The 56739-nt window shown below is 72.5% G+C and carries 54 protein-coding genes and 1 pseudogene (2 of these 55 running past the window's edge); 22 read left to right on the top strand and 33 right to left on the bottom strand.

Annotated features, from left to right (window positions below):
* Positions 1-1308: the 3' end of an aconitate hydratase gene (locus tag Q3W68_RS25595; protein ID WP_302907866.1), read on the top strand. 1548 nt of this gene lie to the left of the window's left edge; the window shows 1308 of its 2856 coding nt (coding positions 1549-2856); its start codon lies off the left edge, out of view; the stop codon is at positions 1306-1308.
* Between the two features lie 490 nt (positions 1309-1798).
* Here the strand turns inward: Q3W68_RS25595 and Q3W68_RS25590 are convergent, their stop codons facing one another.
* A complete protein-coding gene (locus tag Q3W68_RS25590) occupies positions 1799-2107 on the bottom strand; it encodes a DUF1499 domain-containing protein (protein ID WP_302907865.1) in 309 nt (102 codons plus the stop codon).
* 443 nt (positions 2108-2550) lie between these two features.
* Here Q3W68_RS25590 and Q3W68_RS25585 point away from each other — a divergent pair, with 443 nt between their 5' ends.
* On the top strand, positions 2551-3516 hold the full coding sequence (locus Q3W68_RS25585; protein ID WP_302907864.1) for a serine protease: 966 nt from the start codon (positions 2551-2553) through the stop codon (positions 3514-3516).
* Between the two features lie 88 nt (positions 3517-3604).
* Positions 3605-3811 (top strand): hypothetical protein, encoded by a 207-nt coding sequence (locus Q3W68_RS25580; protein ID WP_302907863.1) that lies wholly within the window; start codon positions 3605-3607, stop codon positions 3809-3811.
* A 63-nt stretch (positions 3812-3874) separates the two neighbouring features.
* Here Q3W68_RS25580 and Q3W68_RS25575 read toward each other — a convergent pair whose 3' ends face one another.
* Positions 3875-4279, bottom strand: coding sequence for an SRPBCC family protein (locus Q3W68_RS25575; protein ID WP_302907862.1), 405 nt, complete (start codon positions 4277-4279; stop codon positions 3875-3877).
* Positions 4280-4356: 77 nt separating this feature from the next.
* On the opposite strand from Q3W68_RS25575, the gene Q3W68_RS25570 reads away from it, so the two are divergent.
* Positions 4357-4833 carry a YfbM family protein gene (locus Q3W68_RS25570; RefSeq protein ID WP_302907861.1) on the top strand — a complete coding sequence of 159 codons (477 nt, stop codon included), beginning with the start codon at positions 4357-4359 and terminating at the stop codon, positions 4831-4833.
* 138 nt (positions 4834-4971) lie between these two features.
* Complete coding sequence (locus Q3W68_RS25565) at positions 4972-5748, top strand: hypothetical protein (RefSeq protein WP_302907860.1); 777 nt, start codon at positions 4972-4974, stop codon at positions 5746-5748.
* 10 nt (positions 5749-5758) lie between these two features.
* Here the strand turns inward: Q3W68_RS25565 and Q3W68_RS25560 are convergent, their stop codons facing one another.
* Entirely contained in the window at positions 5759-6490 is a 732-nt protein-coding gene (locus Q3W68_RS25560; protein WP_302907859.1) for an SDR family oxidoreductase, read from the bottom strand.
* 95 nt (positions 6491-6585) lie between these two features.
* Here Q3W68_RS25560 and Q3W68_RS25555 point away from each other — a divergent pair, with 95 nt between their 5' ends.
* Entirely contained in the window at positions 6586-7434 is an 849-nt protein-coding gene (locus Q3W68_RS25555) for a LysR family transcriptional regulator (protein ID WP_302907858.1), read from the top strand.
* A gap of 8 nt (positions 7435-7442) precedes the next feature.
* Here Q3W68_RS25555 and Q3W68_RS25550 read toward each other — a convergent pair whose 3' ends face one another.
* The 8 genes from Q3W68_RS25550 to Q3W68_RS25515 form a co-directional block, all read right to left on the bottom strand.
* Positions 7443-7922 (bottom strand): GNAT family N-acetyltransferase, encoded by a 480-nt coding sequence (locus Q3W68_RS25550; RefSeq protein ID WP_302907857.1) that lies wholly within the window; start codon positions 7920-7922, stop codon positions 7443-7445.
* Positions 7923-7950: 28 nt separating this feature from the next.
* Positions 7951-8559 carry an ATP/GTP-binding protein gene (locus Q3W68_RS25545; protein ID WP_302907856.1) on the bottom strand — a complete coding sequence of 203 codons (609 nt, stop codon included), beginning with the start codon at positions 8557-8559 and terminating at the stop codon, positions 7951-7953.
* The gene (locus Q3W68_RS25540) at positions 8540-8929 is read right to left on the bottom strand and encodes a DUF742 domain-containing protein (RefSeq protein ID WP_013287416.1); all 390 of its coding nucleotides are present in this window, start codon (positions 8927-8929) and stop codon (positions 8540-8542) included. The genes Q3W68_RS25545 and Q3W68_RS25540 overlap by 20 nt, the downstream gene beginning before the upstream one ends.
* Positions 8926-9351 (bottom strand): roadblock/LC7 domain-containing protein, encoded by a 426-nt coding sequence (locus Q3W68_RS25535; protein WP_013287417.1) that lies wholly within the window; start codon positions 9349-9351, stop codon positions 8926-8928. Before Q3W68_RS25535 ends, Q3W68_RS25540 begins: the two co-directional genes overlap by 4 nt.
* Before the next feature lie 66 nt (positions 9352-9417).
* Positions 9418-11898, bottom strand: a complete 2481-nt coding sequence (locus Q3W68_RS25530) for a nitrate- and nitrite sensing domain-containing protein (RefSeq protein ID WP_302907855.1) — start codon at positions 11896-11898, stop codon at positions 9418-9420.
* 80 nt (positions 11899-11978) lie between these two features.
* Entirely contained in the window at positions 11979-13538 is a 1560-nt protein-coding gene (locus Q3W68_RS25525) for a prenyltransferase/squalene oxidase repeat-containing protein (RefSeq protein WP_302907854.1), read from the bottom strand.
* Complete coding sequence (locus Q3W68_RS25520; RefSeq protein WP_302907853.1) at positions 13535-14410, bottom strand: terpene synthase family protein; 876 nt, start codon at positions 14408-14410, stop codon at positions 13535-13537. The genes Q3W68_RS25525 and Q3W68_RS25520 overlap by 4 nt, the downstream gene beginning before the upstream one ends.
* Positions 14407-15744: a cytochrome P450 gene (locus Q3W68_RS25515; RefSeq protein ID WP_302907944.1), complete on the bottom strand. Its 1338-nt coding sequence runs from the start codon at positions 15742-15744 to the stop codon at positions 14407-14409. Before Q3W68_RS25515 ends, Q3W68_RS25520 begins: the two co-directional genes overlap by 4 nt.
* A gap of 312 nt (positions 15745-16056) precedes the next feature.
* On the opposite strand from Q3W68_RS25515, the gene Q3W68_RS25510 reads away from it, so the two are divergent.
* Positions 16057-16305, top strand: a complete 249-nt coding sequence (locus Q3W68_RS25510) for a DUF2630 family protein (RefSeq protein ID WP_013287422.1) — start codon at positions 16057-16059, stop codon at positions 16303-16305.
* Between the two features lie 51 nt (positions 16306-16356).
* Here the strand turns inward: Q3W68_RS25510 and Q3W68_RS25505 are convergent, their stop codons facing one another.
* The 3 genes from Q3W68_RS25505 to Q3W68_RS25495 all read right to left on the bottom strand — a co-directional run bounded on the left by Q3W68_RS25505 (position 16357) and on the right by Q3W68_RS25495 (position 19094).
* Positions 16357-17286: a serine protein kinase RIO gene (locus Q3W68_RS25505; RefSeq protein WP_302907852.1), complete on the bottom strand. Its 930-nt coding sequence runs from the start codon at positions 17284-17286 to the stop codon at positions 16357-16359.
* A 258-nt stretch (positions 17287-17544) separates the two neighbouring features.
* Positions 17545-18189, bottom strand: a complete 645-nt coding sequence (locus tag Q3W68_RS25500; protein WP_302907851.1) for an HAD family hydrolase — start codon at positions 18187-18189, stop codon at positions 17545-17547.
* A gap of 59 nt (positions 18190-18248) precedes the next feature.
* Positions 18249-19094 (bottom strand): carbon-nitrogen hydrolase family protein, encoded by an 846-nt coding sequence (locus Q3W68_RS25495; protein ID WP_302907850.1) that lies wholly within the window; start codon positions 19092-19094, stop codon positions 18249-18251.
* A 106-nt stretch (positions 19095-19200) separates the two neighbouring features.
* On the opposite strand from Q3W68_RS25495, the gene Q3W68_RS25490 reads away from it, so the two are divergent.
* The 6 genes from Q3W68_RS25490 to mug all read left to right on the top strand — a co-directional run bounded on the left by Q3W68_RS25490 (position 19201) and on the right by mug (position 23459).
* Positions 19201-19773, top strand: coding sequence for a TetR/AcrR family transcriptional regulator (locus Q3W68_RS25490; protein WP_013287426.1), 573 nt, complete (start codon positions 19201-19203; stop codon positions 19771-19773).
* 104 nt (positions 19774-19877) lie between these two features.
* Positions 19878-20777, top strand: a complete 900-nt coding sequence (locus Q3W68_RS25485) for a TIGR04222 domain-containing membrane protein (protein WP_302907849.1) — start codon at positions 19878-19880, stop codon at positions 20775-20777.
* Positions 20774-21592, top strand: coding sequence for a DUF692 domain-containing protein (locus Q3W68_RS25480; RefSeq protein ID WP_302907848.1), 819 nt, complete (start codon positions 20774-20776; stop codon positions 21590-21592). Before Q3W68_RS25485 ends, Q3W68_RS25480 begins: the two co-directional genes overlap by 4 nt.
* The gene (locus Q3W68_RS25475) at positions 21589-22035 is read left to right on the top strand and encodes a hypothetical protein (protein WP_302907847.1); all 447 of its coding nucleotides are present in this window, start codon (positions 21589-21591) and stop codon (positions 22033-22035) included. The genes Q3W68_RS25480 and Q3W68_RS25475 overlap by 4 nt, the downstream gene beginning before the upstream one ends.
* 31 nt (positions 22036-22066) lie before the next feature.
* Positions 22067-22828 (top strand): SDR family oxidoreductase, encoded by a 762-nt coding sequence (locus Q3W68_RS25470; RefSeq protein ID WP_302907846.1) that lies wholly within the window; start codon positions 22067-22069, stop codon positions 22826-22828.
* Positions 22829-22838: 10 nt separating this feature from the next.
* Entirely contained in the window at positions 22839-23459 is a 621-nt protein-coding gene (mug, locus tag Q3W68_RS25465; RefSeq protein ID WP_302907845.1) for a G/U mismatch-specific DNA glycosylase, read from the top strand.
* A gap of 62 nt (positions 23460-23521) precedes the next feature.
* On the opposite strand, the gene Q3W68_RS25460 is transcribed toward mug, so the two are convergent.
* The 3 genes from Q3W68_RS25460 to Q3W68_RS25450 form a co-directional block, all read right to left on the bottom strand.
* Positions 23522-25507 carry an ABC transporter ATP-binding protein gene (locus tag Q3W68_RS25460; protein ID WP_302907943.1) on the bottom strand — a complete coding sequence of 662 codons (1986 nt, stop codon included), beginning with the start codon at positions 25505-25507 and terminating at the stop codon, positions 23522-23524.
* A gap of 132 nt (positions 25508-25639) precedes the next feature.
* On the bottom strand, positions 25640-26407 hold the full coding sequence (locus Q3W68_RS25455) for an enoyl-CoA hydratase/isomerase family protein (protein ID WP_302907844.1): 768 nt from the start codon (positions 26405-26407) through the stop codon (positions 25640-25642).
* A gap of 43 nt (positions 26408-26450) precedes the next feature.
* Entirely contained in the window at positions 26451-26678 is a 228-nt protein-coding gene (locus tag Q3W68_RS25450) for a helix-turn-helix domain-containing protein (protein WP_007072022.1), read from the bottom strand.
* A 322-nt stretch (positions 26679-27000) separates the two neighbouring features.
* Between Q3W68_RS25450 and Q3W68_RS25445 the strand changes: the two genes are divergently transcribed.
* A complete protein-coding gene (locus Q3W68_RS25445; RefSeq protein ID WP_368045767.1) occupies positions 27001-27612 on the top strand; it encodes a cadmium resistance transporter in 612 nt (203 codons plus the stop codon).
* A gap of 21 nt (positions 27613-27633) precedes the next feature.
* Here the strand turns inward: Q3W68_RS25445 and Q3W68_RS25440 are convergent, their stop codons facing one another.
* A complete protein-coding gene (locus Q3W68_RS25440; protein WP_302907841.1) occupies positions 27634-29241 on the bottom strand; it encodes an ABC-F family ATP-binding cassette domain-containing protein in 1608 nt (535 codons plus the stop codon).
* 247 nt (positions 29242-29488) lie between these two features.
* On the opposite strand from Q3W68_RS25440, the gene Q3W68_RS25435 reads away from it, so the two are divergent.
* On the top strand, positions 29489-30403 hold the full coding sequence (locus tag Q3W68_RS25435) for a neutral zinc metallopeptidase (RefSeq protein ID WP_302907942.1): 915 nt from the start codon (positions 29489-29491) through the stop codon (positions 30401-30403).
* A gap of 17 nt (positions 30404-30420) precedes the next feature.
* Here Q3W68_RS25435 and Q3W68_RS25430 read toward each other — a convergent pair.
* Both Q3W68_RS25430 and Q3W68_RS25425 read right to left on the bottom strand, forming a co-directional pair.
* A pseudogene (locus tag Q3W68_RS25430) lies at positions 30421-31584 on the bottom strand (RCC1 domain-containing protein); the annotation flags it as partial.
* 165 nt (positions 31585-31749) lie between these two features.
* A complete protein-coding gene (locus tag Q3W68_RS25425; protein WP_302907840.1) occupies positions 31750-32388 on the bottom strand; it encodes an acVLRF1 family peptidyl-tRNA hydrolase in 639 nt (212 codons plus the stop codon).
* Between the two features lie 196 nt (positions 32389-32584).
* On the opposite strand from Q3W68_RS25425, the gene Q3W68_RS25420 reads away from it, so the two are divergent.
* Positions 32585-32980, top strand: a complete 396-nt coding sequence (locus Q3W68_RS25420; RefSeq protein ID WP_302907839.1) for a hypothetical protein — start codon at positions 32585-32587, stop codon at positions 32978-32980.
* Between the two features lie 111 nt (positions 32981-33091).
* Here Q3W68_RS25420 and Q3W68_RS25415 read toward each other — a convergent pair whose 3' ends face one another.
* The 10 genes from Q3W68_RS25415 to Q3W68_RS25370 all read right to left on the bottom strand — a co-directional run bounded on the left by Q3W68_RS25415 (position 33092) and on the right by Q3W68_RS25370 (position 45033).
* Positions 33092-36796 (bottom strand): M12 family metallo-peptidase, encoded by a 3705-nt coding sequence (locus tag Q3W68_RS25415; RefSeq protein WP_302907838.1) that lies wholly within the window; start codon positions 36794-36796, stop codon positions 33092-33094.
* Between the two features lie 352 nt (positions 36797-37148).
* The gene (locus Q3W68_RS25410) at positions 37149-37814 is read right to left on the bottom strand and encodes a LysE family transporter (protein WP_302907837.1); all 666 of its coding nucleotides are present in this window, start codon (positions 37812-37814) and stop codon (positions 37149-37151) included.
* A 496-nt stretch (positions 37815-38310) separates the two neighbouring features.
* A complete protein-coding gene (locus Q3W68_RS25405) occupies positions 38311-38745 on the bottom strand; it encodes a metal-sulfur cluster assembly factor (protein ID WP_302907836.1) in 435 nt (144 codons plus the stop codon).
* A complete protein-coding gene (gene sufU, locus Q3W68_RS25400) occupies positions 38742-39215 on the bottom strand; it encodes a Fe-S cluster assembly sulfur transfer protein SufU (protein ID WP_302907835.1) in 474 nt (157 codons plus the stop codon). The genes Q3W68_RS25405 and sufU overlap by 4 nt, the downstream gene beginning before the upstream one ends.
* Positions 39215-40519 carry a cysteine desulfurase gene (locus tag Q3W68_RS25395; RefSeq protein ID WP_302907834.1) on the bottom strand — a complete coding sequence of 435 codons (1305 nt, stop codon included), beginning with the start codon at positions 40517-40519 and terminating at the stop codon, positions 39215-39217. The genes sufU and Q3W68_RS25395 overlap by 1 nt, the downstream gene beginning before the upstream one ends.
* 8 nt (positions 40520-40527) lie before the next feature.
* Positions 40528-41301 carry a Fe-S cluster assembly ATPase SufC gene (sufC, locus tag Q3W68_RS25390; RefSeq protein ID WP_120568931.1) on the bottom strand — a complete coding sequence of 258 codons (774 nt, stop codon included), beginning with the start codon at positions 41299-41301 and terminating at the stop codon, positions 40528-40530.
* Positions 41301-41645, bottom strand: coding sequence for a non-heme iron oxygenase ferredoxin subunit (locus Q3W68_RS25385; RefSeq protein ID WP_120568930.1), 345 nt, complete (start codon positions 41643-41645; stop codon positions 41301-41303). Before Q3W68_RS25385 ends, sufC begins: the two co-directional genes overlap by 1 nt.
* A complete protein-coding gene (gene sufD, locus Q3W68_RS25380; protein WP_302907833.1) occupies positions 41645-42787 on the bottom strand; it encodes a Fe-S cluster assembly protein SufD in 1143 nt (380 codons plus the stop codon). The genes Q3W68_RS25385 and sufD overlap by 1 nt, the downstream gene beginning before the upstream one ends.
* A gap of 54 nt (positions 42788-42841) precedes the next feature.
* Positions 42842-44272: a Fe-S cluster assembly protein SufB gene (gene sufB, locus Q3W68_RS25375; protein ID WP_013287447.1), complete on the bottom strand. Its 1431-nt coding sequence runs from the start codon at positions 44270-44272 to the stop codon at positions 42842-42844.
* A complete protein-coding gene (locus Q3W68_RS25370) occupies positions 44269-45033 on the bottom strand; it encodes a metalloregulator ArsR/SmtB family transcription factor (protein ID WP_302907832.1) in 765 nt (254 codons plus the stop codon). Before Q3W68_RS25370 ends, sufB begins: the two co-directional genes overlap by 4 nt.
* A 98-nt stretch (positions 45034-45131) precedes the next feature.
* Between Q3W68_RS25370 and Q3W68_RS25365 the strand changes: the two genes are divergently transcribed.
* Positions 45132-46094, top strand: coding sequence for a heme A synthase (locus Q3W68_RS25365; RefSeq protein WP_302907831.1), 963 nt, complete (start codon positions 45132-45134; stop codon positions 46092-46094).
* Positions 46095-46166: 72 nt separating this feature from the next.
* Positions 46167-47834 carry a right-handed parallel beta-helix repeat-containing protein gene (locus tag Q3W68_RS25360; RefSeq protein WP_302907830.1) on the top strand — a complete coding sequence of 556 codons (1668 nt, stop codon included), beginning with the start codon at positions 46167-46169 and terminating at the stop codon, positions 47832-47834.
* Positions 47835-47879: 45 nt separating this feature from the next.
* Here the strand turns inward: Q3W68_RS25360 and Q3W68_RS25355 are convergent, their stop codons facing one another.
* From Q3W68_RS25355 to Q3W68_RS25345, 3 genes are all read right to left on the bottom strand, one after another.
* Positions 47880-48794: a RimK family alpha-L-glutamate ligase gene (locus Q3W68_RS25355; RefSeq protein ID WP_302907829.1), complete on the bottom strand. Its 915-nt coding sequence runs from the start codon at positions 48792-48794 to the stop codon at positions 47880-47882.
* 10 nt (positions 48795-48804) lie between these two features.
* The gene (locus Q3W68_RS25350) at positions 48805-49137 is read right to left on the bottom strand and encodes a hypothetical protein (RefSeq protein ID WP_013287454.1); all 333 of its coding nucleotides are present in this window, start codon (positions 49135-49137) and stop codon (positions 48805-48807) included.
* Positions 49138-49356: 219 nt separating this feature from the next.
* Positions 49357-50316: a heme o synthase gene (locus Q3W68_RS25345; protein WP_302907828.1), complete on the bottom strand. Its 960-nt coding sequence runs from the start codon at positions 50314-50316 to the stop codon at positions 49357-49359.
* A gap of 263 nt (positions 50317-50579) precedes the next feature.
* On the opposite strand from Q3W68_RS25345, the gene tkt reads away from it, so the two are divergent.
* From tkt to zwf, 4 genes are all read left to right on the top strand, one after another.
* Positions 50580-52718 carry a transketolase gene (tkt, locus tag Q3W68_RS25340; protein ID WP_302907827.1) on the top strand — a complete coding sequence of 713 codons (2139 nt, stop codon included), beginning with the start codon at positions 50580-50582 and terminating at the stop codon, positions 52716-52718.
* Positions 52719-52734: 16 nt separating this feature from the next.
* Positions 52735-53913 (top strand): transaldolase, encoded by a 1179-nt coding sequence (gene tal, locus Q3W68_RS25335; protein WP_302907826.1) that lies wholly within the window; start codon positions 52735-52737, stop codon positions 53911-53913.
* A gap of 125 nt (positions 53914-54038) precedes the next feature.
* Complete coding sequence (locus Q3W68_RS25330) at positions 54039-55610, top strand: glucose-6-phosphate isomerase (RefSeq protein WP_302907825.1); 1572 nt, start codon at positions 54039-54041, stop codon at positions 55608-55610.
* A 50-nt stretch (positions 55611-55660) separates the two neighbouring features.
* On the top strand, positions 55661-56739 hold the 5' portion of the coding sequence (gene zwf / locus Q3W68_RS25325; protein WP_302907824.1) for a glucose-6-phosphate dehydrogenase. The gene runs 436 nt beyond the window's last position; only the first 1079 of its 1515 coding nucleotides appear in the window; it begins with the start codon at positions 55661-55663; the stop codon falls past the right edge of the window.

The following is a 56739-nucleotide window of genomic DNA, read 5'->3' as shown; positions in this document are numbered from 1 at the left end:
GGCCTGGCCCGCAAGCCGTGGGTGAAGACCACCCTGGCGCCGGGCTCGAAGGTCGTCATGGACTACTACGACCGTGCCGGCCTCACCCCGTACCTGGAGAAGCTCGGCTTCAACCTGGTCGGCTACGGCTGCACCACCTGCATCGGCAACTCCGGCCCGCTGCCGGAGGAGGTCTCCGCCGCCGTCAACGACGGTGACCTCGCAGTCGTGTCGGTGCTGTCCGGCAACCGCAACTTCGAGGGCCGGATCAACCCGGACGTCAAGATGAACTACCTGGCGTCGCCGCCGCTGGTGGTCGCGTACGCGCTCGCCGGCACCATGGACATCGACCTGGCGAACGAGCCGATCGGCGAGGACGCCCAGGGCAACCCGGTGTTCCTGCGGGAGATCTGGCCGAACAGCGCCGAGATCCAGGACGTCATCGCCTCCGCGATCGGCGCGACCGGCTTCAGCGCCGCGTACGCCGACGTGTTCGCCGGTGACGAGCGCTGGCAGTCGCTGCCGACCCCGACCGGCGACACGTTCTCCTGGGACGGCGAGTCGACGTACGTGCGCAAGCCCCCGTACTTCGAGGGCATGCAGCAGGAGCCGACCCCGGTCCAGGACATCGCCGACGCGCGGGTGCTGGCCAAGCTGGGCGACTCGGTGACCACCGACCACATCTCCCCGGCCGGCTCGATCAAGGCGGACTCCCCCGCCGGCAAGTACCTGGCCGAGCACGGCGTGGCCCGGCACGAGTTCAACTCGTACGGCTCCCGCCGCGGCAACCACGAGGTGATGATCCGGGGCACGTTCGCCAACATCCGGCTGCGCAACCAGCTCGTCCCGGGCGTGGAGGGCGGCTTCACCGTCAACCACCTGACCGGCGAGCAGACCTCGATCTACGACGCCTCGATGGCCTACCAGGAGGCGGGCGTCCCGCTGGTCATCCTGGCCGGCAAGGAGTACGGCTCCGGCTCGTCGCGTGACTGGGCCGCAAAGGGCACCATGCTGCTGGGCGTGAAGGCGGTCATCGCCGAGTCGTACGAGCGGATCCACCGCTCGAACCTGATCGGCATGGGCGTGCTGCCGCTGCAGTTCCCGGGCGGCGAGACCGCCGAGTCGCTGGGCCTGACCGGCACGGAGACGTTCTCGATCAGCGGCGTCACCGCGCTGAACGACGGCGACACCCCGCGCACGGTGAAGGTCACCACCGACACCGGTGTGGAGTTCGACGCCGTGGTCCGCATCGACACCCCGGGTGAGGCGGACTACTACCGGCACGGCGGCATCCTGCAGTACGTGCTGCGCCGCATGATCGCCAGCTGAGTTCGCATGTAAGGAAGGGCCCCTTCTTAACAGACGTCTGTTAAGAAGGGGCCCTTCCTTACATCTCAGCGCAGGCGGAGCGCGACGGCGCGTGCCTCGGCGTCGGTGAGCGGCAGGAACCACGGCGCGGCGGGCGGCGTCGGTGGGCGCGGCCCGCAGAGTCGGGCACGGTCAGGGCTCGCCGCAGCGGTCGCAGCGCCAGGCCGGACCGCGCGCGCGGTGGCCGGTCAGCGGCAGCACCACCCGGGGGTACGCCGATGTGGGTGTCGGTTCGGTCATACCTCCACCGCGCCGACGGTGCCCGAACAATCACACAGCGTTGTGCAATCTCCTTGGACGGCTTTTTTGCTCTGGGGAGGAATGGGCATGAACCATGCCTTCGTCACCGCGCTGGCCGGTGCCGCCCAGGGCAAAGGGCTCCCTATGTCCCGGCCCGAGCGTGGATCCAGTCGATCCTCATCCTGAGCGCCGAACACTCAGTCGCCTGACACTAGACCGCATTCAGGCGTCGAACGACCTGTTCCACGTTCTCGCGGTTCTGGCCATAGTCAACCAGGGTGGTTTGCAGTCTGGACCTGCTGGTAATCGCAACGCGGGAACCGCTCTCGACGGCAGTCACAGTTGCATCGACCGTCTCTCCCCAAGATTTGAAACTCACCCCCGTGCGCGCTTCGACCGTCGTTTCGTCAACGCGCCGAACCATCTTCACCCTCGGAAGAGACTCAAATGCCGCCAGCAACTTTTGCACGGCCTCCATCGAGTCGGTTGGCATGAAAAGTTCAGTACTGAACTCGCTCATCACTCAGCTCTCCACGCTCGTCATTCGAGGCAGGTCCGACGACCCAGAATTCCTGACACCACTCTACGGGACTGTCTGCTCTCAGAGCTCCTCGCAACCTCGGCGGAAGAAGACCACACCCAACCCGGCCACGGGCGCCCGCGACACCACCAGCCGGCCCAGCAAAGCCTTGACCGCGGCGACGGGAGTGCCGCGGCCGTCACGCTCGACGGCATCCTCCGGTGCGTGTGGCGCCACATGATCGCCGATTGGCCGCGCAACTTATTGCGCAAATTGCCGTTCGATGGAATCCCTCCGGCCCCCGATCGCACATCCGACACTGCAAACAATCGGCGTCCATGATTCGTTGACACGCTCCGAAGCCCGTCGATACGTTGCCGATCGCGATGAACAACGGGGGCGCTCCAGTTTCGATCCGGGAATCGAACACTGGGAAGGATTTCATGAAGACGACGATCAGACTTCTGGCCCTGCCGGCCCTGATCCTGCCGGCGATCCTCGCCGGCACTCCGGCGCTGGCCGGCACCGGCAGCGCCGCAGGCACGGCCGCTCCGGCCGCTGTCACGTCGATCGAGCGCAAGGCGGGGTCGTCCGCGCAGGCCAGGGCCTACTGGACGGCCGAGCGCATGGCGGCGGCCACTCCGGCCGACGAGGTCGAGAAGTCCGCCGGCCCGGTCACCCAGAGCCCCACGGCGGAGCGGGTGCGGCGCTTCGCGGAGGCGGTGGCGCCGAAGGACGGCAGCGGCTTCGGCACCCAGCTGAACGAGTCGATCACGGTGGGGAAGATCTTCTACACCAGCTCGACCGACGGCCTGGGCCACTACTGCTCCGCGAGCGTGGTGAACAGTCCGGCGCGCAACATGGTCTTCACGGCCGCGCACTGCGTGCACGACGGGCCGGGCCGGGACTGGCACACCGCGAACTGGATGTTCGTGCCGTCGTACCGCAACGGCGCGCAGCCGTACGGCACCTGGGACTGGTCCACGCTCGCGGTGCCGAGCGGCTGGATCAGCACCCGCGAGCGGCAGTACGACGTGGCGGTGGCACTCGTCTACGGAAGCCGGTCGATCGTGGACGCGGTCGGTGCGAACGGGCTGCTCACCGGCGGTGGCCGGGCGTACCACTACGACATCTTCGGCTACCCGAGCAACAAGGACAGCGGCGAGGTCCAGTGGGTCTGCTCGGGCACGTCGCGGGACGCGGGCAGCAACCGGATCGAGATGAACTGCGGCTTCGGGGGCGGTTCGAGCGGCGGCCCGTGGTACTACAGCTACGACAACACCACCAGGCGCGGTGACGTGCACGGGGTGATGAGTTACTCGAGCGGCTCGAACACGAACGGCTCGCCGTACTTCTCCGCCGCCGTGGTGGGGACGCTCTACAACACGTACGCGAACGACACCTGGTGAACGACGGTCCGCCTGGTGTGCCGCCCGGCGCACCAGGCGGACCGGCGCCAGGCGGGCCGGCACCGGCCCACGGCCCGGAGGAGGCGACATGTCACATCGTGTGCTGCTCGGCGCGGCCGCCGTCGCTGCGCTCGCCGTCGCCGCGGCGGTCGTGGTCCTCGCGGCGCGCGACGGGGGCGCGGGTCGACCGGCGCCGCCCGGCCCGGTGGTAGCGACGCACAATCCGAGCCCCGGCGCCGCCGATCCGTCCGAATACTGGACCAGGGAAAGAATGCGGGACGCCATCGGCGACTGATTCACCGAATCGCATTCGCGGCCACCGCAGTTGTTTTTCGCTGCGGCGCAGTTCCCATTCCGGTCAACCGACGGCGCTCTCCAGCACGGCCTTGAGCCGGGCCAGGTCCGCCTCCACGAGCGCGGTGTCCCGGTCGAAGTCCGCGTCGCTCATACCGGGCATCCGCCGCAGGCTGAACACCACCTCGGTGGCGTCGCCGTCGGCGATGGCGCGCAGCGGCACGTACACCGTCTCACCGGAGGGCGTCAGCACCTCGTGGTCGAGCACGCCGTACTCGTTGGCCGGGGCGAACGTCAGCCGCGCCCGCCCTTCGGGCGTGTCCACGAACCAGTGGCCGTCGACGAGCACGACCGAGCCGCCGAGGCCCGGCGCCCAGCGGGTCAGGTTCGCCGGGTCGGCGGCGAAGGCGTAGACGTCCGCGACCGGACGGTCGATGTGGACGCTGAGGTGCCGGGACTCCGTGGCCATGCGCCGATGATGGCACGCTGTCGGACGCCCGCGTTACGCTGCCGCCGATTCCGACCGACATCCCGGGAGACGACCACATGGGCATGGTGTTCACCGCACGCCGGCTGTCCGGCGAGGAACTGGCGACGGTGCTGGCCGACCCGGGCACGGTCGGCACGCTGTTCGACGGCGGCCCGGACGAGGTCGACCTGGACAAGGCGTGGCACGGCCTGCACTACCTGCTGACCGGCGACACGTACGAGATCCGCGGCGACGCCGGGCCGGCCATCCTGGGTGGTGACCCGATCGGGCCGGATCTCGGCATGGGCCCGGCCCGGCTGCTGATGCCCGACGCGGTCCGCGCCGTGGCCGCCGGGCTCGACGCGGTGGACGACGCGACGCTGCGGGCCCGCTTCGACCCGGAGGCCATGTCCGAGGCCGAGATCTACCCGCACATCTGGGACGACGGCGACGACGAGTTCGACAACTACCTGCTGCCGCACTTCACCGCGCTGCGCACCTTCTACCGCGACACGGCGGCGCGCGGAGACGCCGTCCTGCTCGCCGTCACCTGAGCCGCCGGAAACCGGCGCACCGCACCTGAGCCGCCGGAAATCGGTGCGCGGCGCAGGAGCGGCCGCGAGCCGGCGCGCGGCACCTGAGCCCGCGAAAACCGGCGCGCGGCGCCGGGCGGGCGCCGGTAGCGTGCCGACGTGGGACTCGACGCGTTCGTGTACTGCCGGTGCTGGCAGGACGGCCTCACCACCCCCTGCCCGGTCGAACCGGTCGGCATCGACGAGGAGGGCTATCTCGCGCTGTTGCGGCCGTGGGAGGGCAACAAGGCCGCGCACCGCACGTTCGACGCCTGGAAGGCGGAGGCGTGCCCGCACAAGGCCATGGAGCAGGCGAGCGAGCACGTGTCCAACTGGGCCGGCGTACGGCTGTTCCAGCAGGCGTTGCGCGCGGCCGGCGAGCACCGTTTCCCGGCGCTCGCCGCCGCGCTGCCGGACGTCAACGGCGGCTTCCTGCCCGCCGACCGGGCGGCGGTCGCGCTCGCCGAACTGGACGCGTTCGCGGACGTCGTCCGGGTCACCGACGAGGTGGAGCTGATCGACGAGGCGACCGGCGCGGTCGTGATGCAATACGTCGAGGCCTACCGCGGGTTGTTCATGTTCGGCCCGGGCTTTCAGGCGGGCGTCGATCCGGACGGCTTCTTCGTCCTCGACCGCGCCGACCCGCCGGTCACGCTGTTCCGGGCCGTCCGGTTCGGCCAGCGGCCGCTGCCCGGCGACCGGGTGGAGTTCACCCCCGGCGGGACGCGGACGGTGGTGGCGATGCGGTCGGTGGGCGAGCACGGCGAGCCGCCGCCCGAACGGCTCGCGGTGCGGACCCGGAGCCGGTCGGGCGACGACTTCGCCTACATCGTGGAGCCACTGCGTCGGCTGTGCGCGGCGTCGGTGGCGACCGGCAACCCGGTCATGTGGTACTGACGGGCGGCGCTCACCACGGGATCGTGCCCGCGTCCTCGAAGTAGCCGCCGGTCGGCCCGTCGTCGGGCAGCGTCGCCAGCCGGATTCCGATCGCCGCGCCCTGCTGCGGGGTTCGCACGCCCCGGAAGCCGTTCAGGTCGGTCGCGGTGAAGCCGGGGCAGCCTGCGTTGATCAGAATGTTCGTGCCGCTCAGCGCCCGCGCGTACTGGATCGTCACCGCGTTGAGCATGCTCTTCGACGGCGAGTACGCCACCGACAGCGGGCCGGTCTGATGTTCGCCCTCCGAGGCGCTCTGCCGGGTCAGCGAGCCCACACCACTGGACATGTTGACGATCCGCGGCGAGTCCGAGCGGCGCAGGAGCGGCAGCATCGCCTCGGTCACCCGGACCACCCCGATCACGTTCACCTCGACCGCGGTCCGGATGGTCGCGAGGTCGACGTCACCGGGCTGCTGCCGTCCGCCACCGGTCACGCCCGCGTTGTTGACGAGCACGTCCAGCCCGCCGGCCTCCGTCTCCAGCAGCCGGGCGGCGGCGGCCACGCTCGCGTCGTCGGTCACGTCCAGCGGTACGCCGAACGCGTCCACCCCGGCGGCGCGCAGCTTCGCGACCGCCTCCGCGAGCCGCTGCTCGTCCCGGGCGCCGACGCCCACCCGCCAGCCCAGCGCGCCCAGGCCGGCCGCGATCTCGTACCCGATTCCCTTGTTCGCGCCGGTCACCAGCGCGATCGTCCGTTCGCTCATGCTCTCGATCCTGTCCGCGCGGCGGGCGGGCCTCCAACACCACCTCGGTAGCTGGCGATACCCGCCGGGTATCGATCCGGCGGTACGGTGGCGGTATGGAGACGCGGGAGCTTCGCTACTTCGTCGCGGTCGCCGAGGAACTGCACTTCGGTCGCGCCGCGCGCCGCCTGGGCATCGCCCAGCCGCCGCTGTCGCGCGCGATCCGGCAACTCGAACGGCGTCTCGGCGTGACCCTGCTGGAACGGGACAGCCGCAGCGTCGCGCTCACCGCGGCCGGGTCGGTGCTGCTACGGGAGGGCCGGGCCGCCCTGGACGCGGTGGACGCCGCCGACCGCCGTACCCGCCGCGCCGGCGAGGCCGTGAACGGCGGCCCCGGGCTGGTGCTGGCGACGAAGGCGGGCGCGTCGAGCGAACTGCTGCCGAAACTGCTCGACGCGTACGCGGCCGAGCCGGACGCGGTCCCCGTCGAGGTGCTGCTGTGCGGCATCGGCGAACAGGAACGGCTGCTGCGCGACGGACGGGCCGACGTGGCGCTGCTGCACCTGCCGTTCGACTCGACCACCGGGCTGGACACCGAGGAACTGGTCACCGAGCAGCAGGTGGCGGTGCTACCGGCCGGACATCCGCTGGCCGGGCGGCCGCACCTGCTCATGGCCGAGGTGGAGACGCTGCCCGGCCTGCCGATGCCGCGCTGGCCGCGGGCCGACGGGTCGTATCCGGACGGCCCGGGTCCCGAGGTGCGCGACCACGCCCAGTTGTTCCAGCTCATCGCGCTCGGCCGTACCGCTGTGGTGCTGCCGGAGTCGGTCCGGACGCTGCTGCTCGCCGACCTGGCCGCCGTGCCGGTGCCGGACGCTCCGGCGGTGACCACTGTCATCGCGTGGCCGCCGCACAGCCGGTCCCGGGCGCTCGCCGCGCTGATCCGGACCGCCACCCGCCTGTAGGGACGGCCCTACGACAGGTCCTTGCGCATCTGCTGGGTGACCACCCGGTAGCCGGACGTCTCGTACAGCTTGCGTGCCGTCTCGTTGGCGCCGAAGACGTTCAGCTCCAGCGCCTCGGCACCCCGCTCCCGGGCCGCCCGCTCCCCGGCCGCGAGCAGCGCCCGCCCGAGGCCCCGGCCCCGGTGCCCGGCGGCCACCTCGATGTCGTAGAGGAACGCGCAACCGGCCAGACCGCGCGGGTGGGTCAGGCCGATCCACAACCGGCCGACGGGCGACCCGTCGGCCAGCACGCCGACCAGGAACAGCATGCCGGGCGTGGCCATGCCCTGCGGCAGGAAGGCGGAGCTTTCCCGCCGGGCCCGCTCGAGCGCCTCCTCGGGCGTCCAGTTGCCGGCCGTGACGTGCTCCCGCGCGTACTCGGCGGCCAGCTCGTCCTGCCAGTTGTCGAACTCGTCCGGCGTCATCGCCCGGACGGTCACCTCGCTCATGTCCACTCCCCCGTCGATGTGTGACCGCTCAGTCCTCGGCGGCGCGGCGGCGCGCCTCCCGCAGCTTCATGGCGTGTTCCAGCAGGGTGATCAGCACCTCCTTGGCCGACTCCCGCTTGCGCGCGTCGCACAGCACCACCGGTACGCCCGGGTCCAGGTCGAGCGCGGCCTGCACCTCGTCGAGGCGGAACTGCTTGGCGCCCTCGAAGCAGTTCACCGCCACCACGAAGGGCGTACCGCGCCCCTCGAAGTAGTCGATCGACGGGAAGCAGTCGGCCAGCCGGCGGGTGTCGGCGAGCACCACCGCGCCGAGCGCGCCGAGCGCCAGCTCGTCCCAGACGAACCAGAACCGGTCCTGCCCGGGCGTGCCGAACAGGTAGAGCACCAGGTCGTCGCTGATGGTGATGCGGCCGAAGTCCATCGCCACCGTGGTGGTCGACTTCTCCTCGATGCCGGACAGGTCGTCGATGCCGATCCCGGTCTCGGTCAGCACCTCCTCGGTCCGCAGCGGCCGGGTCTCGCTGACCGCGCCGACCATGGTGGTCTTGCCGACGCCGAACCCGCCCGCGATCAGGATCTTGATCGCGGTGGGCAGCGGCGCGGCGCCCGCCGGCCGCTCAGAGCGCCCGTAGTCCATTGATTACCGCCTCGAAAACGTGCTCGTCGGGAAGGCCGGCGGTGGTCGCGCGCGGCTCGCGTACCTGTACCAGGCTGCGGGCGGCCAGGTCTCCGAGGAGGACCCGGACGGTGCCCACCGGCAGGTCGAGATGGGCGGCGATCTCGGCCACGGAGAGGATCCGCTGGCAGAGGCCGACGATCGCCACGTGCTCCGGGCCCAGCCCGGACTCCGACCCGACATCCGTGCGGGTCGAGGTGACCAGCGAGATCAGGTCGAACGTGCCGGTCACCGGGCGGGCCCGGCCGCCGGTCACCGCGTACGGGCGCACCACCGGGCCGGCGTGGTCGTCCACCCACTCCTGCTCCGCGGAGTCCCCCCGGCCGGTCATCGTGCCGCGTTCTCGCCGAGGGGCTGTTCCCGGGTCGGTGACGCGACGAACCGGCCGACCCGGGTGACGAGCATGGCCATCTCGTACGCGATCAGGCCGACGTCCGCGTCCTCCGAGGCCAGCACCGCCAGGCAGGCGTTGCGCCCGGCCGCGGTGACGAACAGGAAGGAGGACTGCATCTCGATGATGGTCTGCTGCACGTGTCCGCCACCGAACCGCTTGCCCGCGCCGCGGGCCAGGCTCTGGATGCCCGCCGCCATGGCCGCCAGGTGCTCGCCGTCGTCCCGGCTCAATCCGCGGGACGAGGCCATCAACAGTCCGTCGGTGGAGAGCGCCACGGCGTGCTCCGCCTGCTTGACCCGGCCGACCAGGTCATCCAGCAGCCACGTCAGATCCGCGCTCGAAGCCGTCTTCTGCGCCACTCGTCGTCCTCATCTTCCCGGCTGGTGTGCCGTCAACTTCCGGTTTCCGTCGCGTCGACGTCCCGGTCAGGTAACCTGCTCGTCCGCGTCGGCCGGCCCGCCGCCGGCCCCCTGCGCTCCGCCGAGCAGGCGCGCGGCATCGGTACGACCGCGTCGGGTGCCGCTCTGGTAGGAGCTCATCATCCGGCGCACCTGCTCCGGTGCACGCGCCGTGTCGTCGTCGGCGGCGTCGTCGTCCGCCGCGGTCTGGTCGTGCCGCAGCTCCGGCACGAGGCTGGCCTGGCGTACCCGGACCGGCAGTCCCGCATCGGTGACCGGCGCGGTCTCCGCCTCGGTCTCCGGCTCCGTCGCCGGCGACGCCTCAGGCTCGTCAGTCGTGGCGGCGGGCCGCCGCTCCACCACCGCCAGCTCCGTGGTGGGCCCCGCCGCCGCGGGCTGCCGCTTGCGGGTACGCGCGGGCAGCCCCGAGGGGGTCAGCCGGGGCTCCTGCGTCACCGGCTCCGGTGCCTGCGGCGCCGGCTCGGCCGGCTGGTCCGGTTCTGCAGTCCCGTCCGGGCCGGACGGGGTCGCCGGCCCGTCGCCGTCGGGCGTGCTCCGCGCCGGATCCGGTGCGGACACCGCGGGCAGGGCCGTCCCGGGGGCGGGCAGGGCGTCGGCCGCGTCGGCGCCGTCGGCGGTGATCAGTTCACGCGGGATCAGCACCACTGCCGTCGTCCCGCCGTACGCGGACTCCTTGAGCTGCACCTTGACGCCGTGCCGCTCGGTGAGCCGGCTGACCACGAACAGGCCGAGCCGGGCGGCGTCGGCCAGGTTGAGCTCGGACCGGTCGACGATGCGCGCGTTGGCGGCGGCCAGCTCGTCGGCGCTCATGCCGAGGCCGCGGTCCTCGATCTCGATGGCGAAGCCGTTGGCCACGAGCTGCCCCCGGACCTCCACCGTGGTCTGCGGCGGCGAGAAGGAGAGTCCGTTCTCGATCAGCTCGGCCAGCAGGTGGATCACGTCACCGACGGCGCGGCCGGTGAGCGACACCTCGCCCAGCGGGAGCACTGTGACCCGGGTGTAGTCCTCGACCTCGGCGACCGCGCCGCGTACGACGTCGACCATGGGGACGTTGCGCCGCCAGGCCCGGCCCGGAGTCGAGCCGGAGAGCACGATCAGGTTCTCCGCGTTGCGCCGCATCCGGGTGGCCAGGTGATCGACCCGGAACAGGTCCTCCAGCTCCTCGGCGTCGTGTTCCCGCCGTTCCATCGCGTCCAGCAGCGTGAGCTGCCGGTGCACGAGCGCCTGGGTGCGCCGGGCCAGGCTGAGGAACACGTCGCGTACGCTGCGGCGCAGCTCGGCCTGCTCGACGGCGGTGCGGACGGCGGTCTCCTGGACGACGTTGAACGCCTTGCCCACCTGGCCGATCTCGTCGTCGCCGAACTGCAACGGTGGCGCCTCGCGGGCGACGTCCACCTCCTCGCCGCGGCCCAGCCGTTCCACCACGCTCGGCAGCCGTTCGTGCGCCAGCTTGAAGGCGGCCTCGCGGAGCCGTTCGAGCTGGCGGACGAGCGCCCGTGCCGTGGTGATCGACACGACCACGGAGGCGATGACGGCGATCAGGCCGAGACCGGCGGCGAGCACCAGCCGCACGATGACGCCGATCGCGACGGGCATGGCCCGGGACACGATGTCCTCACCGCCGGCGAGGATCACCTCGCGCAGGTCGGCCATCGCCTTCTCGGTGGCGGCCTGCCACGCCGCGGCGGTCACCGGCGGACGCACCTCGGCGCCCTTGGCCGCGAGCACCTGGTCCTGGAGCGTGCGGAGCTGCTGGAACGCCTCGCCTCCGACCATCCGGTCGAAGCGGGCGCGGTCGCTCGGCGCGAGTTCCCGGGCGGTGCGGTCGGCGAGGAACCACTGCGCGCCGACCAGGCGGGCGAAGGCGGTCTGCTCGCCGACGGTGATCCGGTTGGCCGCGATCGCGCCGGTGAGCAGCGCGTCCTGTTGGGACAGCAGCTCCCGGGACCGGTTGAGGTCGATGAGCGCGGCGGTGTCCTCGGCGATCTCGTCGTCGTCGAGGCCGCCGAGGGCGTCGAAGACCGCGAAGATCCCGTCGACCGCCTCGTCGTACGCGATGAGCGTTGTGGTGCGGTCGATGGTCTTGCGGCTGACGTCGGCGCGTACCTGGCCGAGCTGGTCCAGCTCAATCTTCAGCTCGTCGAGCCGGCTCATCAGTTCTTCGCTGGCCGGGATCTCGGTACGCCAGTCCCGCACGGAGCGCCACAGCGCGCCGGCGGTCTCGTCGGTACGCGCGCGCTGGGCCTCCAGCTCCTGCAACCGGCCCGGGTCGGACTCGCCGAGGTAGCGCAGCGACAGCCGCCGCTCGGCCTGCAGCTCCTGCAGCAGCGGGTCGCTCGGTTCGAAGACGCGCGCGTTCAGCGTCTGCACGCCGAGCAGGTTGAATCCGTCCCGTACGGTCACCCACGCGGCGAACGCCCAGAGCGCGGTCAGCGACGCCAGCAGCGCGATGATCTTCGTACGGAGATTCGTACTGCGGGAACCCATCACACCGTCCTGGCCCGGTCTTCGGTCGGTCCGAAATCCGATCGACTCCGGCGCACGCTAGCAGCCGTCGTGAACCTCATTCAAGCGATCCTGATCATGGTAGGTGCGGCCCCGGCCCGGGTCGCCCCGGCGCGACCGGAGGCCGCCAGCACCGCGGCGCGCACGATCCGCGTCGGGCGGTAGAGGTCCTTGTCGTGCCATAGTGCCGGTTCGCCGTCGGATCCGTCCAGCTCGGACAGCCGACGACGCCCCCGCCCCAGCGCCGACGCGACCCGGGGGTCGCCGGGCCGTCCCGCGTCGGCCAGCGCGAGCACCGCGTACGCGGTCTCCTCGGCGGTGCCGTCCCACCGTCCCCAGGAACCGTCGGGGCGCTGCGTGTCCAGCAGCCAGGCCACCCCCCGCTCGACCGAGGCGCGCGCCGCGCCGTCCGGCGCGTGGTCGGCCAGCGCCAGCAGCACCGCGTAGGTGGCGTAGTACGGCGAGGCGTGCCAGCGGTCCTCCCACCGCCCGTCCGGCTCCTGCCGCTCCAGCAGCCACTCGGTGACCCGGCGCCGGGCACCGGTGACGCCGGGCGCGCTGGGATGCTCGCCGAGCGCGTCGAGCACGTGCGCGTTAGTGGTCAGCGACGCACCGTCCTCCCCCGGCCAGGTGCAGAAGTGCCGTCCGGTGTCGAACCCGGCCAGTGGCGTGACGCCCGGCGCCCGGCCCAGCCGGGCCAGCGCGTAGAGCGTGACCGCCGTGGTGTCGGCGTCGGCGGGCAGGCCGGGCGCGGTGGCCGCGCCGGACGGTCCGACCGCGGCGCGCAGCTCGGACAGCACCGGCTCGGGCGCGCCGACCGGCACGCCGGCCCGGACCAGGATGCCGAGCACCCAGGCACGTTCGAAGACGGTGATCGGGCTCGCGCAGGGCACCGGGCCGGGCCCGGCGACGGCGTTCAGGTAGTCGAGCGCGGGTCCGGGCTCCGGCCCGCCCAGCCAGGCGGCGGTCGCGGCGGGTGAGGCGCCGACCGCGCCGCTGGCCGAGGGACGTACCCCGGGCGCGCGGTACGCCAGTTCGCCCGCCACCTCCAGCGCGTGCGCCAGCTTCTCCGGTACCGGCCTCCCGGTGGCGAGCAGTCCGCGTACCCGGGTCAGCCGGGCCGGGTCGAGACCGGCCGGCAGCGGCAGGCGGGGCCGGCCGGCCCACCCGGTCAGCCCGGGTGGCGGACCGGCCGGGCCGTCGAGGTGCCGGTCCACGGCCGTCAGCAGCGCCGGCACGATCAGGTCCGTGGCCGGCAGGTCCGGCGGGGCGCCGGCACGCAGCGCGCCGGTCAGGTACGCCAGTCCGCGGCGCGCGGCGGCTGCGGGCGCGGCGGCCGGCCCGTCGCGGTGCAGCACGGCCAGCAGCGCCTCGACGGCGCTCAGCGTCGGCACCAGCGCGTACCCGCCGGCGCCGCCCCAGCCGCCGTCCGGGCGCTGCCGGTCCAGCAGCCAGGCCACGCGCCGGTCGTGGCCGTCGAGCCAGGGCGCGAGCGCGACCAGCCGCCCGGTCTCGTAGACCGACGGTGACGTCTGCCCCTCCGGCTCGCCGCCGAGCGCGGTGATCAGGTCGTGCACGGTCCCGGACCGGGTGGCGGGCACCGGTCGGGCGGTGAGCGTCACCGCACGCCCCAGAAGTCGGTGTTCCGGTAGAAGCCGGTGGTGAAGCCGAGCTGCCGGGACAGGAAGTCGGCCTCCCGGGGCACCTCGCCGGCCAGTTTCGCCAGCAGGACGCGGCAGTGGTCGACCTGCTCGGCGAAGCACCGTTCGACCTCGGCCGGGTCGTCCACCAGCAGCAGCGCGTTGAGGTCGCCGGACTCGGCGTCGCGGCGGTGGGTGCCGAGGTCGTTGACCAGGCGCAGGGCCCGCTGGACCTCGTCGCCGACCTCGATCAGCCGGGTCAGCGTGGCGGCGTCGGACACCGATCCGGTGTGGATCCAGTGCGCCACGTTCACCACTGTGGCGGCGAGGTTGTCGGCGTTTGCCAGGTAGTCGGCGAGGGTGGGACGGCCGGTGTGCCGCCAGTCCCACTCGCGGGCCATCGCGTCGAGCGTGCGTGCCATCGTGTCGCGCCAGTGGCCGCGCAGCGCCGGGTAGGCGGGCGCGGCGGCGACGTCGTCGCGCAGCTCGGCGAGGAACCGGCCCAGCGGGTCTCCGGACTCACCGCCGTCGAGCACGTCCAGGCAGACGCCGGTGATCCGGTCGACCTCGGCCCGGCTGGTGGCCTGGTGGTCGACCAGCCAGTCCACAGCGAAGCCCCAGAGCACCGCGCGGTTGGTCACTGCCAGTTCGGCGGCGCTGTGCCAGGGCGCGCTGAACGCCATCGCCTGCGCGATGCTGCTGAACAGCGTCGCGTCGAACGGGTCACCGGGGAACAGCTCGGGGTGCGCGGCGGCGGCCCTGCGCAGGCCGCGCTGCCCCTGCGCGGCCAGCGCGCAGACCCGGCCCTGCTCCGCGGCGACGGCGAGCGGATCGGGAGCCGGCCCGTCGGTCATGCCCCCTCCGTCCGCCCGGCGGCGACGAGCGTCAGCTCGACCCGCTCGCGCGGCCGCAGCGCCGCGGCCAGCCGCAACCCGGGTACGCCGGGGCGGTGCAGCCGGAACCGGTAGCGGCTGAGCATGGTGGCGAGGATGAGCTGGGCCTCCAGGTAGAACAGGTACATGCCGAGGCACTGGTGCGGCCCGCCACCGAACGGGAAGTGGGCGTACCGGTGCCGGGCGCGGACCCGCTCGGGGCGGAACCGTTCCGGGTCGAACTCGTCCGGGCGGTCCCAGAACTGGCGCATCCGCTGGGTGATCAGCGGGCTGACCGCCATCGTGGCGCCGGGCTCGATCGGCACACCGTCGATGACGTCCCCGGCGACCGCGCGGCGCGGGATGATCCACCCGATCGGGTAGAGCCGCAGCAGTTCGTCCAGCACCATCCGGGTGTACGTGAGCCGGCTCAGGTGCTCGCGCCGTACCGGCTCGCCGCCGACCACCTCGTCGATCTCGGCGTAGAGCCGCTCGGCCACCTCGGGGTGCTGCTCCAGGTGCGGCCAGGCCCAGGTCAGCACGTTGATGGTGGTCTCCGTGGTGGCGGCGAACATCGCCACCGTGTCGTTGCGAACCTGCCGTTCGTCGAGTTGCCGCCCGTCTTCGGTGCGGGCCTGCCAGAGCGTCGAGATGACGTCGTCGCCCTGGTCGGCGGACTCCCGCGTCTCCCGGACGATCGGCACCAGCACGTCGTCGACGATGCGTACGGCGCGGGCGAACGTGCGGTCCCCCGGCATCGGCAGGGACAGCGGCGCGAACGGCACGATGATCCGGGGGATGACGGCGGTGGCGATCCGGTCCTGCGCCTCGATCACGCGCATCGCGTCCGGCACCGAGATCCGGTCGGCGAAGAGCACCTTCATGATCGCCCGGCTGACGATGCGCGCCTGCTCCACGCCGATGTCGACCGGCCGCCCGGCGCGAGCCGGCTCGTCCAGTTCCCCGACCGCGTCGCGGATCGCGTCGGCCATCCCGTCGACCAGCGCCTCGACCCGCTTGGCGGTGAACATCGGCTGGAGCATCCGCCGGCTGGCCGACCAGATCTGCCCCTCACCGAGGATCCCCTCGCCGAACAGCCGCTTGACCGGGCGCCAGAACAGCCCGTCACCGGCCCGCTCGTAGTTGTCGGCGCGGTCGCGCAGCACGTGCTGCACGTGCCGGGGGTGGGTGACCAGGTAGGGACGGAACGACCCGAGGTTGAGCCGGACCAGTTCGCCTTCGGTACGGTTACCAATGTCGATGAGTGCCCGGGCGGGGTCGCGGAGGACCGCCGGCAGGATCTGCCGCAGCGGCACGATTCGGGGTCGGCCGGTGGGCCTCGGCGTGTCCGTCGGTTCGGGCACCTGAACGCTCCCTCGGTTGACTCAGGGTCGCGACTCCGTACCGACCCGTGACGTTGCCCGCGAGCATGCCATCCTGAGCCGCAGATCAAAAGGCAGCTCGGAAGATATTTCACGTAACAACAATCTCTTTGTCGAGAATGGAGCCGGTGGGATATGCGTCACGCCGGTACACAGTGGCCGTTGCGGAGCGCGAGCGACGCTCACCTGTCCACGGACGGCGGCAGAACGCGGGCGCGGACCCGTCCGCTGTGCCAAGCTTCGGGCATGGACGACAAGACCATCCTCAGCCGGATCTCGGAACTCGTCGACGAGGAGCACCGGCTGCGCGCCGACGCGCAGCAGCACGAGGCCGGCACCGACGACGAGGCGCGGGAGCGGCTGCGCGCGCTGGAGGAGTCCCTGGACCAGTGCTGGGACCTGCTGCGCCGCCGCCGGGCCGCCCGCCAGGCGCACGGCGACCCGGACGCCCAGGGCGAGCGCCCGGTGCCGGAGGTCGAGCGCTACCTCCAGTGACCCGGACCGGACGGGCGTCCCGGGCGGTCTCCCGCCCGGGACGCCCACCCGTCAGCGGATGCCCGCCTCCCGCAGCAGCGCCTCGGTCAGCGCCGCCGGGTCGGTCACCGTCGCGGGCATCCCGCGTGCGGTGAACCAGGCGGCCACCACCCGCACGTCGCGGGCCAGGAAGTCGGCCCCCTGCGGGTTGGCCACCACGTCGACCACCTGCGGCAGGTCGATCATCACCAGCCGGCCCGCGTGCACCAGCAGGTTGTACGGGGACAGGTCGCCGTGTGCGTACCCGGCCCGGGCGAGCACCGTGAGCGCCTCCACGAGCTGGTCCCACAGGTCGCGCAGCTCGTCGTCGTCGGGCCGGACCTGGGCCAGCCGCGGCGCGGCCTCCCCCGCCTCGGCGTCGCCGACGAACTCCAGCATCAACTCGGTGCCGAGCAGCTGCACCGGATAGGGCACCGCGATCCGCCCGGAGGCGGCCCCGATCTCCCAGAGCTGGGACAACGCGGCGAACTCGGCCGCCGCCCACTGCCCGGCGATCATCTGCCGGCCGAACGCGGTGCGGCCGGTCATCGCCCGCATCTCCCGGGACCGGCGTACCCGGCGGCCCTCCAGGTAACCGGCGTCGCGGTGGAAGAGCCGGTGCTGGGCGTCGCGGTACCGCTTGACCGCCAGCAGGCACCCGCGGTCGGTGCCGGGCACGGCCCGGCGGACCAGGTGGACGTCCGCCTCCTTGCCGGTCTTGAGCACCCCGAGCTCGGTGTCCCGGGCGGCCAGTTCGGTGACCAGCCAGTCCGGGTGCGGCTCGGGGCCGTGGACGGCCTGGTCCCAGGAGGACCAGGAGTCCTCCGCCTCGGGCTCGGCGTCCGGGTCGGTGAGGGTCGGCGGAGTGTGCCGTCCCCGCTTCAGGAAGTCGGGTTCGTCGTCGTCGAAGCGGCTCTTGCCGCGGCCACGGCGCTGCGGCGCCGGGAAGTCGTGATCGCGCACTGGTGGATCTGTCCTTCGATCGAGGCTGGTGGAGGCAGGTGGAACGACCCTGCGAAGACGGCCATGACCGACCTCCTCTCCTCGACCGGGCCCACCCCGGCTGCGCACTCGCGCGGCACCATGCTCGTGCCCCGCCCCGGATCAGGTCAACGGGTTTTCGAGCGGCCGCCGCGTCGCTGCTGCCGCGCCCGCGCCCGCGTCGGGCCCGCGCCGCCGACCGATCCGCACCGCCGTCTGGCCCGCGCGTCGCTGCCGCCGTCAGCCGGCCAGTACGGCCGCGACGGCGGCGATCAGACCGTCCTCGATCCGGGTGGGCGCGAACCTCGGGTCGGACCAGCGGCGTCCCCTGTGCAACCAGACGCTGGGCAGGCCCACGGCTGTCGCGCCGCCGATGTCCGCCTCCGGGCTGTCGCCGACCACCCACGCGCCGCGCAGCGGCATCCGGGCCCGCTGGGCGGCGAGCGCGAAGATCCTCGGGTTCGGCTTGCTGACGCCCGCCTCCTCGGAGATCACCCAGTCGGCGACGTACCGGTCCAGGCCGGTTTTGCGGATCTTGGCGTCCTGTTGACGGGCCGCGCCGTTCGTGACCACCACCGGCACCCAGCCGGCGTCGGCCGCGATCCGCAGCGCGCAGGCCACCAGCGGATCGAGCCGCATGTGGGCCACCACGCCGTCGTGCAGCTCGTCGACCAGGTCGATCGAGGGGATGCGCAGCGCGTACCGGTCGCGGATCGCGTCCGCCACGTCCCACCTGTTGGTCAGCCCGTCCGCGTCCACGGACACCAACCAGTCGAGGTCGGCCGGCGGCGCGCCGATGCCGTCCAGGAAGCGTTCTCCCCAGGCGCGGAACGGCCCGTCGCGGTCCAGCAGGGTGTTGTCCAGATCGAGCAGGAGCAACGGCACCTGGGCACCCTACGGGAACGGCCGGAGCACCGACAGGGCCGAGGGCCACGCCACGGCGATCAGGCGACGAGGACGGCGCGTTCCGCCCCGGCGTCGAGCGGCCGGTCCAGCAGCATCGTGTGCGCCGCGCGGGTGGCGGCCAGCGCGTCCGGGTCCAGCGTGGCCACCAGCACGTCCTCGCCGGTGTCGGCGCCACGGGCCAGCGGCCGGCCCTCCGGGTCGTACACCGCCGCACCGCCGTTGAAACGCCAGGGATCGGTGCCGCCGACCGAGTTGGCGAACACCACGTACATCGTGTTGTCCAGCGCGCGGGCGGCGTAGTAGAGGTCGCGGCGGTGCGCCGAGCCGGCCAGGTAGCCGCTCGGGCAGAGGTAGCCGTGCGCGCCGTCCCCGGCGGCGGCCCGCGCGTGCTCCGGGAAGCAGCCGTCGTAGCAGACGCCCAGGCCCAGCCGCCACGTGTCGACCACGAGCGTGGCGCCCCGGCGGCCGGCGTCGAACAGCTCCCGCTCGCCGCTCCAGAGCTGTTGCTTGTCGTACGCGGCGGTCACTGTGCCGGCCGGGTCCACGACGAGCGAGGAGATGGTGCGCCGCCGGTCGGGGTGGCGGACGGCGGCACCGATCACCACCGCGGCGCCCGCGTCGGCGGCGGCGGAGCGCAGCGGGTCCAGCCGGGCGTCGGTGACCAGGCCGGCGGCGTCGGCGGCCACGTCGGTGGCGTCGGGATCGGCGCCGAGCGTCGGCGGGTGGTACGCCGGCAGGAACAGCTCGGGCAGCACCACGACGCGGGCTCCCTCGGCCCGGGCGACGAGGCGGGCGGCGGCACGGGCGTTGCCGGCGACGTCGCCGGGGACGGGCTGGGCCTGGACGGCGGCGACGGTGAGCGGGTGCGCGGGAGGGGCGGTCACGCGCCGATCCTAACCACCCGGCGACGGGCGAGATGATCATCCGGAGGCGCATCTCAAGCCGTACGTACGGTTTGCATCGACCGGTTCCACCTGCGACGATCCACCCGTGCCCAGAGTAAGTCAGGACCAGCTCGACGCGCGCCGCCAGGAGATCCTCGCTGCGGCGCGGGCGTGTTTCGCCCGGCACGGCTACGAGGGCGCCACCGTACGGCGGCTGGAGGAGGCCACCGGCCTGTCCCGTGGCGCGATCTTCCACCACTTCCGGGACAAGGACTCCCTCTTCCTCGCCGTGGCCGAGGACGACGCCGCCGCCATGGTCGAGACGGTGGCCCGCAACGGTCTCGTGCAGGTGATGCGCGACCTGCTGGCCCGGGCCGTCTCGCCGGACACCACCGGGTGGCTCGGCAGCCAGCTGGAGGTCTCCCGCCGCCTGCGCACCGACCCCGCTTTCGCCAAGCGCTGGGCGGAACGTTCCGAGGCCATCGCCGGTGCCACCCGGGAGCGCCTGCTGCGCCAGCGCGAGGCCGGGGTGCTCCGCGACGACGTGCCGATCGACGTGCTGGCCCAGTTCCTGGAGCTGGCCTACGACGGCCTGGTGCTGCACCTGGCCATGGGCCGGCCGGCAGGCGACCTGGCCCGGGTGCTCGACCTGGTCGAGGAGGCCGTCCGCCGGCACTGAACCGCCGCCGGTCTCGGTCCGGTAACTACCCCGCTCCAGGAGATCGACTCTGGCGCGCCTGCTCCACAATGAGCCGCGACCCCTCCTCGCGACAGGAGCAGACGATGACCCCCTCCGACACCTGGGGCATCCCCGGCCCCGTATTCCTGCGCTGGTATCTCCTGCTCGCCGTCGTCCTGGTCATCGGTGCGATCGTGTACCGGCGCCGCATGCTGGCGGGCACGCCGGTGACCGCGTACGGCGAACTGGGTCCGCAGCAGGTCGCCTACCTCAACGGCGGCGACCAGCTCGCCGTCTGGGCCGCGCTCGGCGGTCTGCGCCACGCCGGCGCGGTCGGCGTACGGCCGGACCGGCGGCTCACCACCGGTGGCCCGCTGCCGACCTGGGCGACCCCGCTGGACCGGGCGGTCCACCACGCGGCGAGCCGCGGTCTGCGCACCCGGGACCTGGCCGCCGACGAGTGGGTCCGGCGTGCCCTCGACGAGCTGCGCGACGGCCTGGTACACCGGGGCCTCGCCCTGGACCAGGAGCGGCGCCGGACGCTGCGACGCGGCGCGTTGCTGATCGGGGCCCTGCTGGCCATCGGCATCGTGCGCGCGGTCTCCGGCCTGCTCAACGACCGGCCCACCGGCTGGCTGCTGCTCAGCCTGTTCCCGCTCGGCCTCGCGTTCGTGCTGCTCAACCGGGTGCCCTGGCGTACCCGGGCGGCCACCGCCGCGCTCGACGACATGCGCCGCCGGCACGGTCGCCTGCGGCCGACCGCCGGGCCCGCGTACTCCATGTACGGCCCGACGGAGGTGGCGCTGGGCGTGGCGCTGTTCGGCACCGCCACGCTCTGGACCGTGGATCCGGGCTTCGCGGAGCAGGCCGAGATCCAGCGGCAGGCGATGGGCAACGCGGGCGGTGCGAGCTCCGGCACCTCCTGCGGCGGCGGGGCGACCGCCGGCGGCAGTTCGTGCGGCGGCGGCAGCTCCTGCGGCGGAGGCGGCGGGTGCGGCGGATGACCGGCCCGTCCGGCGTCGGCATCGGCTGGCGCCCCGAGATCGCCGGGTTCGTGGCCGAGCTGCCGGGGCTGCGCTTCGTCGAGGTGGTCGCGGAGGCGGTCGCCCCGGCCGGGCCGCTCCCCGACGGGCTCACCGAGCTGCGCGAACGCGGCGTCGACGTCGTACCCCACGGGGTGCGGCTGTCCCTCGGCGGCGCGGAGCCCGTCGACGCGGCCCGGGTGGTGCACCTGGCCGGGGTGGCCGCGGCGCTGGACGCGCCGCTGGTGAGCGAGCACATCGCGTTCGTGCGGGCCGGCGGTCTGGAGGCCGGTCACCTGCTGCCGCTGCCGCGCAGCCGCGAGGCGGTGGCCGCGGTGGTGGCGAACGTACGGCGGACGCAGGCGGAACTGCCCGTGCCGCTGGCGCTGGAACCGATCGCGGCGCTGTTCGACTGGCCCGACGACGAGCTCGACGAGGCGGACTTCCTCACCGAGATCCTCGACGCCACCGGCGCGCTGCTGCTGCTCGACGTGGCGAACGTGCACGCCAACGCCCGCAACCGCGGCGGCGACCCGGCCGCGCTGCTGGACCGGCTGCCGCTGGAGCGCATCGCCTACGTGCACGTCGCGGGCGGCGCCGAACACGGCGGCTTCTACCACGACACGCACACCGACCCGGTGCCCGCCGCCGTGCTGGACCTGGTCCGCGAGCTGTGCAGCAGGCGCCGGCCGCCCGCGCTGCTGCTGGAACGCGACGGGCACTACCCGCCCGCCGCCGAGCTGCGCGGCGAGCTGGACGCGCTGGCCGCCGCCTCCGGCCACCCGGTCGTCACGTGAGCGGCGACCTGGCGGCCCGGCAGGCAGAGCTGGTCGCCGCGCTCGTCGCCGGTGGACCGCTGCCGTCCGGCTTCGCCCCGGCCCCGGTCGAGGCGGCCCGCCGGGCGTTGCTGCGCAAACGGGCCGGTGACGTGGCCCGGCACTGGCCGCTGCTCGCCGCCGGCCTCGGAACCGGCTGGCCGGCCACGTTCACCACGTGGGCCGACCGCCGTCCCACGAACGGTTCGCTGCGCGACGGCTGGGACCTGGCCCGCGACCTGCGCGACCGGGACGCGCTGCCGCCGCTCGGCGCGGAGGAACTGGCCGTGCGCGAGGCCGCGAGCCACTACGACGGCCGCCGTCCGCCCCGGCCGCGCCGGCTGCCGGCCCTCACCCGCGTCGGCGGCGCCGTCGCGGTCCAGGTCGCCGGGCGGGTACGCCTGCTGCGGCCCGCCCCGCGCTGACAGCCACCCGCCGGTACGGCAGGATCGGTGTATGGATCTCGGACTCGCCGACCGGGTGTACGTGCTCACCGGCGCCTCCGGCGGCCTCGGCTTCGCCACCGCCGAACAACTGGTCGCCGACGGCGCCCGGGTGGTCATCTCCGCGCGTACCCCGGAACGGGTGGCCGCCGCCGTCGAGGCGCTCGGTGACCCGCGGCGGGCGATCGGGCTGACCGCCGACCTCACCGACCCCGCCACGCCGGAGCGGCTCGTCGCCGCCGCCCGCGAACACTTCGGTCGCCTCGACGGTGCGCTGATCTCGGTCGGCGGCCCACCGCCCGGGACCGCCGCCACGGTCACCGACGAGCAGTGGCGCGAGTCGTTCGAGACGGTCTTCCTGGGCAGCGTCCGGCTCGCCCGCACGGTGGCCGGGGCGCTCACCGACGGCGGCGCGATCGGGCTCGTGCTGTCCACCTCGGTACGCGGACCGCTGCCCGGCCTCGGCATCTCCAACGGCCTGCGGCCGGGCCTGGCCGGCGTCGCGAAGGACATGGCCGACGAGTTCGGCCCGCGCGGCGTACGCGTGGTCAGCCTGCTGCCCGGACGGATCATGACCGACCGCAACCGGGAGCTGCTGGCCGGCTCCGGCGACCCCGAGCGGGCCCGCGCGCAGGCCGAGGCGGCGATCCCGCTCGGACGCATCGGCGACCCGGCGGAGTTCGGCAAGGTGGCCGCGTTCCTGCTCTCCCCCGCCGCCGGGTACGTCACCGGGATCACCGTCCCGGTCGACGGCGGCGCGCTGCGCGGGCTGTGACGGTGAGCCGGTGAGCGATCGACGCAGGCCGGGCGGTGGGCGGCCCGAGGCCGCGCCCGGACCGGGCACGCCCGCCCGCCGCCACCCCCGGCCCAGCCGCGAGCAGCTCGCCGCAGCGGCCGACCGGCTGCTGCCCGACGTGATCGCACCCGGCCTGGACGTGCTGTTCGTCGGCATCAACCCGGGCCTGTGGTCGGCGGCCACCGGCTGGCACTTCGCCCGCCCGGGCAACCGGTTCTGGCCCGCCCTGCACCGGGGCGGCTTCACGCCGCGCCTGCTGCACCCCAGCGAACAGGACACGCTTCCGGCGCTGGGCCTCGGCATCACCAACATGGTCGCCCGGGCCAGCGCCCGCGCCGACGAACTCACCGCCGGCGAACTGGTCGACGGCGCGGCCACGCTCACCGCGAAGGTCGAGCATTACCGGCCGCGCTGGGTGGCGGTGGTCGGGGTGACCGCGTACCGGATCGGGTTCGCCCGGCCGAAGGCCGGTTTCGGGCCGCAGCCGGAGACGCTCGCGGCGGCCCGGCTCTGGGTGCTGCCCAACCCGAGCGGCCTGAACGCCCACTTCACCCCGGAGACGCTGGGCGCCGCGTTCGCCGAGCTGCGCGCCGAGGTCGTCGCGGGTTAGAGCCCGGTCGTCCGGTGCCGCCGGGCTGCCGGCGGCACCGGGGATGTGGCCCCGCCGGTCCGCTAGTTGGCAGTCGCCGGGGGCATGGCCTCGTGGGCGACATAGGTGCCCATCGGCACCGTGGTCACCACCGGCTCGGGCTGCTCCGCCTCAGCGGCGTGGGGCGTCGGCGAGTCGGTGACCGCGAACTGGGTGCGGTACAGCTCGGCGTACAGGCCACCGACCGCCACCAGCTCGTCGTGCCGGCCGCGCTCGACGATCCGGCCCTCGTCGAGCACGAGGATCTGGTCGGCGTCGCGCACCGTGGAGAGCCGGTGCGCGATGACCAGCGCGGTACGCCCGGTCAGCGCCACCGACAGCGCCCGCTGCACCGCCGCCTCGCTCTCCGAGTCGAGGTGCGCGGTGGCCTCGTCGAGGATCACGATCGACGGGGCCTTGAGCAGCAGCCGGGCGATGGCGATGCGCTGCTTCTCGCCACCGGAGAAGCGGTAACCCCGCTCGCCGACAGTCGTGTCGAGCCCGTCCGGTAGCGCCCGGACCAGGTCGGCGACCTGCGCGCCGGCCAGCGCCGCCCAGATCTCGTCGTCGGTGGCGTCCGGCTTGGCGTAGCGCAGGTTCTCCCGGATCGTCTCGTGGAACAGGTGCGAGTCCTGGGTGACCACGCCGATCTCGTCGCGCAGCGAGGCGAGTGTGGCGTCCCGTACGTCGACGCCACCGACCAGCACCTGGCCGTCACTGACGTCGTAGATCCGGGAGATGAGCATGGACAGCGTCGACTTGCCCGCGCCGGAGGGGCCGACCAGGGCCACCATCTGCCCCGGCTCGACGGCGAACGAGACGCCCCTGAGCACCGGCTCGTTGACCGTACGGTCGAGGGTCGAGACCTCCTCCAGGGAGGCGAGCGACACCTCGGCGGCGCTCGGGTAGCGGAAGCGCACGTCGCGGAACTCGACCCGGCCGTTGCCGCGCGGCACCGGCACCGCCTCGGGCTTCTCGGCGATGGACGGACGCAGGTCGAGCACCTCGAAGACCCGGTCGAAGGAGACGAGCGCGCTCATCACGTCGACCCGGACGTTGGACAGCGCGGTCAGCGGGCCGTAGAGGCGGGTCAGCAGCAGCGCCAGCTTGACGACGGTGCCGGCGCTGACCGCCCCGGTGACCGCGAGCCAGCCGCCGACGCCGTACGTCAGCGCCTGGGCCAGCGACGCGACGAGCAGCATCGCGACGAAGAACGTCCGCGAGTACATGGCGGACTGGATACCGATGTCGCGGACCCGCTCGGCCCGGCGGGCGAACCGGTCGGCCTCGACCTCCGGCGCGCCGAACAACTTGACCAGGAGCGCGCCCGCGACGCCGAACCGCTCGGTCATCGTCGCGTTCATCTTGGCGTCGAGGTTGTACGACTCGCGGGTGATCTCGGCCAGCCGCCGGCCGACCCGGCGGGCCGGGATGATGAAGATCGGCAGCAGCACCAGCGCCATCACCGTGATCTGCCAGGACAGCACGAGCATCGCCCCGGCGGTGAGCACGAGCTGGATGACGTTGCTGACCACGCCGGACAGCGTCGAGGTGAACGCCCGCTGGGCGCCGAGCACGTCGTTGTTGAGCCGGCTGACCAGGGCGCCGGTCTGGGTGCGGGTGAAGAACTGCAACGGCATCCGCTGGACGTGGTCGTACACCCGGGTGCGCAGGTCGAGGATGATGCCCTCGCCGATGCGGGCCGAATACCACCGCTGAACCAGGGAGAACAGCGCGTCGGCCACGGCGAGCGCGGCGATGATCAGGGCGAGCCGGACCACAGTCGAACGGGCGTCGGGGCCGCCACCGGCGATCGCGTCGATGACGTCGCCGGCGAGCAGCGGCGTGGCCACGCCGATCACCGCGGCGACGACCACGGTGATCAGGAAGACGACGATGTCGCGCCGGTAGGGCCGGGCGAACGCGACGATCCGCCGGGCGGTGCCGCGCTTGAGCTCGTGGGCGGAGACCTCGTCGCGGTTACGCAGCGACCGAAGCATGCTCCAGCCGCCCATGCCGCCGCCGGCCATGGGGTGGGACACTCGTCACCTCCGGGTCGTCGGGGCAGCATGAACCGTCGGAGTCCATTCTCCCGACGCCTGTGACAACCTCGCGAGTAACCCAGATCTTCCCGGACGGTCCTTACGAAATCGCCGTCCCGGCTATTCGCCCCGCCCGGCCAGGTCCCGGATCCGCCGGGTCTGCGCCTCCCGCTCGGCGCGCTGCTGCTCGGCGTGCGAACGCCCGGCCGCGCCCGCGAGCAGCGCCTTGATCTCGACGATCGCGTCCCGGTTGTTGGCCAGCAACCCGGCGGACAGATCCCGCACGGCGCCGTCCAGTTCGTCGTTCGGCACCACGAGCGTGGCCAGGCCGATCCGGTCCGCCTCGGCGGCGTCCATCCGCCGGCCGGTGGCGCAGATCTCCAGCGCCCGGGAGTAGCCGACCAGCTCGACCAGGCGGCGCGTGCCGGCCAGGTCGGGAACCAGACCGAGGGTCACCTCGGCCATCGAGAGCTTGGCGTCGGCGGCCAGCACCCGCATGTCGCAGGCCAGCGCGAGCTGGAAGCCGGCGCCGATGGCGTGGCCCTGCACGGCGGCGATCGACACCACGTCCGGCCGGTGCAGCCAGGTGAAGCCGCCCTGGTACTCGGCGATCCGGTCGGCGCACTCCGCCTCCGGCATCGCGGCCAGCTCGGCGAAGGAGCCCGGTCCGGTCGCACCGGCGACCGCCAGGTCCAGGCCCGCGGAGAAGGCTCGCCCTTCTCCGCGTACGACGACGATGCGCACGTCGCCGGGCAGGTCGCGGGAGAAGTCGCTCATCGCGCGCCACATCGCCGGGGTCTGCGCGTTTAGTACGTCGGGCCGGCACAACGTCACCGTCGCGACCGGCCCGTCGCAGTCGAAGCGCACTCCGGTCGTCTCGGCGGTCACCGGACGCCCCGGAACGCGCTGATGGACGACGCTGGGGGGCGGGTCACGCCTTCTTCCGGCGCCGGGCGCCGCCGCGCTGACGCAGCTGCACCCCGGACTCGGTGAGCACACGGTGGATGAACCCGTAGGAACGGCCCGTCGAGGCCGCCAGAGCACGGATGCTCTCACCCCCGGTGTACCGCTTTACCAGGTCTTTGGCGAGCGTCTGACGCTCGGCCCCGACGATCCGGCGACCCTTCTCAGTGCTGGTGGCTGTGCCGGTGGCTGCCATGCTGATTCCTCACGTCCCAGACTGTGCGGTTCGGATACGGTCCCACCTATTAGACCGCCTCGGACGATCATGCGCCAGATATCAACTATTCGCCAACCGACACGCTACGCAATGTCAGCTTCCCGATAGAGTGATCCTTCCGGCCGATTGATCCGTACCGGCCCGCCGGACGAGCCCGTCCACGCCACTTCGGCGAAGTGGCGGCATCCTCCCGCATGATCGACACCAATTCCCCGAAGTGGCTGCATCGCCACGCCCCGGATACCGCCACTACGGCGAACTGGTGTGGATCATTGCGGTGGCCGGTGCGGCGGGCCGTATCGTGCCCGGGGTGCTTGACGTGCTCACCGCCGCGGCGGGTGCGGCCGGTGTCTTCGCCGCCACGAACCTCGACGACATCGTCGTGCTCACGGTTCTCTTCGTGGCCGCCCGGCACACCGGGCGGCCCCGGCCGTGGCAGATCGTCGCCGGGCAGTACGCGGGCATCGGCGCGCTCGTCGGGGTCGCGGTGGTGGCCGCCGCCGGGCTGCTCGTGGTGCCGGACCCGTGGCCCGGCCTGCTCGGACTGCTGCCGGTCGCACTCGGCGTCCGCGCGTTGCTGACCCGGCGCGACGACGACGAACCGCCGGCGGTGGTCGGCAGCCTGCTCGGCGTCGCCGGGGTGACGATCGCGAACGGCGCCGACAACATCGCCGTCTACGTGCCGGTGTTCCGCTCTCTCGACCCGGTCACCGGGCTGATCTGGCTGCTGGTGTTCGCCGTGCTGGTGGCCGTGTGGTGCGCGGTCGCCGCCGCGCTCGGCGGGCACCCCCGGGTGGTGGCGCTGGTCGGCCGCGCCGGCCACTGGCTGGTCCCGGCGATCTTCATCGCCATCGGCGCGACCATCCTGCTCACCTCCGGCATCCTCCCCCACCTGGCCGCCCTGCTCCCCTGACCGGGGAAGGACGGGCGGGGGTCAGGCCAGCTCCACCAGCTCCAGGAGGTCGTCGGACCAGGCGTCCTCGTCGCCGTCGGGGAGCAGGATCGCGCGGTCCGGCTTGAGCGCGCTGACCGCACCCGGGTCGTGCGTGACCAGCACGATCGCGCCCGGGTAGCGGGCGATCGCGTCGAGCACCTGCTCGCGGCTGACCGGGTCGAGGTTGTTCGTCGGCTCGTCCAGCAGCAGCACGTTGGCGCCGGAGCAGACCAGCGTGGCCAGCGCCAGCCGGGTCTTCTCGCCGCCGGAGAGCACGCCGGCCGGCTTGTCCACGTCCTCGCCGGAGAACAGGAACGCGCCGAGGATCTTGCGCAGGTCGGTGTCGGTCTGGTCGGACGCGGCGCTGCGCATGTGCTCCAGGATCGTCCGGTCCACGTCGAGCGTCTCGTGCTCCTGGGCGTAGTAGCCCAGCCGCAGCCCGTGCCCGGGGCGCACCTCGCCGGTGTCCGGCTCCAGCAGCCCGCCGAGCATCCGCAGCAGCGTGGTCTTGCCGGCGCCGTTGAGGCCGAGGATGGCCACCCGGGAACCCCGGTCCACCGCCACGTTGACGTCGGTGAAGATCTCCAGCGACCCGTAGGACTTGGACAGGCCGGTCGCGGTCAGCGGCGTCTTCCCGCACGGCGCGGGGCTCGGGAACCGTACCTTCGCGACCTTGTCCGCGACGCGGACCTCGTCGAGGCCGGAGAGCAGGCGCTCGGCGCGCCGGGCCATGTTCTGCGCGGCGACGGTCTTGGTGGCCTTGGCCCGCATCTTGTCCGCCTGCGCCATCAGCGCGCCGGCCTTCTTCTCGGCGTTCGCGCGCTCCCGGCGGCGGCGGCGCTCGTCGGTCTCCCGCGCCTCCAGGTACGCCTTCCAGCCCAGGTTGTACGTGTCGACCACGGACCGGGTGGCGTCCAGGAACCAGACCTTGTTGACCACCGCCTCCAGCAGCGAGGCGTCGTGGGAGATCACGATCAGGCCGCCCTTGTGGTTGGCGAGGAAGCCGCGCAGCCAGGTGATCGAGTCGGCGTCGAGGTGGTTGGTGGGCTCGTCGAGCAGCAGGATGCCGCCGCCGTTCTCACCGGCGTCGCGGAACAGGATCCGGGCCAGCTCGATGCGGCGGCGCTGACCGCCGGAGAGCGTGCCGATGGTCTGCGCCAGGGCGCGGTCGGGCAGGCCGAGGTTGGCGCAGATCCGGGCCGCCTCGGCCTCGGCCGCGTAGCCGCCGAGCGAGGCGAACTGGTCCTCCAGCGCGCCGTAGCGGCGGACCAGCCGCTCGTCGTCGGCGCCCTCGGCGAGCTTGTCCTCCAGCTCCTTCATCTGCGCCATGAGCACGTCCAGGCCGCGGGCGGAGAGCACCCGGTCCCGGCCGGTGACGTCCAGGTCACCGGTACGCGGGTCCTGCGGCAGGTAGCCGATGGCGCTGCGCCGCTCGATCTGGCCGCCGTACGGCTGACCCTCCCCGGCGAGCACCTTGAGTGTGGTGGTCTTGCCGGCGCCGTTACGGCCGACCAGGCCGATCCGGTCCCCCGGCTGCACCCGCAGGGTGGTGTCGGACAGCAGGATCCGGGAACCGGCGCGCAGTTCCAGGCCGGTGGCAGTGATCATCTCGGAGTACTCGCTCTCGGGTCCGGAAAGGCTGATTCAGGGCACGCGAAAGCGCCGGCGGGTGGTGATTTCCCGTCGGCGCGGGGCCGTTCAGCCTTCGCAGCGCAGCACGGGAGCAAGTGTACCGGGCTCCGCCGGACGCCTCCGCCGGATTACCGCACAAGATCATCGGGTACGGAAACCGCCGTCCGGACCCGGTCCGGTACCGCAACCACCACATACGGACACATCGGTGATCGGGGTCAACATGGAGCTGAACGAGAACGCGCGGGTCGACACCAGCCAGGTGGACGACCGGCGAGGGTCCGGCGGAGGCGGCGGGATGGGCATTCCGATCCCGATCGGCGGCGGCCGGGGCGGGATCGTGGGCATCATCATCGCCGTACTCGTCGCCCTGGTGGGCGGCGGTTTCGGCCTCAACGCCGCCACAAACGGCGGCGGTGACGAGCAGGGCGACAACACCTCGCTGGAGCAGAAGTGCTCGGCGCAGGACGCGCTGAAGCAGCTCGACTGCCGCAACGCGCTCTACGTCAACTCGATCCAGGCGTACTGGCGTACCGCCATGCCGGAGGCGTTCGGCGAGCAGTACCGGCCGTCGAAGACGGTGTTCTTCAGCCAGAACGTGAGCACCGCCTGCGGCGCTGCCGACTCGGGCGTCGGCCCGTTCTACTGCCCGGCCGACGACCTGGTCTACATCGACCTCAGCTTCTACAAGCTGCTCGCCGACCAGCTCGGCGCCGAGGGCGAGTTCGCCCAGCCGTACGTGCTGGCCCACGAGTACGGCCACCACGTGCAGGACCTGCTCGGCACCGAGGCGCAGATGCGCCGCCAGCAGCAGCGCGACCCGCAGAACGCCAACGCGCTCTCGGTCAAGCTGGAGCTGCAGGCCGACTGCTACGCCGGGGCCTGGGCGAAGAACGCCACCGGCACCGCCGACGACAAGGGCCAGAAGATCTTCACCAGCATCACCGAGCAGGACATCTCGCAGGCCATCGACACCGCCGAGAAGATCGGCGACGACGCGATCCAGCAGCGGTCCGGCCGGCCGGTGAACCCGGACGAGTTCACCCACGGCAGCTCGGAGCAGCGCAAGCAGTGGTTCACCAAGGGCTTCACCACCGGTGACCCGAAGTCCTGCGACACCTTCGGTTCGGGGGCCTGAGCCGATCCGCCCGTCGGCCCGTCGCCGAGCTGGCCTCCGCTGTTGTCGCCCCAGCACCACAGGCCGCCGTCGGTGCGGATCGCGCAGCCGTGGTCGGTGACCGCGAGCCCGCCGGTCCAGGTGGTCGCCGTGCCCGCCTGGACGGGCGCGGACCGGTGGGTGGTGCTGCCGTCGCCGACCTGTCCGGCCGAGTTCTTGCCCCAGCACCACAGGCTGCCGTCGGTACGCGAGGCGCAGCTCGTGTCGCTGCTGGCGGCGATCCGGTTCCACGTGCTGGCGGTGCCGATCTGCACCGGCGCGGTCCGGTACGAGCCGGTCACGCCGAGCTGCCCGTATCCGTTCTCACCCCAGCACCACAGCGCGCCGGAGCGGACCCCGCAGGTGTGCGCGTACCCGGCCGCGACGCCGGTCCACCCGGTCGCGGTGCCGACCTGCGCGGGCGCCGTCTGAGGGGCCAGGTTGCCCAGTCCGAGCTGGCCGTCCGAGCTGGACCCCCAGCACCAGAGCGTGCCGCCGGTCCGGATACCGCAGGTGTGCCCGAATCCGGTCGAGACGCTCACCCAGTCGGTCGCCGTGCCGACCTGCAACGGCGTGTTCGCGACGTACGGCGAGGCGCCGACGCCCAGCTGGGTGGTCCGGTTGAAGCCCCAGCACCAGAGCGTGCCGTCGGTGCGGATCCCGCAGGTGTGCTGGGGGCCGGCGTCGACCCGTGCCCAGGTGGTCGCGGTGCCGACCTGCACCGGAGCGCTGCGGCTGGTGGTGCTCCCGTCGCCGAGCTGGCCCCGGAAGTTCGAGCCCCAGCACCACAGCGTCCCGTCCGCGCGGACCGCGCAGGTGTGCCCGGAGCCGGCGTCGACGTTCGTCCAGGTGGCGGTGCCGACCCGCGTCGGGGCGCTGCGGTTGGTGGTGGTCCCGTCGCCGAGCTGGCCGCCGTAGTTCGAGCCCCAGCACCACAGTCCCCCGTCCGTGCTGATCGCGCACGTGTGCGCGCCGCCCGCGGTGACGCTGGTGACTGTGGGCGCGGCGAGCGCGGCGCGCTGCACCGGGCCGGCGTTCGCCGTACCCGCGCTCAGCGTGGCGGTGAGCACGAGGCTTCCGGCGCTCATCGCCGCCGCCGCGACGAGGAGTCTCGTCGCACGGCGCCACCGGGCCCGCAGCCGGCCGTCCTGATATCCGCTCATGAAGTTGTTCTCTCCCAACGATGTCGGCGCGTGATGGCGGAGGCGAAGCGGGCCCTGCGGGTCGCCCGGAGACCCGCCGCTTCGTGACACCGACCTTATGCATCGAGTCGATTCGATGCATCATCGAGGAGCGGGATTGCGGCGTCTTGAGGTGATCTTTCCTGTTCAGCGGACCAGGATGTGGACCGCGCGGGCGGCGGCGACGGCGGCCACCAGCACCGCGTGCCGGGGCTCCGGCACGTCGAGCAGGCGCGGCGCGCGCAACACCACGAGCGGGGCCAGCCGCCGGTCGGCCAGCACCGTGTCCACCGCGCGCCGGTCGCCGCCGCACACCAGCGCCGCCAGCGTGCCCGCCTCCGGCAACAGCAGGCGTACGGCCAGCTCGGCCGCGTCGCCCAGCGCGGCCTTAGCCTGATTGTCGCGCCGCCGGGCGAACCGCTGCTGGGACCAGCCGCCCGCCGCGGTGCGCCCCTGCACGTACCGGGTGTCCACCTTGGAGACCACCAGGTCGGTGCCGTCGGCGACACCGACCGCGACGGCGCCCTTGCGGGCCAGGAGCAGACCGAGCCGGCGGGCCGCGCCGGCGGCGGCGACGAATCCGGGTACGTCCGCCGACGCGCTCGCGCCGGGCGGGGTGTGCAGCTCGGCGGTGGCGCCGTCCGGGGCGGTGAGCAGCAGCCCGTACTCCTGCGCGGTCGTCGTCGGCGGGCCGTGCCGGCCGCCGAATCCCTCGACCCAGCGCGCGACGCGGCCGGGGTCGACCTCGACCCACCGGCCGCCGCCGGCGGCGGGTCGGCTGCTCATGCCACCGACCCTACCCAGCGACACGGCCGGGCCGGTCGGCCCTCGGGCGGCGCCAGCCGCCGCCATCGCGGGCCGGAATCCGCGACGCTCCGCAACATCAATTAGCGTCCAATCCGGCAGAATGCAAGTACTTGACTGGTCAAATGACCGTTGATAACGTCGCTTGTCAATCAACAACTATTCCGAGAGGTGCCTCGTGCTGCTGAAATCCATGGCCCTGACCGCAACCGTCGCCGGTTTGCTGGCCACCGCTGCCCCCGCCTCGGCGGCAGCTCAGGCAAGCTCCGACGAGGCGTGGCCACCCGGGAACTGCCAGCCCGGTACGTTCTGCGTCTGGCCCAACTGGGCCTTCCCGGCACCCGCTCCCGTCGAGACCCCATCCCTGGTGACCAGCAGTGAATGGTCCGGCAGCGTGCCGGCGCTCACCTACTACAACTACACGTCCCGAAACGTCGACATGGAATTCGTCTACACCTGGCCCGACGGGTCCACGACCACCCGCACCACCTGCGTGCCCCGGGGCGGAAACATCTTCTACGTGCCGATGGCCGTAACGAAACTGAATTGGCACGAGGGCGCCTGCCCCGCCTGAACTGTTCGCCAATAAACGTCGCCGGCTATTCCGAATCGCGGCTGGCACGACCAGAAAACTGCGCGGGAGGACACCGTGGCCGGTGCCCTCCCGCGTCAAACAGCGTGTGGATCAGTGGACGGTGAGGTTGCCGCCCTTCAGCTTGACCTCGGCGGTCGCGCCGCCCGTCCAGTCGGACGAGAAGAGCAGCGAGCCGCCCCGCCACAGCGTGACCCCGACGGTGTCGTTCCTACCGGGGGCGCCCCGGTCGGTCACCGTCACGGCCAGCGTCAGGCCGGAGGCCACCTGCTTGCCAGTGCTGTCGTACAGGGCGGCCTGGTAGCGCACCTGGGCGGTCCTGCCCGCCGAGGTGACGCCGAGCGCGTCGACGGTGCCGGCCTTGATCGTGTACGACTTCCCGCCGGAGCGGAACTCGACCTCGGCCTTGCCCGTGGCGGCCTTGTTCGCCTTGCCCGGCTTCGCGTTCAGCTCCACCTCGACTGTGGAGTTGACGTCGGCCGGGTAGGTCCCCGCCGGGCGGGTGGCGGTGAACTCGCCGCCGCCGGTGAGGAACCCGCCGTCGGAGACGGCGACTGTCACCTGGGCGGTGGTGCTGCCCGTGTAGTTGCCGCCCACAGTCGCGGTGACGGTGTGCGTGCCCTTCGGCAGGGTGGCCGTGCACGCCGCGGACGCGGTGGTGGTGGCCGTGCCGAGCAGGTCGAGCACGCCGGTGCAGAGCGGCACGCCGTCAGTGACGAAGGTGACGGTGGCGGTACGGATGTCACCGGCTGTGGTGTCCGTCGCCCCGGGCAGCACCGAGCTGTCCCGGACCACGGCCCGCAGCAGCACCTGGCCGGACGCGCCGCTGGTCGCGGTGTTGACGAGCGTGTCACCGGCCCAGCTGACGGCCGCGTCCTCGGCGGCGACCGTGACGGTGAACGAGGTGCTGCCGGTCAGTCCGGAGCCGTCGGACACGGCCACGGTGACCGGGTAGTCGCCCGGGGCCGCCGTGGTGGTGCCGGCGACCGTCCAGGTCCGCGAGCCGGGCCGGGCGTCGGCCGCCGAGGTGCTCGTGACCGCCAGGGACAGGCCGGCGGGCAACCCGGTGGCGGCAGCGCTCAGGTCCGCGCCCGTGGTGTCGCCGTCGGTGGCGGTGACCGTGACGGCCGGCGAGAGCGCGTCGCTGTACTGCACGTGTACGCCGCCGTCCGGGGCGGTGCTGGTGACGACCGAGGCGGACCGGATGGTGAAGTCGGCGTCGTTGACGTCGAAGAAGACGTTGCCGACCGCCTCGATCTTGATCCGGGCCTTCCCGGTCGCCACGTTCGGCAGCGTCACCGTCGCCGAGCCGGTGTTTGCGGCCCGCTCGGCCAGCACGTACGGGAAGGTCCGCCCACCGTCGGCGGACAGCGAGATCTTCACCTGCGCGGCGTTCACCGGCGCCACGTCGGTGCCGGCGACGTCCCACGTCACGGTCTGGGTCGAGCCGCCGTCCAGGACGGCCGCGGTGCCCTGCGAGGTCACCAGGAACGGACCCGCGTCCGGCGCCAGCACCACGGCGACGTCGGCACTGCCGATGCCACCGCCACCCAGCCGCCCGTCGCGGGCGGTGAGCTTGAAGTGCAGGGTCCGGTCACCGGCGATGCCGACCCAGTCGCGGGTGGGCAGGAACTCCGAGTAGCAGTCGACCAGCTCGGCCGGCACGTTCGAGGCGCCACCGGTCGCAGGCGGCGCCGGGGCGGCCGGGCAGGTGCCGGTGGCGGCGTTGGTGTTGCCGGCCAGGATCTGCGACATGTCCGGGAAGACGCGGGTCGAGTCGGTGGTGACCGAGTTCAGGCCCGGCGAGTGGTACTTCAGCGTGTCGGTCGGCGACACGATCGCCGCCTCGCCGAACACCCGGAACAGCGGGCCGTTGACCTTCGTGTTGTTCGTCAGCGCGGTGCCGGTCGTGGCGCCCCTGTCGTTCTGCTCCCACAGGTAGGTGACCGTGTCGCCGTCGGCGTCGGTGGCGCTGCCGGTCAGCGCGAACGGCGTACGCACCGGGATGGTGACGGTCTCCGGCACGGTGACCACCGGGGCGTGGTTGGTGGTCTCCTCGACCACCCAGCCGCCGTTGTCGATGGCGCCGCCCTTGGCCGTCTCGCCGACGAAGCCGGAGGCGCCGGCGGCGTTCGTCAGCTCCAGCGACGCCACGTTCGTGGTCGCCAGCGTGCCGCCGAAGGTCACCTGGAAGCCGTTGTCGTTGAGCGTGCCGCTGCCACCGAACGCGGCCACCGTGACCGTCGCGCCGGCTGGCCAGCCGGCGATGCCCTCGACGGCGGCCTTGATGCCGGCGGTGGTGTAGTTGACGCCCCGCACGATCGGCGCCGAGTCGGCGCCCGCGTAGCTGATGGTGAACGAGTCACCGTCGGCGTCGAACCCGTACAGCGAGACGGTCTGCACCTCGTTGATCGCCGGGCGGTTCGAGGTGACGTAGTTGGTGATCTCGGTGTAGCTGCGGTGCGACCAGTACGGGTCGCTGTGCGGCTGGAGGTTGTCCTGCTGGCAGATGCCCGCGTACGCCATGATCGACGAACCGCTGCCCGGCTCGTACGAGTTGGCCGCGCTGCGGTTGCCGCCCGAGCAGTTGTACTGCGTGCCGTTGAAGGTGTGGTTGCCGGCGAACTGGTGACCCATCTCGTGCGAGACGTAGTCGACCGCGTAGAAGTCGCCGACCGGCGTCGGCAGGCCGGTGCAGCCCTGCGCCTTGCCGTTGCCGCCGATCACGCCGAGGCTCGCCACACCGCCGCCGTTGACGCCCAGGCCGACGTGGCCCACGTCGTAGTTGCTCGCGCCGACGAGCTGGCCGAGCACGATCCGGTTACGGCTGAGCGTGCCGCTGCCGCAGGAGGTGAGCTGCGCCGGCGTGAAGCAGGCCGCCGCGCCGCACGGGCCGTTCGGCTCGGTGGCCAGGGCCGGCGTGTTCAGGTTCGTCTTGTCCGTGTCGTTGATCAGGACGAGCCGGGTCGCGGTCTCGTCCTCGTAGATCTGCGTGACCCGGTTCATCAGCGTCACCTTCGCGGCGGTGACGTTCTCCGCGCCGAAGTAGGTGGCGTACGACGGGTCGGTCACCAGCGCCACGCGGTAGGTGCGCAGCTTCACCAGCGGCCCGGCCGGGACCTCCGCCTCGGCGATCTCCTCGGCCAGCGCGTGCGCCTCCTGCGTGACGTCCTCACGCTCGACGAACTCGCCCTCGGGGTGCTCCAGGTCGCGGGCGAAGTAACTCGCGTACAGGCTCTGGTCGCGCTGGTAGTACGGGTCGATGTACCAGTTGCCCTCCGCCGAACGGATCGAGGCGTGGAACCCGAGCGGGGTGAGGTCCGCGCGGATGGTCGCGGTCGGGTCGTCCAGGCCCTTGCCGGCGTACGTGGTGATCTCCGGGTGCTCGGCGGCCAGGCCGGCCTCCATGACCGGCGAGTCGACCAGCTCGAAGCGCTGGAACGTGCCGTCCGGAGCGGGCAGTGACACCACCTGCTTCGGCACGCGGGCCACCGCCACGCGCTGCTCGGCCGGCGCCTTGTCCAGCAGGCCCTTCATGCTGCCGCGGTCCAGCTTGTACGCGGCCAGCCGCTTGGCCTTGATCGCGGCCTTGCGGCCCGCCTTGGAGGCGGCCGGCTTGCCGTCCACCTTCTGCCACGGTCCGTGGACAGCGGGTGCGGCGGAGACGGGCGCGGGCGCCGCGAGAACGGGAAGCGTCGCCGCGGCCAGCGCGGCGACGAGGAGGGCAGCGGTCCGTCCGCGCCGAGGCAGGCCGGCGGGTTGCCGGTCGCGCGGCGGACGCCCCAGGGTGGTCCTCAAGTCTTCTCCCTGTGCGGTCGGGTGTGGACCGACGCACGACCGGCGGAGGTGACCGGACGTACGTGAACGGTTCACGGATTGTTCCGTGACCCTAGGACCACTCGCGACCGCGAACATCACCCGCAAAGATGATGTGGTTCTGTCTGGACGGTGATCCGGGCGTCCCGGCTCGCGGGATCCGCGCTTCGCCGGGCCGAGCCGGTCGGCCCGACGGCCGAGGACACCTGTGGTCGGACGAAGGACCCGGAACGGCTCCTTCCGTCACCCGCAACCGCCGTTTCGGCCGATCCGCTGGTAACAGATCATGAACCGGCCCGAAATCCAGCCGGTACATCGCTGCTGTCCCCTTCGGTCAGACACCGAGCACTGTGGCGACCGCGAGGGCAGCGACGATGACGCTGGACAGCAGCGCTGTGATCCGCCGCCCGCGGGGACCGGTGAGGGCCCGGCCGATCAGCGAGCCGCCCCCGGCGATCAGCAACTGCCAGCTCGCCGAGGCGAGGAACACCCCGGCGGTGAAGGCGGCCGCGCCGACCGGGCCGGAGCCGAGCACGTCACCCCGGCCGAGGACGAGCGCCACGAAGTAGACCACAGTGGCCGGGTTCAGCAGGGTCAGCGCGAGAACCGCGCCGAAAGCGCGCACCGGCGTGTCCAGCCCACCACCCCGCGCGCTCGGCTCCGGCGTCGTGGCCGAGGGGCGCAGGGCGCTCGCATCCGGCGTCGTGGCCGGCGGGCGCAGCGCCCGCCAGGCGGTGAGTGCGGCGAGGGCCAGCAGCACCCCTGCGGCGAGCACCCGCAGCGGACCCGCGAACGGTGCGAGGCCGGTCGCCACCGCGGCGCCGCCGAGCGCCGCCACCGCCGCGTAGAGACCGTCGGCGGCCGCCACGCCCAGCGCCGCCGCCGAGCCGACCCGGAACGAGGTTCGCGCGCTGAGCCCCAGGATGAGGATCGCGATAGCGCCGACCGGGATGGCGACGCCGTAGCCGGCGACCAGGCCGGCGAGGAACGCCCCCGTCACGACGACGGGTGGTGGGACGAGGCGGCCGGCGGCAGGGCGCGCTGTCGGCGTGCGGCCACGGCCGCACGGACAGAAAGCTGCTTCGGGCACGCCTCGATCACCGCCAAATCCTGCGTCAGCCCTCCCCCACCCCGCCACCCCATTTCCCACCCCGCCCCGTCCCTCGCCCTCTCCCCTCCCCCCTCCTCACCGATCTGCGGCCCCGGATACGACAGAAATATCCGTTTCGCCCGGGCAGAATATGCAAGATCGCCGGGGGGGCGGGCTGGTAGAGCGGTGCAGCGCCGGCTCGGCTCGGGGGGAGGGGGGAGAGAGAGATCTTGGTACGGAACGGCCCCTGTGAGGGCCACTTCGTACCAAGATCTTCGGGGGACGCGGTCCTGGAGGTGGGCGGCGGGCCTGGCTGACGAGTGCGGTGCGGCGGGGGTGGGAAAGCGCTGCGGGCGCGGCACCCTCTGGTTGGGGTGCCGCGCCCGCAGCGGTGACCGGGGAACGGTCAGACGTTGAAGCCGAGCGAGCGAAGCTGGTCACGCCCCTCGTCGGTGATCTTGTCGGGGCCCCACGGCGGCAGCCAGACCCAGTTGATCCGGATGTCGTTGACCAGGCCGCCGCCGGGACCGGTGGTCAGCGCCTGCCGCGCCTGGTCCTCGATCACGTCGGTCAGCGGGCAGGCCGCCGAGGTCAGCGTCATGTCCAGGGTCGCGACGTTCTCGTCGTCGACGTGCACGCCGTACACCAGGCCCAGGTCGACCACGTTGATGCCCAGCTCAGGGTCGACGACGTCCTTCATCGCCTCCTCGATGTCACCGATCGCGGCCTTGCCGCCCGCCGGCGCCGCACCCGCGGCCGCACCGTCGGCGACAACTCCGTTGACGGCGGTGCCGTCCGTCGCCACCGCGCCGGCCTCGGGGGTCATGTTCTCGTCGCTCATGCCTTCACCTCCGGGCTCACGCCCACCCCGGCGCGTGCCGCGGCGTCCTTGAACGCCATCCACGACAACAGCGCGCACTTGACCCGGGCCGGGTAGCGCGCGACACCCGCGAACGCCACCCCGTCTCCGAGCACGTCCTCGTCCGGCGTGACCTGACCCCGCCCGGACATCAACTGCACGAACGCCTCGTGCACCGCAGCGGCGTCGCTCGCGGCCTTGCCGCGCAGCAGCTCGTGCAGGATGCTCGCCGACGCCTGGCTGATCGAGCAGCCCATCCCGTCGTACGAGATGTCGGTGAACACGCTGCCGTCCGTCGCCACCCGTACGGTGATCTCGTCGCCGCAGGTCGGGTTGACGTGGTGCGCCTCGCCGACCCGGGCGGCCGGGTCCGTCGCGTCCCGCAGGCCACGGCCGTGCGGGTGCTTGTAGTGGTCCAGGATGATCTCCTGGTAGAGGGATTCGAGCTGCATCACTGGAACACCTTCCGTGCCCGCTCCAGACCCGCCACCAGGGCGTCGATCTCCGCGGTGGTGGTGTAGAGGTAGAACGACGCCCGCGTCATGGCCGGCACCCCGAATCGGGTGCACACCGGCTTGGCGCAGTGGTGTCCCACCCGCACCTGCACGCCGAGCGAGTCGAGCACCTGCCCGACGTCGTGCGGGTGCACGTCACCGAGGGCGAACGAGATCGTCCCGCCCCGGCCCACCGGCACGCTCGGCCCGAAGATGCGCAGGTCCGGGACCGTGGCGAGGGCGTCCAGCGCGTACGCCGTCAGCTCCTTCTCGTGCCACTGGATGGCCGGCATGCCGATCGCGGTGAGGTAGTCCACGGCCGCGCCGAGCGCCACCGCCTCGGCGATCGGCGGGGTGCCCGCCTCGAACCGGGCCGGCGGCGCGGCGAACGTCGAGCCCGCCATCGTCACCGTCTCGATCATCGAGCCGCCGCCCATCACCGGGGGCATCGCGGCGAGCAGCTCGCCCCGGCCCCAGAGCACGCCGATGCCGGTCGGGCCGCACATCTTGTGCCCGGTGAAGACGATGAAGTCGGCGTCGTAGTCGACCACGTCCATCGGCAGGTGCGGCACCGACTGCGAGCAGTCGAGCAGCAGCAACGCGCCGACCTCACGCACCCGCGCGGTGATCCGCGAGGTGGCGTTGACGGTGCCGAGGATGTTCGACATGTGCACCAGCGAGACGATCTTCGTCCGCTCGGTGACCAGGTCGTCCAGGCCGGACTCGTCGAGCCGGCCCTGGTCGGTGACCGGGAACCAGCGCAGCGTCGCGCCGGTGCGCTCCGCCAGCAGCTGCCACGGGACGATGTTCGAGTGGTGCTCCATCTCGGAGATCACGATCTCGTCGCCCGGGCCCAGCCGGAACCGCGGGTCGCCGTCCGCGCGCAGCGAGGCGTTGGAGAACGCGTACGCCACGAGGTTGATCGCCTCGGTGGAGTTCTTGGTGAACACCACCTCGTCCACGCTCGGCGCGTTGATGAACGCGGCGATCTTCGCCCGCGCGCCCTCGTACGCCTCGGTCGCCTCGGTGCCCAGCGTGTGCACCGAGCGCGACACGTTGGCGTTGTGCATCGCGTAGTGCTCGGCGAGCACGTCGAGGACCTGCCGCGGCTTGTGCGAGGTGTTCGCGCTGTCCAGGTAGACGAGCGGGTGACCGTTGACCTCCCGGTCGAGGATCGGGAAGTCGGCCCGCACCTTCGCCACGTCGAAGCGCGGCACGTCGTCGTACTGCGGCATGCCCGCCGGGATGGCCATCGAGGTCATGTCGAGTCTCAGGCCCGCGCCGCGCCGGCCCCGGCGACGTACCGCTCGTAGCCCTCTTCCTCGAGCTTGTCGGCCAGCTCCCGGCCGCCCTGCTCGACGATCCGGCCGGCCACGAAGACGTGCACGTAGTCGGGCTTGATGTAGCGCAGGATGCGGGTGTAGTGGGTGATCAGCAGCAGGCCGGTGTCGCCGGTGTCGCGCACCCGGTTCACGCCCTCGCTGACCACGCGCAGCGCGTCCACGTCCAGGCCGGAGTCGGTCTCGTCGAGGATGGCCATCTTCGGCTTGAGCAGCTCCAGCTGCACGATCTCGTGCCGCTTCTTCTCACCGCCGGAGAAACCCTCGTTGACGTTGCGCTGGGCGAACGCCGGGTCCATCTGGAGCTTCTCCATGGCGCCGCGCAGCTCACCGGCCCAGGTGCGCAGCTTCGGCGCCTCGCCGTCGATGGCGGTCTTGGCGGTACGCAGGAAGTTGGCCACCGACACGCCGGGGACCTCGACCGGGTACTGCATGGCCAGGAAGAGGCCGGCGCGGGCGCGCTCGTCGACGGACATGGACAGCACGTCCTCGCCGTCGAGGGTCACCTCGCCGCCGGTGATCTCGTACTTCGGGTGACCGGCGATCGAGTACGCCAGCGTGGACTTGCCGGAGCCGTTCGGGCCCATGATGGCGTGCGTCTCGCCGGAGCGCACGGTCAGGTCGACCCCGTGCAGGATCGGCTTGAGCTCACCCTCGGGCAGCTTGACCGACACCTTCAGGTCGCGGATCTCCAGGGTGCTCATCAGCGGGTCACTCCATTGCTCGGCAGCGGACGGCCGTCGCCGTCCACGGAAAGGTAGATGTCACCGTCGCGGACCTCGACGGCATAGACGGGTACGGGTTCGGTCGCGGGCAGCCCGGTGGGCTCACCGGTACGCAGGTCGAAACGGGATCCGTGCAGCCAGCATTCCAGCGTGCAGCCCTCGACCTCGCCCTCGGACAGCGCCACGGCGGCGTGCGAGCACTCGTCGTGCACGGCGTAGAACACGTCGTCCTCGCCGTGCACGATCGCGACCTGCACGCCGTCGACGTCGGCGCTGATCGCGGTGCCCTTCGGCACGTCCTCGGTGGAGCAGATCTTGAGCATCAGGCGCCGGCCTTCGCCAGCCGGGCCTCGATGGCGTCGCCCAGGCGCTCGCGCAGGTCCTCGACCGGGATCTTGTTGATCAGCTCGGCGAAGAAGCCGCGTACCACCAGGCGCCGCGCCTCGGCCTCCGGGATGCCCCGGGCCATCAGGTAGAACAGCTGCTCGTCGTCGAACCGGCCGGTCGCGCTGGCGTGCCCGGCGCCGGCGATCTCGCCGGTCTCGATCTCCAGGTTGGGTACGGAGTCGGCCCGCGCGCCGTCGGTGAGCAGCAGGTTCCGGTTGATCTCGTACGTGTCGGTGCCGGTGGCCTCGGCGCGGATCAGCACGTCGCCGACCCAGACCGTGTGCGCGTCGTCGCCCTGCAGCGCGCCCCGGTAGCCGACGTTGCTGCGGCAGTCCGGCACGGTGTGGTCGACCAGCTGCCGGTGCTCCAGGTGCTGGCCCGAGTCGGCGAAGTAGACGCCGTACAGCTCGGCCTCGCCGCCGCGCTGGGTGTACTCCACCGACGTGTACTGCCGGACCAGGTCGCCGCCGAGGCTGACCTGCACGTGCACGATCCGGGCGTCGCGGCCCAGCCGCACCTTGAGGTGCTGCGCCTGCACCGCGTCGTCGGCCCAGTCGGCGACGGTGACCAGGGTCAGCTTCGCCCCGTCGCCCACAGTCACCTCGACGTTGTCGCCCAGCGTGGCCGAGCCGACGTGCTCGATCACCACGGTGGCCTCGGCGAACCGGTCCACCTCGACGAACGTGTGACCGAAGGCGAGCGCCTCGGCGTTCTCGCCGACCACCCGCAGGCGTACCGGCTGCTCCACCACCGCGTCGCGGTCGACGCGCACCAGCAGCGCGCCGTCGGCCCCGCCGTACGCGAGCGCGCTGACCCGGTCGAACGGGGTGAGCACGCTGCCCACCCGGGGGTCGTCGCGGCCGATCCGATCGACGGTGACGCCCTCGGGCAGGTCACCGTACTCGTGCCGGACCGTGCCGGTAGCGCCCTGCGCCGACCCGGTCAGGCCGCGCAGGCGCTTGAGCGGGGTGAAGCGCCACTCCTCCTCCAGGCCCGTCAGGGCCGGGAAGTCGGCGACGTCGTACGAGCGGAGCGCCTGCGACTTGGTCGTGGGCGGCGCGGAAGCCTGGGTAGTCATCTCTTCCTTGGTGTTCTGCGACGAGGTGTCAGGTGAGGCGGAGGGCGGCCGGCGTCAGCCGACGGCGCCTTCCATCTGCAGCTCGATCAGGCGGTTGAGCTCCAGCGCGTACTCCATCGGGAGCTCCTTGGCGATCGGCTCGATGAAGCCGCGCACGATCATCGCCATCGCCTCGTCCTCGCTCAGGCCCCGGCTCATCAGGTAGAAGAGCTGGTCCTCGCTGACCTTGGAGACGGTCGCCTCGTGCCCCATCGACACGTCGTCCTCGCGGATGTCGACGTACGGGTAGGTGTCGGAGCGGGAGATGGTGTCGACCAGGAGCGCGTCGCACTTGACGGTGCTCTTGCTGCTGGTCGAGCCCTCCAGAACCTGCACCAGACCCCGGTACGAGGTGCGGCCGCCGCCCCGGGCGATCGACTTCGACACGATGGTCGAGGAGGTGTGCGGCGCGGCGTGCACCATCTTGGCGCCGGCGTCCTGGTGCTGGCCCTCGCCGGCCATGGCCACCGAGAGCACCTCGCCCTTGGCGTGCTCGCCGGTCATGTAGACCGCCGGGTACTTCATGGTGACCTTGGAGCCGATGTTGCCGTCGACCCACTCCATGGTCGCGCCCTCGTGGCACACGGCGCGCTTGGTGACCAGGTTGTAGACGTTGTTCGACCAGTTCTGGATGGTCGTGTAGCGGCACCGGGCGTTCTTCTTGACGATGATCTCCACGACGGCGCTGTGCAGCGAGTCGGAGGAGTAGATGGGCGCGGTGCAGCCCTCGACGTAGTGCACGTACGCGCCCTCGTCGACGATGATCAGCGTCCGCTCGAACTGGCCCATGTTCTCCGTGTTGATCCGGAAGTAGGCCTGCAGCGGGATGTCCACGTGCACGCCCTTCGGCACGTAGATGAACGAGCCACCGGACCAGACGGAGGTGTTCAGCGCGGCGAACTTGTTGTCACCGACCGGAATGACGGTGCCGAAGTACTCCTTGAACAGGTCCTCGTGCTCCTTGAGCGCGGTGTCGGTGTCCAGGAAGACGACGCCCTGCTCCTCCAGGTCCTCACGGATCTGGTGGTAGACGACCTCGGACTCGTACTGCGCCGCGACACCGGCGACCAGGCGCTGCTTCTCCGCCTCCGGGATGCCGAGCTTGTCGTAGGTGTTCTTGATGTCCTCGGGCAGGTCCTCCCAGGAGGTGGCCTGCTTCTCGGTGGACCGGACGAAGTACTTGATGTTGTCGAAGTCGATCCCGGTGAGGTCGGCGCCCCAGTTCGGCATCGGCTTGCGGCCGAACAGGCGCAGGCCCTTGAGCCGCAGGTCGAGCATCCAGGCCGGCTCGTTCTTCTTGGCCGAGATGTCGCGCACCACCGCCTCGCTGAGGCCGCGCTGGGCGGACGCCCCGGCGACGTCGGGGTCGGCCCAGCCGTACTCGTAACGACCGAGGGCCGCGAGCTGCTCCTCCTGGGTCAGGGGCTGGACGATCTGCTCGGTCATCTATCTGTCCTCACAGTGGTGACGGTGGAACCGGACTGGGCGGGAATGTGCGTGGTGCACACGCCGTCGCCGTGCGCGATGGTGGCCAGGCGCTGTACGTGAGTGCCGACCAGACGGGAGATCACTTCGGTCTCGGCCTCGCACAGCTGAGGGAACTCGGCGGCCACGTGCGCCACCGGGCAGTGGTGCTGGCAGAGCTGGCCGCCGGAGGCGATCGTGGACGCGTTGGCAGCGTAACCCTCGGCGGTGAGCGCGCCGGCGAGTGCCTCCGCCCGCGCGAGCGGGGCGTCACCGGCGTCCTCCATGGCCGCCCGGCAGCGGGTCTCCAGCGCGGAGACCTGCTCGGCCGCGAACGCCGCGACCGCCTCGGTGCCGCCGGTGCGGGCGATCCACCGCAGCGCGGCGGTGGCCATGTTGTCGTAGTGGTGGGTGCCGCAGCGACCGCGGCCCGCCTCGGTGAGCGCGAAGACCTTCGCCGGCCGGCCGCGCCCGCGGCTGCCGCGTACGGTCTGGTCGCGGGCGACCACGTCACCGTCGGCGAGCATCGCGTCGAGGTGGCGGCGGATCGCCGCCGGGCTCAGGCCGAGCGCCGAGCCGAGCTGCGCGGCGGTGGTGGGACCGCGCTCCAGCAGCAGCTGGGTGACCCGGTCGCGGGTCGACAGGTCGGCCGGAGCGGCCTCCCGTACGCTGCGACGTGCGCGCGAACCACCGGCGACCGGACCGGTCACCGGCGTCCGGGAGAGCGCCGCCGCGTTTTTCACAACGGCAACGTTACGTAATTCGCCGAGGGCCTGCAAACCCGGGGTCCGGTGATTCCGACCACCGGGGTGCCGGAGTCACCCGATCGGGATCAACTACGGTGCGTAGGATTCGCTTCGTGAAGCGATCCGTCCGGTTTCCGGTCTCCGCCACGCTGCTGCGCCGCCTCGCGCTCGCCTCGATCATCGCGAACGTCGCGATCGTGGTCACCGGCGGGGCCGTCCGGCTCACCGCCTCCGGCCTCGGCTGCCCCACCTGGCCGCGGTGCACCGACGACTCGTACACCACAACCGCCGAGATGGGCGTGCACGGGGTGATCGAGTTCGGCAACCGGCTGCTCACCTTCGCGGTGGGCATCATCGCGCTCGCCGTGGTGCTGGCCGTGCTGGCCCACCGTCCCCGCCGCCGCGGGACGCTGCCGCTGGCCGTGGGCGTGCTGTTCGGCATCCCCGCCCAGGCGGTCCTCGGTGGCATCACGGTGCTCACCGACCTCAACCCGTGGGTGGTGGGGCTGCACTTCCTCGCCTCGATGGTGGTGATCGCCGCCGCGTACGCACTCTGGCGGCGCGTCAAGGAGCCGGACGGGCCGGTGACGCCGACCGTGCCGGGGCCGCTGCGTACCCTCGCCTGGATCACCACGGCGGTCAGCGCCTCGGTGCTGGTGGTCGGCACGTGGGTGACCGGCAGCGGACCGCACGCCGGCGACCAGGGCGCGGCCCGCAACGGCCTGGACCCGGCGGCGATCTCGCAGGTGCACGCCGACGGCGTCTTCCTGCTCATCGGCCTGTCGGTGGCGCTGTACTTCGCGTTCCGGGCGGTCGGCGCGGCGCGGGCGGCGCGGGCCGCCGCGGTGCTGATCGCGGTCGAGCTGGGCCAGGGCGTGATCGGCTTCGTCCAGTACTTCACCCACCTGCCCGTCGTGCTGGTCGGCGCGCACATGCTCGGCTCGTGCCTGGTGCTGCTGGCCACGCTGGGCGTGCTCTGGGCGACCCGGGAGCGGCTGCCGGCCGCCCCGGCGGCACCGGCCGCGCCCACCGCGCAACGGGTGGGCGCCGCCGCCTGAGCGGGGCGTTACCGCGCGGCGGGAGCGGGAATGCGGCACGGGCCACCTGCCGTCCGCCGAGGGGAGCTCCCCGTGTCGCGCAAGAGCCTCTCCACCACCACCCCGCAACGGCTGACCCCGGTCGCCGGCGCGCCGCTGTGGTGCGACGCCCGCGAGTACGGCCTCACCGGCGACGGGGTCACGAACGACCAGCCCGCCCTGGCGGCGCTGGTGGACCGCCTCGGGGCCGGGTACGACGCCGACGGCCGGGCCCGGGTGATCTACTGCCCGCCCGGCCTGTACTCGATCCGCGACGCCGGCACGGTCTGGCGCAGCGGCGTCTCACTGCTCGGCGCCGGCCCGGCGGCCACCCGCTTCCTGCTCAGCAACGAGGGCAACCGCAGCGCCCCGGTCCCGCTCGCCTTCTGGACCACCGTGCAGCACGGCGCGGACCGGGACCGGCACATCACCGACTGCACGTTCGCGGACTTCGAGATCGACGGCTCCGGCGTCGCCCAGACCGCCTACGACTACCTCGCCAAGGGGCTGGGCCTGCAGTACGTGGTGCGCGGCGTGTTCCGCAACCTCTACATCCACCACACCGGGGCCACCGGCCTGGGCTGCGACTTCCTCCAGGACAGCCTGATCGACGGGGTGGTCGCGGTGGGGTGCGGCCGGCTGGACAACGAGGACCAGATGGGCGGCGCCGGGATCGGCATCGGCATCGGCGGCTGGGGCGACGTGGAGCGCCTCACCATCACCAACTGCACCACCATCGGCAACGGCACCAACGGCATCTTCCTGGAGTTGCAGAAGGACTACTGGACCCCGCCGCGCGGCTTCCGGATCATCGGCTGCCACAGCCAGGCCAACCGGTTCGGCATCTCCGACTGGGGCGCGGACGGGCTGATCGTCTCCGGCTGCACCATGACCAACAACCTGGAGGCCGGCTTCGACGTGTCCGGGAACGGCACCGCCGGCGTGGCCGGACGCGGCGGCCTGGTCACCGGCTGCGTGATCGACGCCAACGTCGGCGACGGGATCAGCATGGGCAACACCCCCGGCCCGTACACGGTGCAGGGCAACCGGATCAGCCGCAACGGCGGTTTCGGCTACCACGAGCACGACCTGGGCCACGGCTACCGGGGCGCGGCGGCCGACGTGGTGATCCAGGACAACGACATCCGGGACAACGCGCTGGACGGCATCCGGATCGACCGGCCGATGGTGGACACGTCGATCGTCGGGAATCGGATCCGGGACAACGGCCGCCGCTCCGCACCGGCCTGCTCCGGCTCCGGGGACGCGGTGCGCTACGGCCCGCGCGAGGTCACCGACGGCAACGCCGACTGGCCGGCCGGCGGGCACCGGGGCAAGGTGGTCCGGGTCGGCTCCCGCGACGCGGTGGTGTCCGACAACAGCGCCGACCGGCTCTCCCTGGCCGAGGTACGCCCGGACGGCTCCACCGGCTGGAGCGCCGCCACGCCGGGGCCCGGCGCGTCGTACGAGCTGCCCGACTCACCGCCCGCCTGCGGCGGCGTCACGATCGCCGCGCCGTTCGACTCGGCCACCGTGCGCGGCAACCGGATCTGGCACCGGGACGCCGACACCCAGGCGTACGGCATCTGGGTCACCGAGACGGGCAGTTGCGTCTCCTGCGCGTTCGAGGACAACGACCTGGCCGGCACCGAGGCCGCGCTGCGGCTGGACACGCCGCCGATCGGTGGCCGCTGGGCGCGCAACCACAGCGACCGCGACTGAGCGCCGGTGCCGGTGCGGGCCGCCGCGGTCGCCCGGCCGGTGGCCTCAGCGGCGGGCCAGGTGGGTGAGCACCGCGTCGGCGAGCCGGTCCGGCGCGCCGTCGGCGTACCCGACGAACAGGCTCGGCTCGGTCAGCTCCAGCTCGACCAGCACGGGTTCGCCGTCCGGGCCGGGGATCAGGTCGACGCGGGCGTAGAGCAGCCGGTCCGGGCCGCCGGGCACCACCGCGAGCACCTTCTCGGCCACTGAGCGCTGCGCCGCCGTGGCGGCACGGGCGTCGATCCGCTCCTCCTTGTAGAGCGCGGCCTCGCCCAGGTCCGGCCCGGTCAGCATCGGGCCCTTGCGGATCGCGTGGCTGAACGCCAGGCCGCCGGGGCCGGCCAGGAACAGCAGCGCGGTCTCCCCGGCGGTGTCCACCGCGCCGAGGTACGGCTGGACCATGGTGACCCGCCCGGCGTCGGAGAGCCGCCGTACGTGGGCCACCGCAAGCTCACGGTGCTCCCTGTCGGTCAGGTCGTAGCGGCCGGTGTCCTGGCTGCCCGCGCTGATAGCCGGCTTGATCACGTGCTCGCCGCCGGCCGGTGGCGTCCACGCCTGCCCCGGCTCGACCCATTCCGTCGGGACGGTGGGCACGCCGGCGGCGGCCAGCTCGGACAGGTAGCGCTTGTCGGTGTTCCAGGCGACCACGTCGGCCGGGTTGACCAGGGCCGGCACGGTACGCGCCCAGGCGACGAACTCGTCCCGCCGCCGTGCGTAGTCCCACGGGGAGCGGAGCACGGCCAGGTCGTACCCGGACCAGTCGACGGCCGGGTCGTCCCAGACCGCGATCTCGGTGGTGACGCCACGGGCCGAGAGCGGGCCGAGAGCGAGCCGGTCGTCCGGGTCGAGGTCGGGCAGTTCGGCACAGGTGACGAAAGCGACCCGGGGTCTCCCCCGGGTCGACTGGTGGTGGTTGGTCATTCGGTATATGTCAACGGGCCATCGTGCGCCGGGCCATCGACCGCCACAGGTCGTTGCTCGGACGCATCTGGTCCATCAGTTCACGCTCCCAGGCGTTCTCGACGTCGACCCCGGCCTTCGCGCAGGCCTGCCGCGCGACGTCCGTGCCGTCGGCGAACTGGTCCGCCCATACCCCGTCGGAACCCACGAGGACGATCCGTGCGCCGCGCTTGCCGACGTACTCGATGACCGCCTTCGCGCCGCCGTGTCCGGCGGCGAACGACTTGATGCCCGCGACCAGGCCGTTGGGGGCCTGCTCGGCGGTCTTGTCAGCCGTCAGCGTCGTATCGGAACCATCTGCCATGACGCGAAGCCTAAGCAGAGTTCCACCCGGATGTGCGAGAACCATGAACTGAATGTGATGCCAATTACCCATCGGTTTAAGAAGAACCACAGGTAATTCGCCCGTACATGTCGCTTATATCTGGGCGAAGCGGGCGGGCGAGATCGTCACAATCTGTCCGGGTTGGACCCCCCCGGGAAAGCCCGAAAAAAATTTCTGATGAACCGCCGGACGGGCGGGTCAGATGAGCGCGTCGAGCGCGACGGCCGCAAAGAGGATCGTGAGGTACGTGGTGGACCAGTGGAACAGCCGCATCGGCTTGACCGCCTCGCCGCGCGTCGCGCGCCGGCACAGCTTGTGCGCCTCGACGAGGAAGATCCCGCCGACCACGAGCGCCGTCACCCCGTAGATCGGGCTCATCCCGAGCGGCCAGACCGCCAGCGAGGAGAGCACAGTCAGCCAGGAGAAGCCGATGATCTCGGCGTTGACCCGCCGGACCGAGGCCACCACCGGCAGCATCGGCACACCGGCGCGGGCGTAGTCGGCCTTGTACTTGATGGCCAGCGCGTAGAAGTGCGGCATCTGCCAGAAGAAGACCACAGCGAACAGGCCCCACGCGGCCGGCGCCAGCGTGCCGGTGACGGCGGCCCAGCCGATCAGCACCGGCGCCGCCCCGCAGATGCCGCCCCAGAACGTGTTGGCGGCCGTGGTCCGTTTCAGCCACAGCGTGTAGACCAGGTCGTAGTAGGCGATCGCGGCGAGCGTCAGCACCGTCGCCAGCCAGTTCGTCGCCACCGCCATCAGCGCCACCGACACGGCCGCCAGCACCAGGCCGAAGACCAGCGCGTTGCGCGGCGACACGGTGTGCGCGGGCAGCGGGCGACGCTTGGTCCGCCGCATGAGCTGGTCGATGTCGCGGTCGATGTAGCAGTTGATGACGCTCGCCGCGCCGGCCGCGAGCGACCCGCCGACCAGCACCACGGCGACCAGCCACAGCGACGGCATCCCGCCGTGGGCCAGCATCATCGCCGGCACTGTGGTGACCAGGAGAAGCTCGACGATCCGCGGCTTGGTCAGCGTCACGTACGCCGCCACCACGGCGCGTACGTCCCGCCGGCCGCTCGCCGGCGCCTCCGCCACCGCGCCCACCGGCGACTGCCCGGCAGGGTTGCTGACGGGGCGCTCGGTGATCATGCTCACGGATTGCCACCTTCCGGCATCGGCGGGGGAGGTCGTTCGGCCCGGACCGCTGCGGGTCCACACACCGCCCCACACACTACGCGGCGTCGTTTTCGCTGCCCCGTGGACCCGGCAACGGTGCGAGCCGTCACACCGAGGGTTGAACGACCGGACGCCGGCGATCCGTACAGAACAGCATGCTGAGATCCCCGGGCGGACGTTTAGCACCGCTCGATAGGGTCATCAGTGAGGGTTCCGCCCATCTGCCGAGGAGCACAACCATCGTGGCTGCCAACCGACCCGAGCTTCCCGCTCTCAACTGGTCCGACCTCGACCGCAGGGCCGTCGACACGGTCCGCGTGCTGGCCATGGACGCCGTGGAGAAATCCGGCAACGGCCACCCGGGGACGGCGATGAGCCTCGCCCCGGTGGCGTACCTGCTCTTCAACCGGGTCATGCGGCACAACCCGGCCGACCCGAACTGGGCCGGACGCGACCGGTTCGTGCTCTCCGCCGGGCACTCCAGCCTGACGCTCTACATCCAGCTCTTCCTCTCCGGCTACCCGCTCGCGCTGGACGACCTCAAGGCGCTGCGCCAGTGGGGCTCGCTCACGCCGGGCCACCCGGAGCACGGCCACACCCCGGGCGTCGAGACCACCACCGGGCCGCTCGGCCAGGGCCTCGGCAACGCGGTCGGCATGGCGATGGCCGCCCGCCGCGAGCGCGGCCTGTTCGACCCCGAGCCGGACCGCGCCGACTCGCCGTTCCGGCACGACATCTGGTGCATCGCCTCCGACGGTGACATCGAGGAGGGCATCACCCACGAGGCCAGCGCGCTCGCCGGTCACCAGCAGCTCGGCAACCTCTGCGTGATCTACGACGACAACGAGATCTCGATCGAGGACGACACCCGCATCGCCAAGAGCGAGGACGTGGCGGCCCGCTACGAGGCGTACGGCTGGCACGTGCAGACCGTCGACTGGCGCAGCGGCGACGCCGACCAGGGCGACTACCACGAGGACGTGGAGGCGCTGTACCAGGCGCTGCTGGCCGCCAAGGCGGAGACCGGCCGGCCGTCGTTCATCGCGCTGCGCACGATCATCGGCTGGCCCGCGCCGAACAAGAAGAACACCGGCAAGATCCACGGATCGGCGCTCGGCGCGGACGAGGTCAAGGCCACCAAGGAGATCCTCGGCTTCGACCCGCAGCGCACCTTCCAGGTCGACGAGGAGGTGCTCAAGCACGCCCGCCAGGTGCTGGAACGCGGCGCGCAGGCGCAGGCGGAGTGGACCACCGGATTCGACGCGTGGGCACAGGCCAACCCGGAGCGCAAGGCGCTGTGGGACCGGATGGCCACCCGTACGCTGCCGACCGGCTGGACCGACGCGCTGCCGACCTTCGGCGCGGACGCCAAGGGCGTCGCCACCCGGGCCGCCTCCGGCAAGATCCTGGAGGCCCTGGCGCCGGTGCTGCCCGAGCTGTGGGGCGGCTCGGCCGACCTGGCCGAGAGCAACAACACCACCATGAAGGGCGAGCCGTCGTTCGTCCCGGCCGCGCACGCCACCAAGGACTTCCCCGGTGACGAGTACGGCCGCACGCTGCACTTCGGCATCCGCGAGCACGCCATGGGCTCGATCCTCAACGGCATCGCCCTGCACGGCGGCACCCGCCCCTACGGCGGCACCTTCCTGGTCTTCAGCGACTACATGCGCCCGGCGGTGCGGCTGGCCGCGCTGATGAAGCTGCCGGTGACGTACGTCTGGACGCACGACTCGATCGGCCTCGGCGAGGACGGCCCGACGCACCAGCCGATCGAGCACCTGACCGCGCTGCGGGCCATCCCCGGCCTGGACGTGGTCCGCCCGGCCGACGCCAACGAGACGGTCTGGGCGTGGCGGCAGGCGCTGGAGCACACCGACCGGCCGACCGCGCTGGCGCTCAGCCGCCAGGCGCTGCCGACGTTCGACCGCACCGACCTGGGCGGCGCCGAGGGCGTCGCCAAGGGCGGGTACGTGCTGGCCGAGGCGTCGAACGGCAAGCCGCAGGTGATCATCGTCGGCACCGGCTCCGAGGTGCAGCTCTGCCTCACCGCGCGGGAGCGGCTGGAGGCCGACGGCACCCCCACCCGGGTCGTCTCCATGCCCTGCCAGGAGTGGTTCTTCGCCCAGGACGAGGCGTACCGGGAGTCGGTGCTGCCTCGCGGGGTAAAGGCACGGGTGAGCGTGGAGGCGGGCATCGCGATGTCGTGGCGCGCGATCGTCGGCGACAGCGGCGAGTGCGTGAGCATCGAGCACTACGGCGCCAGCGCGCCGCACACCGTGCTCTTCGAGCAGTTCGGGTTCACCCCCGACCGGATCGTGGCCGCCGCGCACGCGGCGCTGACCCGGGTGGGCGACATCACCGGTTTCACGACCGGCAACTGAGGGGAGCGTGGACGGCATGACGGACAGGCTGAGTGAACTCCAGGGCGCCGGTGTGGCGATCTGGCTCGACGATCTTTCCCGGGTACGGCTGAGCTCCGGCGGGCTGGACAAGCTGCGCCGGGAGAGCCACGTCGCCGGGGTGACCACCAACCCGACGATCTTCGCGAAGGCGCTGAGCGACGCCGACGAGTACGACTGGCAGCTTCGTGACCTCGCCGTGCGTGATGTGGACGTCGAGGAGGCGGTCCGCATGCTCACCACGTACGACGTGCGGTGGGCCTGCGACGTGATGCGCCCCTCGTACGAGACCAGCGGCGGCGTCGACGGGCGGGTCTCGATCGAGGTGGACCCGCGCTCGGCGCACGACGCGGCGAAGACGGTCGCCGAGGCCAAGGCGCTGTGGTGGCTGGTCGACCGGCCGAACCTGTTCATCAAGATCCCGGCCACCGAGGAGGGCCTGCCCGCGATCACCGCGACGCTTGCCGAGGGGATCAGCGTCAACGTCACGCTGATCTTCGGCCTGGACCGCTACTCGCAGGTGATGGACGCCTTCCTGGCCGGCCTGGAGCAGGCGCAGGCCAACGGGCACGACCTGTCGAAGATCGGCTCGGTCGCCTCGTTCTTCGTCTCCCGGGTCGACAGCGAGGTGGACAAGCGGCTGGAGAAGATCGGCTCGGACCAGGCCAAGGCGCTGCGCGGCAAGGCCGCTGTGGCGAACGCCCGGCTGGCGTACGAGCGCTACGGCGAGGTCTTCTCCTCGGCGCGCTGGCAGAAGCTGGCCGACGCGGGCGCCCACCCGCAGCGCCCGCTGTGGGCCTCCACGTCGACGAAGAACCCGGACTACCGGGATGTCATCTACGTCGAGGAGCTGATCGCGCCCGGCACCGTCAACACCATGCCGGAGCCGGTCATCCACGCCTACGCCGAGCACGGCGAGACGAAGCCGGACACCGTCACAGTCGCGTACGACGACGCCCGCCAGGTCTTCGCCGACCTCCAGTCGGTGGGCGTGGACCTGTCCGACGTGATCGCCACGCTGGAGCGCGAGGGCGTGGAGAAGTTCGAGGCGAGCTGGGTGGAGCTGCTGGAGGGGGTCAAGAAGTCCCTCGCCGAGGCGGCCAAGGGCTCGGGCAGCCCGCACCGGGCCGCCGAGGGCAACGCGCAGGCGGCGCAGCAGGCCGGCGGCAACGCGTGACCGACGGCGTCCGACGCGTCCCGGGGCCCGGCCCCGGGACGCGTCGCGCCGTACCGTGGAACGGGTGAGGTGGTTGCCTTGAGCGAGCCGAGGTGGCGCCGTGAGCGCGAGGAGCAGGTGGCGCCGTGAGTGACCTGCTGGCCGGGCGGGCGGACATGGCCGCCGGTCTGGCTGTGCGCGGCGCGGACGCGGTCGGCGCGGCCGCACGCGCCACGCTCGTCTCCCACGACGTCCCGGCCCGGCTCGCCGCCGCCGACCCGGCCCTCTGGGGGCCCGCCGCCGAGCCGGCGGCCCTCGCCCGGCTGGGCTGGCTGCACGCCCACCGGCACAGCCGTGACCTGCTCCCCCAGCTCGCCGAACTGGCCGCCGAGCTGGACGACCTGGACCACGTGGTGCTGGCCGGCGACCGCGGCGACACGCTCGCCGCCGAGGTGGTCGCCGAGTGCCTGGGCCGGCCGGTGACGGTGCTCGACACCGCCGATCCGGGGCCGGTTCGGGCCGCGCTCGGCGGCGACCGCCCGGCGCGTACCCTCCTGGTGCTCGCCGCCCGGCGCGGCCTCGACCGGACCACCGACGCCCACCTGCGGGCCTACCGGCAGGCGTGGGCGGACGAGGGCCCGGACGCCGCCCGGCACGTCGTGGTGGTCACCGAACCCGGCTCGGAACTCGCGGCGCGCGCCGACGAGCTGGGCGCGGTGGTGATCCCGGCCGAGCCCGGCGCGTCCGGGCCGTGGGCCGCGCTCACCGCGTTCGGCCTGGTCCCGGCGGCACTGGCCGGCGCGCCGGTGGCGGAGGTGCTGGACGAGGCCGAGGCGCTCACCGGCGCGCTCGACCGGGACCGGGACAACCCGGCCCTGGCGCTCGGCGCGGCCCTGGGCGCGGCGCCCGGCGAGGGCCGGGACACGATCGCGCTGGTCCCCGACGGCACCGGCCTCGACGGCCTGGGCCGCTGGGCCGGCGCGCTGCTCGCCGACGCCACCGCTGGACGGCTGCTGCCGGTGGTGGCGGAGTCCCCCGACTCCCCCGGCGCCACCGGGCCGGGCGTGCTGACTGTCGGTCTCGGCGGCGCCCTCGGCGCCGGTGTCGGACCGGGCGTGGCCGCCGACGTCGCGGTCAACGGCCCGCTCGGCGCACACCTGCTCACCTGGGCCTACGCCGCCGCGACCGCCGCGGTGACGCTGCGGACCGACCCGTTCGCGGCGCCCGCCGCCGCGCCGGTCGACGACGAGCCGGAGAGCGGGCCGCCGTCGTCGGTCGAGGGCGCGATCGAGGTGTACGCCCCGAGCGACGCCCCGGCCGACCTGACCGGCGCGCTGCGCCGGCTGCTCGACGGGCTGGGCGAACGGGAGCACCTCGTGGTGACCGCGTACCTCGACCGGCACGCCGACGCGGCGGTCGCCGGGCTGCGCCAGCTGCTGGCGCGGGCCGCCGGACGGCCGGTCACCTTCGGCTGGGGACCGCACCGGCCGCAACACACCGACCCGCACGGCCGGCACCTCCAGATCACCGGTGCGGTCACCGATGATCTGGCGGTGCCCGGCCGTCCGTACACCTTCGCGCAGCTCCAGGCGGCCCAGGCCGCCGGCGACCGGCGGGCCCTGGCCCGCCGGGAGCGACCGGTGCTGCGACTGCACCTGACCGAGCGGGCGGCGGGTGTCGCCCAGCTCCTGGACACGGCCGGACGGACACGCACGTGACGATCAACGACCTGGAATCAGCGGACCGAGACGCAGGAGGAGGTGGCCCGGTGAACCCGCTGCGCGACCCGCAGGACCGGCGGCTGCCCCGGATCCCCGAGCCGTGTGCCCTGGTGATCTTCGGGGTGACGGGCGACCTGGCCCGCAAGAAGCTGCTGCCGGCGGTCTACGACCTGGCCAACCGGGGGCTCCTGCCGCCCGGCTTCGTGGTGCTGGGCTTCGCGCGCCGGGACTGGGGCGACGGCGACTTCGAGTCGGTGGCGCACGACGCGGCCAAGAAGCACGCCCGCACCCCGTGGCGGGAGGAGGTGTGGGCCCGGCTCGCCGGCAACATCAAGTTCGTCGGCGGCTCGTTCGACGACGACGCGGCGTTCGACCAGCTCGCCGCCACACTCGACGAGCTGCGCGACTCGCACGGCATCCCTGGTAACGCCGCCTTCTACTTCTCCATCCCCCCGGCCGCGTTCCCGGTGGTGCTCAAGCAGCTCGCCCGCACCGGCATGGCGGACAACGCCAAGTCCGGCGGCTGGCGCCGCGTGGTGGTGGAGAAGCCGTTCGGCAACGACCTGCCCTCGGCCAAGGCGCTCAACGACCTGGTCGACGACGTCTTCACCCGCCAGGACGTGTTCCGGATCGACCACTACCTGGGCAAGGAGACGGTCCAGAACATCCTGGCGCTGCGCTTCGCGAACAACCTGTTCGAGCCGCTGTGGAACTCCAAGTACGTCGACTCGGTGCAGATCACCATGGCCGAGGACGTCGGCATCGGCACCCGCGCGGCGTTCTACGACTCCGTCGGCACCGCCCGCGACGTTCTCCAGAACCACCTGCTCCAGCTGCTCGCCCTGGTCGCGATGGAGGAGCCGACGAGCTTCGACGCCGACGAGATCCGGGCCGAGAAGCTCAAGGTGCTGAAGGCGATCACCGTGCCGCGGGACGTCACCGAGGACACCGTGCGCGGCCAGTACCTGCCCGGCTGGGTGGGCGGCGAGCGCGCCAAGGGCTACCTGGAGGAGGAGGGCGTCCCGGAGGGCTCCACCACCGAGACGTACGTGGCGGTGAAGCTGGGCATCCAGAACCGCCGCTGGGCCGGGGTGCCGTTCTACATCCGGGCCGGCAAGCGGCTGCC

It is taken from the genome of Micromonospora sp. C28ISP2-4 (assembly GCF_030519385.1).
GTDB lineage: Bacteria > Actinomycetota > Actinomycetes > Mycobacteriales > Micromonosporaceae > Micromonospora > Micromonospora tulbaghiae.
The sequence above is the reverse complement of the archived record's forward strand: the minus strand, read 5'-3'. Positions and strand labels throughout refer to the sequence as shown.

Coding starts and splice junctions, on each gene's coding strand:
- Q3W68_RS25590 (WP_302907865.1), bottom strand. CDS start 2,107: ATGAGCGAGTTCAGTACTGAACTTTTCATGCCAACCGACTCGATGGAG.
- Q3W68_RS25585 (WP_302907864.1), top strand. CDS start 2,551: ATGAAGACGACGATCAGACTTCTGGCCCTGCCGGCCCTGATCCTGCCG.
- Q3W68_RS25580 (WP_302907863.1), top strand. CDS start 3,605: ATGTCACATCGTGTGCTGCTCGGCGCGGCCGCCGTCGCTGCGCTCGCC.
- Q3W68_RS25575 (WP_302907862.1), bottom strand. CDS start 4,279: ATGGCCACGGAGTCCCGGCACCTCAGCGTCCACATCGACCGTCCGGTC.
- Q3W68_RS25570 (WP_302907861.1), top strand. CDS start 4,357: ATGGGCATGGTGTTCACCGCACGCCGGCTGTCCGGCGAGGAACTGGCG.
- Q3W68_RS25560 (WP_302907859.1), bottom strand. CDS start 6,490: ATGAGCGAACGGACGATCGCGCTGGTGACCGGCGCGAACAAGGGAATC.
- Q3W68_RS25555 (WP_302907858.1), top strand. CDS start 6,586: ATGGAGACGCGGGAGCTTCGCTACTTCGTCGCGGTCGCCGAGGAACTG.
- Q3W68_RS25550 (WP_302907857.1), bottom strand. CDS start 7,922: ATGAGCGAGGTGACCGTCCGGGCGATGACGCCGGACGAGTTCGACAAC.
- Q3W68_RS25545 (WP_302907856.1), bottom strand. CDS start 8,559: ATGGACTACGGGCGCTCTGAGCGGCCGGCGGGCGCCGCGCCGCTGCCC.
- Q3W68_RS25540 (WP_013287416.1), bottom strand. CDS start 8,929: ATGACCGGCCGGGGGGACTCCGCGGAGCAGGAGTGGGTGGACGACCAC.
- Q3W68_RS25530 (WP_302907855.1), bottom strand. CDS start 11,898: ATGGGTTCCCGCAGTACGAATCTCCGTACGAAGATCATCGCGCTGCTG.
- Q3W68_RS25520 (WP_302907853.1), bottom strand. CDS start 14,410: ATGACCGACGGGCCGGCTCCCGATCCGCTCGCCGTCGCCGCGGAGCAG.
- Q3W68_RS25510 (WP_013287422.1), top strand. CDS start 16,057: ATGGACGACAAGACCATCCTCAGCCGGATCTCGGAACTCGTCGACGAG.
- Q3W68_RS25485 (WP_302907849.1), top strand. CDS start 19,878: ATGACCCCCTCCGACACCTGGGGCATCCCCGGCCCCGTATTCCTGCGC.
- Q3W68_RS25480 (WP_302907848.1), top strand. CDS start 20,774: ATGACCGGCCCGTCCGGCGTCGGCATCGGCTGGCGCCCCGAGATCGCC.
- Q3W68_RS25470 (WP_302907846.1), top strand. CDS start 22,067: ATGGATCTCGGACTCGCCGACCGGGTGTACGTGCTCACCGGCGCCTCC.
- Q3W68_RS25460 (WP_302907943.1), bottom strand. CDS start 25,507: ATGGCCGGCGGCGGCATGGGCGGCTGGAGCATGCTTCGGTCGCTGCGT.
- Q3W68_RS25450 (WP_007072022.1), bottom strand. CDS start 26,678: ATGGCAGCCACCGGCACAGCCACCAGCACTGAGAAGGGTCGCCGGATC.
- Q3W68_RS25440 (WP_302907841.1), bottom strand. CDS start 29,241: ATGATCACTGCCACCGGCCTGGAACTGCGCGCCGGTTCCCGGATCCTG.
- Q3W68_RS25435 (WP_302907942.1), top strand. CDS start 29,489: ATGGAGCTGAACGAGAACGCGCGGGTCGACACCAGCCAGGTGGACGAC.
- Q3W68_RS25425 (WP_302907840.1), bottom strand. CDS start 32,388: ATGAGCAGCCGACCCGCCGCCGGCGGCGGCCGGTGGGTCGAGGTCGAC.
- Q3W68_RS25405 (WP_302907836.1), bottom strand. CDS start 38,745: ATGAGCGACGAGAACATGACCCCCGAGGCCGGCGCGGTGGCGACGGAC.
- sufU (WP_302907835.1), bottom strand. CDS start 39,215: ATGCAGCTCGAATCCCTCTACCAGGAGATCATCCTGGACCACTACAAG.
- Q3W68_RS25395 (WP_302907834.1), bottom strand. CDS start 40,519: ATGACCTCGATGGCCATCCCGGCGGGCATGCCGCAGTACGACGACGTG.
- sufC (WP_120568931.1), bottom strand. CDS start 41,301: ATGAGCACCCTGGAGATCCGCGACCTGAAGGTGTCGGTCAAGCTGCCC.
- Q3W68_RS25385 (WP_120568930.1), bottom strand. CDS start 41,645: ATGCTCAAGATCTGCTCCACCGAGGACGTGCCGAAGGGCACCGCGATC.
- sufD (WP_302907833.1), bottom strand. CDS start 42,787: ATGACTACCCAGGCTTCCGCGCCGCCCACGACCAAGTCGCAGGCGCTC.
- sufB (WP_013287447.1), bottom strand. CDS start 44,272: ATGACCGAGCAGATCGTCCAGCCCCTGACCCAGGAGGAGCAGCTCGCG.
- Q3W68_RS25355 (WP_302907829.1), bottom strand. CDS start 48,794: ATGACCAACCACCACCAGTCGACCCGGGGGAGACCCCGGGTCGCTTTC.
- Q3W68_RS25350 (WP_013287454.1), bottom strand. CDS start 49,137: ATGGCAGATGGTTCCGATACGACGCTGACGGCTGACAAGACCGCCGAG.
- tal (WP_302907826.1), top strand. CDS start 52,735: ATGACGGACAGGCTGAGTGAACTCCAGGGCGCCGGTGTGGCGATCTGG.